General features: G+C 62.4%; 60 protein-coding genes (1 of these 60 only partly in view). 28 read left to right on the forward strand and 32 right to left on the reverse strand.

The features are described 5' to 3' along the window. Positions 1-435: 435 nt before the first annotated feature. Positions 436-1278: an ion transporter gene (locus tag GJR98_RS06085; protein ID WP_151136482.1), complete on the reverse strand. Its 843-nt coding sequence runs from the start codon at positions 1276-1278 to the stop codon at positions 436-438. A 135-nt stretch (positions 1279-1413) separates the two neighbouring features. Next, positions 1414-2229, reverse strand: a complete 816-nt coding sequence (locus GJR98_RS06090; protein ID WP_151136484.1) for a hypothetical protein — start codon at positions 2227-2229, stop codon at positions 1414-1416. A 554-nt stretch (positions 2230-2783) separates the two neighbouring features. Here GJR98_RS06090 and GJR98_RS06095 point away from each other — a divergent pair. After that, positions 2784-2978 carry a cold-shock protein gene (locus GJR98_RS06095; RefSeq protein ID WP_058571634.1) on the forward strand — a complete coding sequence of 65 codons (195 nt, stop codon included), beginning with the start codon at positions 2784-2786 and terminating at the stop codon, positions 2976-2978. Between the two features lie 153 nt (positions 2979-3131). On the opposite strand, the gene GJR98_RS06100 is transcribed toward GJR98_RS06095, so the two are convergent. Next, entirely contained in the window at positions 3132-3455 is a 324-nt protein-coding gene (locus GJR98_RS06100) for a DsrE family protein (protein ID WP_151136486.1), read from the reverse strand. Between the two features lie 136 nt (positions 3456-3591). Then, the gene (locus GJR98_RS06105; protein WP_151136488.1) at positions 3592-4272 is read right to left on the reverse strand and encodes a flavodoxin domain-containing protein; all 681 of its coding nucleotides are present in this window, start codon (positions 4270-4272) and stop codon (positions 3592-3594) included. 228 nt (positions 4273-4500) lie between these two features. Between GJR98_RS06105 and GJR98_RS06110 the strand changes: the two genes are divergently transcribed. Beyond that, positions 4501-5757, forward strand: coding sequence for a low temperature requirement protein A (locus tag GJR98_RS06110; protein WP_151136490.1), 1257 nt, complete (start codon positions 4501-4503; stop codon positions 5755-5757). Between the two features lie 150 nt (positions 5758-5907). On the opposite strand, the gene GJR98_RS06115 is transcribed toward GJR98_RS06110, so the two are convergent. The 8 genes from GJR98_RS06115 to GJR98_RS06150 form a co-directional block, all read right to left on the reverse strand. Beyond that, on the reverse strand, positions 5908-6723 hold the full coding sequence (locus tag GJR98_RS06115) for a hypothetical protein (RefSeq protein ID WP_151136492.1): 816 nt from the start codon (positions 6721-6723) through the stop codon (positions 5908-5910). Between the two features lie 384 nt (positions 6724-7107). Next, on the reverse strand, positions 7108-8163 hold the full coding sequence (locus GJR98_RS06120) for a deoxyhypusine synthase (protein WP_151136495.1): 1056 nt from the start codon (positions 8161-8163) through the stop codon (positions 7108-7110). A 115-nt stretch (positions 8164-8278) separates the two neighbouring features. Next, positions 8279-9040 carry a Nif3-like dinuclear metal center hexameric protein gene (locus tag GJR98_RS06125; protein WP_151136497.1) on the reverse strand — a complete coding sequence of 254 codons (762 nt, stop codon included), beginning with the start codon at positions 9038-9040 and terminating at the stop codon, positions 8279-8281. A 111-nt stretch (positions 9041-9151) separates the two neighbouring features. Further along, positions 9152-9964 (reverse strand): agmatinase, encoded by an 813-nt coding sequence (speB, locus tag GJR98_RS06130; RefSeq protein ID WP_151136499.1) that lies wholly within the window; start codon positions 9962-9964, stop codon positions 9152-9154. A gap of 15 nt (positions 9965-9979) precedes the next feature. Continuing rightward, positions 9980-10354, reverse strand: coding sequence for a translation initiation factor IF-5A (locus tag GJR98_RS06135; protein WP_151136501.1), 375 nt, complete (start codon positions 10352-10354; stop codon positions 9980-9982). 105 nt (positions 10355-10459) lie between these two features. After that, positions 10460-10888, reverse strand: a complete 429-nt coding sequence (locus GJR98_RS06140) for a DUF5518 domain-containing protein (protein WP_151136502.1) — start codon at positions 10886-10888, stop codon at positions 10460-10462. A gap of 57 nt (positions 10889-10945) precedes the next feature. Beyond that, positions 10946-12622: an ABC1 kinase family protein gene (locus GJR98_RS06145; protein WP_151136504.1), complete on the reverse strand. Its 1677-nt coding sequence runs from the start codon at positions 12620-12622 to the stop codon at positions 10946-10948. A 9-nt stretch (positions 12623-12631) separates the two neighbouring features. Beyond that, positions 12632-13087: an Hsp20/alpha crystallin family protein gene (locus GJR98_RS06150; RefSeq protein WP_151136506.1), complete on the reverse strand. Its 456-nt coding sequence runs from the start codon at positions 13085-13087 to the stop codon at positions 12632-12634. A 159-nt stretch (positions 13088-13246) separates the two neighbouring features. Between GJR98_RS06150 and GJR98_RS06155 the strand changes: the two genes are divergently transcribed. The 3 genes from GJR98_RS06155 to GJR98_RS06165 all read left to right on the forward strand — a co-directional run bounded on the left by GJR98_RS06155 (position 13247) and on the right by GJR98_RS06165 (position 17184). Further along, positions 13247-14467 carry a molybdopterin molybdotransferase MoeA gene (locus GJR98_RS06155; RefSeq protein ID WP_151136508.1) on the forward strand — a complete coding sequence of 407 codons (1221 nt, stop codon included), beginning with the start codon at positions 13247-13249 and terminating at the stop codon, positions 14465-14467. Next, entirely contained in the window at positions 14464-16347 is a 1884-nt protein-coding gene (locus GJR98_RS06160) for a molybdopterin biosynthesis protein (protein WP_151136510.1), read from the forward strand. The genes GJR98_RS06155 and GJR98_RS06160 overlap by 4 nt, the downstream gene beginning before the upstream one ends. A 90-nt stretch (positions 16348-16437) precedes the next feature. Beyond that, positions 16438-17184 carry a response regulator gene (locus GJR98_RS06165; RefSeq protein WP_151136512.1) on the forward strand — a complete coding sequence of 249 codons (747 nt, stop codon included), beginning with the start codon at positions 16438-16440 and terminating at the stop codon, positions 17182-17184. 69 nt (positions 17185-17253) lie between these two features. Here the strand turns inward: GJR98_RS06165 and GJR98_RS06170 are convergent, their stop codons facing one another. The 8 genes from GJR98_RS06170 to GJR98_RS06205 all read right to left on the reverse strand — a co-directional run bounded on the left by GJR98_RS06170 (position 17254) and on the right by GJR98_RS06205 (position 23022). Beyond that, positions 17254-17922: an HAD family hydrolase gene (locus GJR98_RS06170; RefSeq protein WP_151136514.1), complete on the reverse strand. Its 669-nt coding sequence runs from the start codon at positions 17920-17922 to the stop codon at positions 17254-17256. A 51-nt stretch (positions 17923-17973) separates the two neighbouring features. Then, positions 17974-18360: an LWR-salt protein gene (gene lwrS / locus GJR98_RS06175; protein WP_151136516.1), complete on the reverse strand. Its 387-nt coding sequence runs from the start codon at positions 18358-18360 to the stop codon at positions 17974-17976. Positions 18361-18362: 2 nt separating this feature from the next. Continuing rightward, positions 18363-18638 carry a 4a-hydroxytetrahydrobiopterin dehydratase gene (locus GJR98_RS06180; RefSeq protein WP_151136518.1) on the reverse strand — a complete coding sequence of 92 codons (276 nt, stop codon included), beginning with the start codon at positions 18636-18638 and terminating at the stop codon, positions 18363-18365. Between the two features lie 42 nt (positions 18639-18680). Further along, positions 18681-19268 (reverse strand): hypothetical protein, encoded by a 588-nt coding sequence (locus GJR98_RS06185; RefSeq protein WP_151136520.1) that lies wholly within the window; start codon positions 19266-19268, stop codon positions 18681-18683. 125 nt (positions 19269-19393) lie between these two features. After that, entirely contained in the window at positions 19394-20779 is a 1386-nt protein-coding gene (gene hemA / locus GJR98_RS06190; RefSeq protein WP_151136522.1) for a glutamyl-tRNA reductase, read from the reverse strand. After that, positions 20776-21423, reverse strand: coding sequence for a precorrin-2 dehydrogenase/sirohydrochlorin ferrochelatase family protein (locus tag GJR98_RS06195; protein ID WP_151136524.1), 648 nt, complete (start codon positions 21421-21423; stop codon positions 20776-20778). Before GJR98_RS06195 ends, hemA begins: the two co-directional genes overlap by 4 nt. A 1-nt stretch (position 21424) precedes the next feature. Further along, positions 21425-22486 carry a siroheme decarboxylase subunit beta gene (gene ahbB / locus GJR98_RS06200; RefSeq protein WP_151136527.1) on the reverse strand — a complete coding sequence of 354 codons (1062 nt, stop codon included), beginning with the start codon at positions 22484-22486 and terminating at the stop codon, positions 21425-21427. Positions 22487-22623: 137 nt separating this feature from the next. After that, positions 22624-23022, reverse strand: a complete 399-nt coding sequence (locus GJR98_RS06205) for a DUF5778 family protein (protein ID WP_151136529.1) — start codon at positions 23020-23022, stop codon at positions 22624-22626. A gap of 162 nt (positions 23023-23184) precedes the next feature. Between GJR98_RS06205 and uppS the strand changes: the two genes are divergently transcribed. Beyond that, entirely contained in the window at positions 23185-24114 is a 930-nt protein-coding gene (gene uppS, locus GJR98_RS06210) for a polyprenyl diphosphate synthase (protein ID WP_151136531.1), read from the forward strand. A gap of 46 nt (positions 24115-24160) precedes the next feature. On the opposite strand, the gene GJR98_RS06215 is transcribed toward uppS, so the two are convergent. After that, the gene (locus tag GJR98_RS06215; RefSeq protein ID WP_151136533.1) at positions 24161-25525 is read right to left on the reverse strand and encodes a serpin family protein; all 1365 of its coding nucleotides are present in this window, start codon (positions 25523-25525) and stop codon (positions 24161-24163) included. A gap of 162 nt (positions 25526-25687) precedes the next feature. On the opposite strand from GJR98_RS06215, the gene GJR98_RS06220 reads away from it, so the two are divergent. Next, the gene (locus GJR98_RS06220) at positions 25688-25879 is read left to right on the forward strand and encodes a hypothetical protein (protein ID WP_151136535.1); all 192 of its coding nucleotides are present in this window, start codon (positions 25688-25690) and stop codon (positions 25877-25879) included. A gap of 96 nt (positions 25880-25975) precedes the next feature. Here the strand turns inward: GJR98_RS06220 and GJR98_RS06225 are convergent, their stop codons facing one another. Further along, entirely contained in the window at positions 25976-26584 is a 609-nt protein-coding gene (locus GJR98_RS06225; RefSeq protein WP_151136537.1) for an undecaprenyl diphosphate synthase family protein, read from the reverse strand. 160 nt (positions 26585-26744) lie between these two features. On the opposite strand from GJR98_RS06225, the gene GJR98_RS06230 reads away from it, so the two are divergent. Continuing rightward, positions 26745-28058, forward strand: coding sequence for a DUF92 domain-containing protein (locus GJR98_RS06230; RefSeq protein WP_151136539.1), 1314 nt, complete (start codon positions 26745-26747; stop codon positions 28056-28058). Then, a complete protein-coding gene (locus GJR98_RS06235; protein ID WP_151136542.1) occupies positions 28055-28453 on the forward strand; it encodes a GNAT family N-acetyltransferase in 399 nt (132 codons plus the stop codon). Before GJR98_RS06230 ends, GJR98_RS06235 begins: the two co-directional genes overlap by 4 nt. 7 nt (positions 28454-28460) lie before the next feature. Here the strand turns inward: GJR98_RS06235 and dnaG are convergent, their stop codons facing one another. Then, complete coding sequence (gene dnaG, locus GJR98_RS06240; RefSeq protein ID WP_151136544.1) at positions 28461-29852, reverse strand: DNA primase DnaG; 1392 nt, start codon at positions 29850-29852, stop codon at positions 28461-28463. 157 nt (positions 29853-30009) lie between these two features. After that, positions 30010-30765 carry a sugar phosphate isomerase/epimerase family protein gene (locus GJR98_RS06245; RefSeq protein WP_151136546.1) on the reverse strand — a complete coding sequence of 252 codons (756 nt, stop codon included), beginning with the start codon at positions 30763-30765 and terminating at the stop codon, positions 30010-30012. Positions 30766-31011: 246 nt separating this feature from the next. Here GJR98_RS06245 and GJR98_RS06250 point away from each other — a divergent pair, with 246 nt between their 5' ends. The 9 genes from GJR98_RS06250 to GJR98_RS06290 all read left to right on the forward strand — a co-directional run bounded on the left by GJR98_RS06250 (position 31012) and on the right by GJR98_RS06290 (position 37964). Then, positions 31012-31227: a DUF3311 domain-containing protein gene (locus GJR98_RS06250; RefSeq protein ID WP_151136548.1), complete on the forward strand. Its 216-nt coding sequence runs from the start codon at positions 31012-31014 to the stop codon at positions 31225-31227. Beyond that, positions 31227-32726, forward strand: coding sequence for a sodium:solute symporter family protein (locus tag GJR98_RS06255; protein WP_151136550.1), 1500 nt, complete (start codon positions 31227-31229; stop codon positions 32724-32726). The genes GJR98_RS06250 and GJR98_RS06255 overlap by 1 nt, the downstream gene beginning before the upstream one ends. 109 nt (positions 32727-32835) lie before the next feature. Next, positions 32836-33120 (forward strand): amphi-Trp domain-containing protein, encoded by a 285-nt coding sequence (locus tag GJR98_RS06260; protein WP_151136552.1) that lies wholly within the window; start codon positions 32836-32838, stop codon positions 33118-33120. Between the two features lie 69 nt (positions 33121-33189). Next, complete coding sequence (locus GJR98_RS06265) at positions 33190-33669, forward strand: GNAT family N-acetyltransferase (RefSeq protein ID WP_151136554.1); 480 nt, start codon at positions 33190-33192, stop codon at positions 33667-33669. A gap of 115 nt (positions 33670-33784) precedes the next feature. After that, on the forward strand, positions 33785-34603 hold the full coding sequence (locus GJR98_RS06270) for a YqcI/YcgG family protein (protein WP_151136556.1): 819 nt from the start codon (positions 33785-33787) through the stop codon (positions 34601-34603). Beyond that, positions 34603-35169, forward strand: coding sequence for a cysteine hydrolase family protein (locus GJR98_RS06275; RefSeq protein ID WP_151136558.1), 567 nt, complete (start codon positions 34603-34605; stop codon positions 35167-35169). The genes GJR98_RS06270 and GJR98_RS06275 overlap by 1 nt, the downstream gene beginning before the upstream one ends. A 119-nt stretch (positions 35170-35288) precedes the next feature. Beyond that, complete coding sequence (locus GJR98_RS06280; RefSeq protein WP_151136561.1) at positions 35289-36419, forward strand: putative sulfate/molybdate transporter; 1131 nt, start codon at positions 35289-35291, stop codon at positions 36417-36419. Positions 36420-36445: 26 nt separating this feature from the next. Continuing rightward, positions 36446-37372 (forward strand): HFX_2341 family transcriptional regulator, encoded by a 927-nt coding sequence (locus GJR98_RS06285; RefSeq protein ID WP_151136563.1) that lies wholly within the window; start codon positions 36446-36448, stop codon positions 37370-37372. A 355-nt stretch (positions 37373-37727) separates the two neighbouring features. Next, entirely contained in the window at positions 37728-37964 is a 237-nt protein-coding gene (locus GJR98_RS06290; RefSeq protein ID WP_225316372.1) for a DUF4242 domain-containing protein, read from the forward strand. Positions 37965-38242: 278 nt separating this feature from the next. On the opposite strand, the gene GJR98_RS06295 is transcribed toward GJR98_RS06290, so the two are convergent. Both GJR98_RS06295 and GJR98_RS06300 read right to left on the reverse strand, forming a co-directional pair. Continuing rightward, positions 38243-39298 carry a hypothetical protein gene (locus GJR98_RS06295; RefSeq protein WP_151136567.1) on the reverse strand — a complete coding sequence of 352 codons (1056 nt, stop codon included), beginning with the start codon at positions 39296-39298 and terminating at the stop codon, positions 38243-38245. A gap of 128 nt (positions 39299-39426) precedes the next feature. After that, positions 39427-40164, reverse strand: coding sequence for a DUF1405 domain-containing protein (locus GJR98_RS06300; protein WP_151136569.1), 738 nt, complete (start codon positions 40162-40164; stop codon positions 39427-39429). A gap of 123 nt (positions 40165-40287) precedes the next feature. Between GJR98_RS06300 and pdxS the strand changes: the two genes are divergently transcribed. After that, complete coding sequence (gene pdxS, locus GJR98_RS06305; RefSeq protein ID WP_151136571.1) at positions 40288-41196, forward strand: pyridoxal 5'-phosphate synthase lyase subunit PdxS; 909 nt, start codon at positions 40288-40290, stop codon at positions 41194-41196. Positions 41197-41322: 126 nt separating this feature from the next. Here the strand turns inward: pdxS and GJR98_RS06310 are convergent, their stop codons facing one another. The 3 genes from GJR98_RS06310 to GJR98_RS06320 all read right to left on the reverse strand — a co-directional run bounded on the left by GJR98_RS06310 (position 41323) and on the right by GJR98_RS06320 (position 44692). Next, on the reverse strand, positions 41323-41820 hold the full coding sequence (locus tag GJR98_RS06310) for a universal stress protein (RefSeq protein ID WP_151136573.1): 498 nt from the start codon (positions 41818-41820) through the stop codon (positions 41323-41325). Between the two features lie 133 nt (positions 41821-41953). After that, the gene (locus GJR98_RS06315; protein WP_151136575.1) at positions 41954-42835 is read right to left on the reverse strand and encodes a homoserine kinase; all 882 of its coding nucleotides are present in this window, start codon (positions 42833-42835) and stop codon (positions 41954-41956) included. A gap of 78 nt (positions 42836-42913) precedes the next feature. Beyond that, a complete protein-coding gene (locus GJR98_RS06320; RefSeq protein WP_151136577.1) occupies positions 42914-44692 on the reverse strand; it encodes a histidine kinase N-terminal 7TM domain-containing protein in 1779 nt (592 codons plus the stop codon). A gap of 97 nt (positions 44693-44789) precedes the next feature. On the opposite strand from GJR98_RS06320, the gene GJR98_RS06325 reads away from it, so the two are divergent. The 3 genes from GJR98_RS06325 to GJR98_RS06335 all read left to right on the forward strand — a co-directional run bounded on the left by GJR98_RS06325 (position 44790) and on the right by GJR98_RS06335 (position 48400). Further along, the gene (locus GJR98_RS06325) at positions 44790-46109 is read left to right on the forward strand and encodes an NAD(P)/FAD-dependent oxidoreductase (protein WP_151136579.1); all 1320 of its coding nucleotides are present in this window, start codon (positions 44790-44792) and stop codon (positions 46107-46109) included. A 186-nt stretch (positions 46110-46295) separates the two neighbouring features. After that, complete coding sequence (locus tag GJR98_RS06330; RefSeq protein WP_151139396.1) at positions 46296-46922, forward strand: TetR/AcrR family transcriptional regulator; 627 nt, start codon at positions 46296-46298, stop codon at positions 46920-46922. Next, entirely contained in the window at positions 46919-48400 is a 1482-nt protein-coding gene (locus tag GJR98_RS06335) for an MATE family efflux transporter (RefSeq protein ID WP_151136581.1), read from the forward strand. Before GJR98_RS06330 ends, GJR98_RS06335 begins: the two co-directional genes overlap by 4 nt. 18 nt (positions 48401-48418) lie before the next feature. Here GJR98_RS06335 and GJR98_RS06340 read toward each other — a convergent pair whose 3' ends face one another. Next, positions 48419-49012 (reverse strand): DUF6149 family protein, encoded by a 594-nt coding sequence (locus tag GJR98_RS06340; RefSeq protein WP_151136583.1) that lies wholly within the window; start codon positions 49010-49012, stop codon positions 48419-48421. A gap of 106 nt (positions 49013-49118) precedes the next feature. Here GJR98_RS06340 and GJR98_RS06345 point away from each other — a divergent pair, with 106 nt between their 5' ends. The 6 genes from GJR98_RS06345 (at position 49119) to mptA (ending at position 53967) form a co-directional block, all read left to right on the forward strand. Beyond that, the gene (locus GJR98_RS06345; RefSeq protein ID WP_151136585.1) at positions 49119-50027 is read left to right on the forward strand and encodes a winged helix-turn-helix domain-containing protein; all 909 of its coding nucleotides are present in this window, start codon (positions 49119-49121) and stop codon (positions 50025-50027) included. 87 nt (positions 50028-50114) lie between these two features. After that, the gene (locus GJR98_RS06350; protein WP_151136587.1) at positions 50115-50471 is read left to right on the forward strand and encodes a hypothetical protein; all 357 of its coding nucleotides are present in this window, start codon (positions 50115-50117) and stop codon (positions 50469-50471) included. A gap of 106 nt (positions 50472-50577) precedes the next feature. Further along, positions 50578-51819, forward strand: coding sequence for an NAD(P)/FAD-dependent oxidoreductase (locus GJR98_RS06355; RefSeq protein ID WP_151136588.1), 1242 nt, complete (start codon positions 50578-50580; stop codon positions 51817-51819). Positions 51820-52138: 319 nt separating this feature from the next. After that, entirely contained in the window at positions 52139-52378 is a 240-nt protein-coding gene (locus GJR98_RS06360) for a hypothetical protein (RefSeq protein ID WP_151136591.1), read from the forward strand. A gap of 185 nt (positions 52379-52563) precedes the next feature. Next, a complete protein-coding gene (locus tag GJR98_RS06365; RefSeq protein WP_191965479.1) occupies positions 52564-52959 on the forward strand; it encodes a DUF7124 domain-containing protein in 396 nt (131 codons plus the stop codon). An 81-nt stretch (positions 52960-53040) separates the two neighbouring features. Continuing rightward, positions 53041-53967 carry a GTP cyclohydrolase MptA gene (mptA, locus tag GJR98_RS06370; RefSeq protein ID WP_151136594.1) on the forward strand — a complete coding sequence of 309 codons (927 nt, stop codon included), beginning with the start codon at positions 53041-53043 and terminating at the stop codon, positions 53965-53967. A gap of 117 nt (positions 53968-54084) precedes the next feature. Here the strand turns inward: mptA and GJR98_RS06375 are convergent, their stop codons facing one another. Together GJR98_RS06375 and GJR98_RS06380 are read right to left on the reverse strand one after the other, a co-directional pair. After that, a complete protein-coding gene (locus GJR98_RS06375) occupies positions 54085-54888 on the reverse strand; it encodes a TrmB family transcriptional regulator (RefSeq protein ID WP_151136596.1) in 804 nt (267 codons plus the stop codon). 74 nt (positions 54889-54962) lie between these two features. Then, positions 54963-55502: the 3' portion of a DUF255 domain-containing protein gene (locus GJR98_RS06380; protein ID WP_151136598.1), read on the reverse strand. It continues 1110 nt past the right edge of the window; the window shows 540 of its 1650 coding nt (coding positions 1111-1650); its start codon lies beyond the right edge, outside the window; its stop codon occupies positions 54963-54965.

A 55502-nucleotide genomic window follows, 5' to 3' on the forward strand; every position in this document is an offset into this window, starting at 1 on the left:
TTCGGTGGGTGACGACAATCGACATCGAGTCGATAGTGGTGCCTTCAATGAACAATATCGTTCGTGATAGTACGGTGTGTGTACGACTCAAGACAGATGAACGCTGTCAACAACGCCAAATTAAAATAGCTCGGCACATTACTGGCCGCGAGGGCTTGTCAGAAGGGCACAATACAGCTCTCGAAAGACGGACCAACCACCACACACCAAGCTCCTGGCGCTCGTGGACGTGCTCACCTCTTGAGTACGCTTCACTCGTCAATGGGAGTCCTCTGTCAGACTCCCCTTCCACCACTCGAGACCGGTTCACCACATCCGTCGCCGGTCTTCCACCAACCACCACGTGGCCCGCAACCTCACCATCGGGCCACCACCACCACCACCATTTGTGCGGAATACTGACCAAATAGCACCTGCTCCGGCGAACCCGCTCCTTCACTCGCGCGAGTCGTACTCCTGATAGATGACGTGCCCACACGACTTGCAGTGTGATGCATCGCGGTCGTGGTGGGCCAACCCGCAGTTCGGGCAGACGACGTTGACTTTGTCTCTGTACGCCCACTCTTTGACGATTTTACTGGCCTGCCACGGGATGAGGATGATGCCGGCCAAGATTGCGGCGACGGTGACCCATCGACCACCCTGCGTGACGGGGACGATGTCGCCGAATCCGACCGTGGTCAGGGCGACGACGACGAAGTAAAACGCGTCACCGAAATTATCGACTGTCGGGTTCACCCGGAACTCGAACGAGTAGAACATCCCCGCGGCGACGAAGAAGATAGTAACCACGGTCAATAGTAACTTCATGACGCGAAGCGTCCCGACCGAGACGGTCCCGAAGAAGAACTCCTCGTCCTGCGTGAAGCGGTAGAACCTGAGGAACCGGATCACGCGTATCGCTCGAAGGAACCCGATGTTCGCCGTGATGACTGCTGCTGGTGAGACGAACACGACGAGCGTCGGCAGAATCGCAAGCAGGTCGACTATCGAGTATGGATTGAAGAGTTCCTTGAGCCGGTTTCTCGCGCCGTACAACCGAAGCACGTACTCTGCGAGGAAGATGAGCGAGATTGCAACCTCGACGTACCAGAACATCGTCTGCATCGCTTCGGAGAACGGATAGGTCTCCAGAACGAACACGACGACGAACACGACGTTGAGTACGAGGAGAGCGATGTCGATGGCTTTCCCGACGACTGTCTGGTGGTCGAGAAGGTAGAACCTGACGACGTCTCTCGGAGTCTCCCCGTGGCCGGTAGACGCGTGGCCTGCCATAGGACACGTTGGTGTCGGTGGGTATTCATACCGTCGCCGAAGCGGGCGTCGCCCTCGCGAACGATGCGTTGTTTCCGCTGACTCTGCTCCGACAGCAGTGTCCTGTGTTTCTGCCAGTTTGTTTCCCCGACAGCGTTAGATGACGATACACCCATCGGGAAGCAACTCGCGCTCGGTGCGCGCTGCTTCTGGCCCTTCGTCGACGAGCGTGGGTTGGTCGACCGGTTCAGAAAATCGGTCCGGGTCGGGTTCGACGCGCTGGAGCATCGACGAGAACACAGACCCCTTTCGACCGGCAGCGGAGACGATCCCACCGTACTTGCGCTCGTCGAAAGAGACCTCGTCGGGGTTTTGGAACTCTTCGCGGATTATCTGTGCAGTCTCGCGAATGTTCTTTGCGGCCGCTTTCTGTGAGTACAGGCTATCGTTGTAGTACCGCTCGACGTACTTGTCGTCGAGTTCTTCGTCGGAGTGTTCGGGTGACTCGTAGAACACCGAGTCCGTCGTCTTGTACCCGCTCGCGAACCGGATGTTCACGGTGAAACTATCGGGGTACCGGAGGATGATAGGGAAGAACAGCATGTCTGTGACGGTGATGCGCTGTTGCATCCGCCACAGCCCTTCGAAGTAGTACGCAGTCAACGCGCCGACGTGGTCGTCGCGCTCCCCTCGTTGGTACGCGTGCGCAACCTCCTCGTAGTCGTCACCTGCGATGTGACGACAGCGGCGTTTGTAACTCGCGGCGATGCGGTCGAGTTGCTTCTCGTGTGCCTCCAGGTTCGAGACGTCGGGGTCTGCGAGCATCTCCGCTTTCCACTCTTGTGCGTCAGCGACGTTCATCATGTTCTCGTAGAACACTCGTTCGGCATCTTCGTCTGGAAGCGGCGTACGCACTGCTTGCCGATACAGTACCTCCGTGTCTCCGTTGAACGTCACCTGCCGCTCGCTCATCTGGGCGCACCGTTCGTGATGGAAAGAAATGAATTCGTCGGTCAAACATCTGAAAAACCGACATACTGTGGACATAAAATATAAATCGTCTTGAAAATCCATACCGAATCGACATATCTTGGTTCAGTTCAGTCGTCCGCTCGAATCACAGACTCCAACGGTCTGTCGACGTCAGAAACAGTGACCTCCGAGAATAACCCTTCCTCTGGTCCAATTCCGTGACAATCTGTCGCTGAGTAGTATCTGTCGCCCTTAGAGGCTCGTCGTCGGTGTGGGTTGTTGCTCCTACAGCTGACGGAAAGACTCCGAGTCTGCCGGTTTGGTACAATCGGCGTCGTGCCGACGTCCCGAACTCGACTGCAGTGTCGAACTGTGGATACCACAGAACCTGATGCTCTCGTCGTCGAAGTGGCGGGTGAGCGTCGGTAAAGCCGACTTTGTGTGTACAAATGTCTACGGTAGGCTCTAGAAAAGAAATAGTTTCAAAATATCCACCCACTAGCGAAACAAATCTCGGAAGTCTTATCCCTCTACTTCGATTGTGTCCAAAAGCAATGGCGAAAGGAAACGTTGATTTCTTCAACGACACAGGCGGCTACGGTTTCATCTCGACGGACGACGCGGACGACGACGTGTTCTTCCACATGGAAGACATCGGCGGCCCGGACCTCGAAGAGGACCAAGAAGTGGAGTTCAGCATCGAATCGTCCCCCAAGGGACCACGCGCAGCGAACCTGACGCGTCTTTAAAACTAGTTTAGTACACCGCTTCACGGCGGCGAAAGACACTGATTTTACGTACGACTACCGCTCACGAGCGGTCGCGATATTCTCACGAAGGACGCTCTCACATCGGTTCACGAGTGTGCTGTCCCGACTCGATTCGCGAGTGACGACTCGTCGTCACCCAATCGTGACGACCTTGTCTGTGTGTTCGACGATTCCGAGCAGGTCCCTCATCGTCGAGTGTGGACGGAGTTCGTCCGGTTCGAGGCCTCGCGAATCTAGACACGTCCCACAGGCGAACAGTTCGCCACCCTTCTGAACGTACTGCTGCATCACACCGTGCGGGTTGAACGACGCAGTCTCGACGTCCGGTGCTTCGACACCGTCGCCCAGCAAGAACACCTCGACGAGGTTGTCTTCCTCGAGCGCCGTGTTGGCTAACCGGAACGCGTTCCAGATCTGCTCTGCGTTGTTCGTCTCGATGATGAGTCCGAGGTGCATAGTTCACGATTCGTCGTGTCGACTCTTAACCACGTTCTCGATTCTCAATGTACGACAACTGCGCGCTCTGGTCGGCGCCCAGCGCGTCCTCGTCCAGTACTCCCCGACGGGCGAGTGCTGAGAGCGTATTTGGTGCCTAGCACTCCGCTGGGACGAACTGTCGAGCGGCCGCCCAGTAGGCGAACGCCATCACTCCGAGGAGGAGTACGACGCCTGTGGCCGCCCACGTGAAGCGTCGCGTCCCGGCGTGTCTGCGCGTTGCAGTGTCACGTTCGAGACGTGCTTCGACGTCGTCCGCAAACGCGGTGGCGAACGCGTCGACGTCGTCCCAGTCGGTGTACTCGTAGTCACGGGACGTATCGGTGTCACCGGTCGTCACCGCCGCAAGGAGTTTGAACACCATCCGCTCGACTGGGTTGTATTGGGAGTACGTCACTGCACCAGCGAAGCGCCCTACGTGGTCTGGCTGCCACCCGGTTTTTGTGACGAGCGAGTCGACGTAGGCGTCGTCCCCTCGCTGGGCAACCTTGAGCGGGATCGTCGACGCCAGCGACAACTGGAAGAACCCGTTCGGCCGTGCGGAGAGCGCCTCCAGATTCGCCTCGATGAACTCGACGACCTCTGGCAGGTGCGTCCTATAGTGGACTGGAGACCCGACGAGAACGGCATCGTACAGGGTGACGTCCACGTCGGCGGCGTCGGCGACGCGTCTCACTGTGACGTCGTGGCCTCGCGCTGTCAGCACGTTCTCGACGTACTCGGAAACTTTCGCTGTCTGTCCCTCACCGGATTCGTACACGACCAGTATCGACACCATCTGGAATCACGGTGTGAGATACGCTCGCGACGGTATTAACTGACAGTCGAAGGATGGATACCAACAGTCTAGGAACGGATATCGACAGTCGAACGGACCGTTCCACCAGTCGCCGACCGGGAGGCTCAGTTCGTGTGGTTGACTCCATCCCGAAGCCGCTCGTCCGAACGCTGCAAACATCTATCCTTATGATATTTGCTAGCATACTTATCTCAGGCAGGGGTTCCGATGGCGTCCAACACGCAGGGAATGAGGCGATGGCTCAAGCGGTCGCCATCGGTCTACACGGCAGAGGGTAGTCCACGTCACGCGTCTTGGCTCGAACTGTTCTTCGACCTCGTTTTCGTCGTCGCAATCGCAGAGATTGGGACGAATCTCCACCACAACCTGACGCTCGAAGGACTTCTGTACTTCACCGGTATCTTCGCACTGGTGTGGTGGGTGTGGCTCGACTTCAGCTACTACGCAGACCTCTACGCCGACGAAGACGCCTTCTCTCGAATGAGTCTCATCGCCGTCATGTTCGTCATCATCTTCCTCTCGCAGACCATCGACGGCGTCTTCCACGGTGATACGTTCACCTTCGGGGCTATCGTCCTGTTCTTGCGCTTAGTGCTCACTGCCCTCTATCTCCGTCCGGGGCCGACCGTCGCAGACGCGGAAACGAAGTGGTTCGTCGCGACGTGGGCGACGTCAGAACTGCTCACGACGTCCGTCTGGGCGGCCTCGCTGTTCGTTCCCGATCCACTGCGGTTCGGGTTGTGGATGGTCGCCTTCGGCATCAACATGGTCGGCGTCGCCGTCATGTACGTCGTCTTCGACAACGTCCTCGTTCAGGTCTCACACTTCCCCGAGCGTCTCGGACTCATCACTATCATCGTTCTCGGCGAGACGATTCTCGCAGTCTCGTTCGGCACCTCGATTGCGACGACCGGGCTCCACGTCCGGCCCGGACCGTTGCTCGTCGGCCTCGCTGGGTTCGTCGTCGCCGTGGGGGCGTGGTGGCTCTACTTCGAACAGTTCGACGAGGACGTCATCGACCGGGCACTCACGGCACCTCCCGACCGACTCTACCGTGCGAGACAGGCGGCGCTCACCTACGTGTTCAGTCACTTCCTCGTCCATATCGGTATCGTCGCTGCCGGCGTTGGTGTCGTGTTCGCAATCGAAGCCACTACCGAAGGAATCCCCTTGGAAGCGGACAGTCGGTTGGTTCTCTGTGGCGGTGCTGCTGCGTTCCTCGCTGGCTGTCTCATCATTCACCGGGCGATTCTGCAGGTCTCCCACGACAATCCGTTCGACACGCACGTTCTGGTGGCACGACTCGCGGCCATGGCCATACTGGTGGCTCTCATCCCATACGGAGGAATGTTCTCCCCACTCGGGTTGATTAGCGTCGTGGCAGTGGTGTTCGTCTTCCTCGTCGGGTTCGAGACGCTGATTCACCCGTGGGCGGACACTGCGCTCGACCTGTCTGGAGCCTGACGTGGTCGCGCACGCGCGACAGCTACTATTGGGCAGACAATTGAACAGATAATTGAACAGGCGAGTTTCCCTCGGCACCACGTCGAATAGGACGTGCGAACCCACGCCGGTTCAGCGGAAGCACGCTACGCGAGTCCCAGTGCTGTCCCGTCAGACGACGAACGAATCGTCGGGAAGTAACTCGCGTTTGGTCTGTTTGGCTTCCGGCCCTTCGTCGACGAGCATCGGGTGGTCTGGCGGTCCAGAAAACCGGTCTGGGTCGGGTTCGACGGGTTCGAGCATCGTCGAGAACACGGGTCCGTTCCGCCCGATGGCGGAGACGATTCCCCCGTATTTTCGCTCCTCGAAGGGGACCTCGTCAGGGTTGGGGAACTGTTCTCGGACAGTCTGTGCGTACTCTCTGATGGCCTTCGCAGCCTGCTTCTGCGAGTACAGCCCCTCGTTGTAGTACCGTTCGGCGTACTTGTCGTCGAGTTCCTCCGTCGAGTGCTCCGGTGACTCGTAGACGAGCGATTTGGTCGTGGTGTGTCCGCTCGCGAACCGGATGTTGACGGTGACGCAGTTCGGATACCGAAGGATGATGGGGAAGAACATCGTGTCCGTAATCGTCGCGTACTGCTGCATCCGCCACAGTCCCTCGAAGTAGTAGGCCGTCAACGCGCCGACGTGGTCGTCGCGCTCCCCGCGTTGGTACGCCATCGCGGTCTCTTCGTAGTCGTCCCCGGCAAGCTGGCGACACCGCCGTTCGTAACTCGTTGCGATTCCTTCTAACTGCCGCTCGTGTGCCTCGAAAACCGAGATGTCGGGGTCAGAGAGCATGTCCGCTTTCAGCTCCTGGGCCTCCGCGACAGTCATCATGTTCTCGTAGAACAGCCGTTCTGTCTCCTCGTCGGGCAGCGGAACCAAGTCTGCCTTCCCGAAGAGGACGTCCATCGAGCCGCCGAATCGGTCCCGCTGTCCACTCATGTGCCTGTTCGTTGACTGTGAAGTGAGATTAATTCACTGGTAACCCACTGGAGACGCTCTGAGTAGACGACACAGCACACGATTCACCGAGCGTGTCACACAGTTCCCACACTCGACTCCCAGTCGTCGTCCGGTTTCGTCGACAACTGGCGGATTCGAGCGTTCCTCTCGGGAGTCGGGCGTTCGGTTCGGTGGTGCGTCGGTCGATGTGTCTCTTTGGTCGAGAGAGTGGCCTCGGCACTCATAGGGCTCCGCATCACCGAGTGCCTAGTTCGGTTCGGAACGGTGCCGTCGTCATCGGCCACCTGAAATTCGCCCGGCATCCGAGTAATCACCATCGGTCTCTGATTGGCTGTGGCGAAAAAGGAGGAGTTCCCGACCCGCTCAGTCGAGGCGTTCTCTGGCGGCCGCAACCAGCAACGGGAGCATGATTGTCGCGTCGCCGAGGACCGTCGCGTTCCGAGCGTCTTTCTCCAACTTGCCCCACGAACGCGCTTCGTCGAGGGTCGCACCCGAGAGGCCACCCGTCGCCGCGGGGTCCATCGTAATCTGGACGCCGTAGTCGTACGCACCGGGCGTGACGAGCATCGTCTGGAGCGTGAAGTTCTTCGGGACGCCGCCGCCGACGAGGAGGCACCCGGCTTTGTCGGCGTCGTACGCGAGGTCGGTGAGCGGCGTCATGTCCGAAAGCGCGTCCAGCGAGAACGACGACGTCTGCGAGTACATCCACGCCTGCAGGCCGAGAACGGAGTCCTGCACTGCGGGGCAGTAGATGGGCACGTCAGATTCGTATGCTGCGGCGGCGACACCAGCATCCTCCTCGATACCCTCCGCGTCGTTGACTTCGCTGTTCGCACGGCCGAGTTCACGGCAGAGGCGCTCGATGCTGACGACCCCCTCTTCTTCGAGTGGTGGGAAGACTTCCTCGCGCAGGTGCGACTCGAATAGCGCGAAGTGTTCCTGTGGGAGGTAGACGTTGTAGATGCGGTCGACTTCCTCGTCACGGAGCGTCTCGTCGTGTTCGCGCGGCGTCTTCTCGTCGTGGTGTTCAGACCCGTGATGGTGCTTCCCGCCGATTGCCTCGATGGCGTCGTGGGTCAGGTTCGCGCCCGTCGTCACGAGGGCGTCGACGTAGCCGTCGCGGATGAGGTCGGAGACGATTTTGCGCATGCCCGTCGGCACCATCGCGCCGGCGAGTGACATGAAGACAGTGCAGTCCTCGTCGGCGAGCATCTCGGCGTAGATGTCGGCCGCTTCGTGGACGTCGGCCGCACCGATACCGGCGTGGCCGTACTGCTCGATGAGTTCGCCGACGGTCATGCCGCCGTGGACTTCGGCGTGGCCGAGTGGGTCGTGGCTGAACTCCTCGCGCTCCGGCATCTCGTAGCCGCCGTCGTGGTCGTGGCCGCCCTCGTCGTGGGCGTCGTCGTGGTCGCTCATGCGAGGGAGTGCGACGGCCGAGCGTTTGAACGCCCCGGTCCTGAGAGGCTATGCGGGGGGTTGGCAGACGCGACGACGAGACGGTAACCGACCCAGTCGGCAGCGAACTGTCGAATTACAATCCGGTCGGGTGACTGATGTACGCTGACTCCAGTCCGAGTTTCCCGGCCAGTTCGGCGAGGTTGCGAACGCCGAACGTCTCGGTCGCGTAGTGTCCGGCGAGGAACACTGAGATGCCCGCTTCACGCGCTTCGTGGTACACTTTCTGCTTCCCTTCGCCCGTGATGAGTGCGTCCACACCGGAGTCGATAGCTTCGTCCAACCAATCGACACCCGACCCGGTGACGATAGCCACGTCAGAAATCTCGTCGGGGCCGAAGTCGAAGACCTGTGTTCCCTCGTTCCCGTCCAGTTCGTCGAGCGCGTCGCGGAGTTCGTCGGTCGTCTTCGGCGACTCGAACGACCCCGACTGGCCGATGTGGACTGGGCCGAGCGACCCGAACGGCTCGCGGTTCGAGAGGCCGAGGTGGTCGGCGAGGCCAGCGGCGTTGCCCAGTTCCTGATGCCCATCGAGTGGGAGGTGAGAGACGTAGAGCGCGACGTCCTCACGAATCAGCGGTTCGATACGGTCGAAGTCCCGTCCGGTCAGGCGGTCGAGTCCGCCCCAGACGAGTCCGTGGTGGGTGACGAGGAGGTCAGCGTCGGCCTCGATAGCGGCCTCGATGGTCGCTTCGGCGGCGTCGACGGCGAACGCCACTGTCTCGACGGTTTTCTCGTCTGGTCCGACCTGTAGTCCGTTCGCACTGGCGTCTACGTCGGCGAACTCGTCGGTTGCGAGTTGCTCGTCGAATCGCGCGACGACATCGGTGAGCTTCATACAGGCCAGTAGTGACTCGATGACTTGTAAGAAACGGGATGGTGACTGACTCGCCCCGTGCGTGACGGCGGACTCGCAGCGTAGACGATTGCCGGCCGAATCCGAGGACGGTCAGTCCTGCGCGGCGGCGTGGGAGAAGACGAACTCTCGCAGCAACTTCGCCGCGAGCGATGCGGCCTGCCCGTCGTCTCTGTCGTTGACTTCGACCACGTCGAAGCCGTCTGTGTACGGGGCGACTGCCCGGACGACGTCACGCATCTCACGCGAGGTGAGGCCGAACGGCTCTTTCGTACCTGTTCCGGGCGCGAACGCCGGGTCGGCGGCGTCGATATCGACGCTCAAATACACCGACTCGTCGTCGAAGTCTGGTTCCCAGTCGGGCACGTCTTCGGGCGCGACGACGGTCACGTCGTCGGCGTCGGCGCGTTCCCACTCGTCGGGTGACCCGGTGCGAGCGCCGAGGATGACTGCTTCGTCCACGCCGAGTTCGTCGAGGACGCGACGCGTAATCGTCGCGTGACTCCACTCGTTGCCGTCGTACTCGCGTCTGAGGTCGAGGTGTGCGTCGAGACAGACGAACACGTCCGGTTCGACGCCCTCGACGCCTGCGGCGGTGACGGTGTGTTCGCCACCGAGGACGATGGGGACGGCGTCGTCCCAGACGGCGTCGCGGACGCTCCCGGCGAGCCAATCGATGTACTCGGGTGCGTCGTCCCACGCGCGGACGTCTCCCGCGTCGTGGACAGCTACCTCTGTGAAGAATAGGTCGGTACGCCGGTCGTAGTCGTCGAACGACTCGGCGAACCGACGGATGCGGTTCGGTCCGAACCGCGTCCCTGGTTGGAAGGACGTAGAGATGTCGAGCGGGGCACCGAGAAGTACGTACGCTGCGACCTCACGGTCTGCGATTGCCCCGGGAAACATCTCTCGTGTCCCCGTTTAGACGATCTTGCGCTGACCCTCGAATTCGAGGTACTCGATCTCGTCTTCGGGGTTGAGGTCTTCGTCGTCAGGGATGCGCATCGTGAACGTCTGGTAGGTTTCGAGGTCCATGATCTGGGCGTCGTCACCGGTGACCGAGACGACCTGACCCTGCTTTCGCTCGATGATTGGGACCCAAACCTTCGCGTCGACGGGCTGGGAGAGCGAACGCTTCTTGCCGTCGAAGACGCCACGGGCCTCGACACGGGCCTTGGCGCTGCCGTGCTTACCGGGCTTTGCGGTACTGTAGGCGTAGATTTTGCACGGCTTGTCGTCCATGTTGACGTAGCTTCCTTCTTGGAGCTCGCGCACCTGCTTCTGCTCTTTCGCCATGTTCACTCGTTATCGGATGGAAGGTATAAACAGTTTGGAACCGCTCTCGCACGGGAATCCTTCACGTAGACCCGCCAAACACGCCGATTGGCATCTCCGCGACCATCAGGCGTCGTCGACGGTGTCGGCCTCCGCCATCGACGGGTCGAACCACGTGCCTTGGGCGTCACGACGACCAAGACTCCCGAGTGCTCCCGACGCGACGTTCGGCAACGAGAGCGCCAACATGAGTGCGGTCGTGAGTTCGCCGGGTGACTCGAACAGCGGGATGAGGTACTGAAACGGAAAGAGAATCGGCGTCCGGTTGAGGAACGTGAGGAGGACCGAGACAGGCATCAAGACACATCCCCAGACGACGCCCGCCATCAACCCGTGCCAGCCACCGTCAGCAGGGTCTGTCCCGACGGTGTAGCCCGCGAGCGCACTTCCGGTGACACCGCCGACGAGCGTAAACTGACCCGTCATGGAGAAGACGAGTGCTTCAGTACACGCCGCGAGGCACACACCCGCCACCACCGGGCGCCACTGGGTCATGGCCAGAGGTGACACCACGGGTGCGCATAAAATTACGCGCCCGATTCTCAGCTTTGATTACTCTTCGCGGCGCTGTCGGAGGTTCTGCCTCGTGAACTGCGGCGTCGCCTTGATGCCCTTGCGCCCGCGGAACGACCGCCACAGGAGAATCACGACGAGCGCCGTGGGGACGCCTGCTGCGCCGACGGCGAGGAGGTTCTGTGGGTCCAGTGCGTAGATGATGACCGTCGAGACGAACCCGAACGAGAGGAAGATTCCGTAGATGAGTCGCTTCGCCAGTTTGTCGAGGACGCCTTTGTTGTCTTCGAGGCGGACGTTGACGGTCAGGTTTTCGCGGTCGGCCCTGTCGAGGACGCGTTCGAGTTTCGGCGGGACACGGAACAGCGACTGCGCGGTTTTCTGGGCCTGTTGGCCGACGCCTTTCGCCACTTTCTCGATACTCTCTTCGCGGTAACCCTGTTCTGTAAGGTAGTCGGTCGCGACTGCGATGAAGTCGAAGTCTGGGTCGAGCGTGACACAGACGCCTTCGACGACACCCGCGACGCGCAAGACGAGCGCGAGGTTTCGCGGGAGTCTGAGCGGGAACTCGTAGATGGTCGACTCCACCTGTTCGAGAATCTGATTCACCCGGTACTGTTCGATGTCGTCACCGCGAGCGTCGGCGATGGCGAGTTCCATCACGTCGCCCATCACCTGACGGTCGACGTTGGGGCTGAGCGTCCCCATCTCGATGAGCGTGTCGAGGATGCCGTCGACGTCCTGGTTGGCGACGGCGATGTAGAACTCCACAATCTTCTCTTGGATGAACGGGTCGACTTCGCCGTGCATCCCGAAGTCGTAGAAGATGATTCGCCCGTCGTCGGTCACAGACAGGTTCCCCGGGTGCGGGTCAGCGTGGAAGACGCCGTCTTGGACGATCATCTGCAGGTAGGTTCGCTGCAGGTTCGTCGCCAGTTCGGTCCGGTCGATACCGAGTTCGTCGAGTGCGGCGACGTTGTTTATCTTCGTCCCCGGGAGGTACTCCATCGTGAGTACACGGTCGTCAGAGCGCTCGTGGATGGGTTCCGGGATGACGAGGGTGTCGTCGTCCGCGAAGTTCTCCTGAATCTGCTCGAGCGTCGCTGCTTCTTCGTCGTAGTCCATCTCTTCGCGGATGGTCTTGGCGAACTCGTCGGCGAGGTTCTCCAGCGAGAAGGCGCGTCCCTGCCCGATGAACCGCATCAGGAGGGGAAGCGACCAGCGAATCACCCGAAGGTCGGCCTCGACGAGTTCTTCGATGCCGGGGCGACGAATCTTGACGGCGACTTTCTCGCCGTCGTACTCTGCCACGTACACCTGTCCGAGACTCGCGCCGCTTATCGGGTCGGTGTCGAACGAGTCGAACGCCTCGTCGACTGGGCCGAGCTCTGCTTCGAGGACGGCTTTCGACTCTTCCCACGGTGCGGGAGGCACGTCGTCCTGGAGACTGCCGAGGACGTCGATGTACTCCGGTGGGAGGATGTCGGGCCGTGTCGACAGCAGTTGGCCGAGTTTGATGAACGTCGGTCCGAGCGTCAGTAGTGACTCGAGGAGGATTTCGGCGCGTTCGACACGCATCTCTGACGAGACGCGGCGACCGCGACCGAAGAACAGGTACTTCCGCTTGTCGCGGGTGTACGCGACGATGAGCGGGAAGAACTGGTAGACGACGATGAGGAACCGCCAGTAGGAGCGGAGATTGACCAGCGTGACCACCTCGCCTCGTCAGGCGTTGTCGCCGGAATTATTCTGGCGGCCTGACGAGGTTTCCTCGTCATCGTCACCAGATTCTGTCTGGTGGGCAGACGAGCTCTGCTCGTCATCGTCGCCGGCGGTGATGGGAATGGTCCGCTTCGAGGTGGCCTCACGCTTGGGGAGGCGAACCTCGAGGACCCCGCGTTCCATCGATGCTTTGGCCTCGTCGGCGACTGCGTCCGGAGGCAGTGGGAGTTCGGCGTCGAGGAACAGTGGTCGCTCTTCGCGCACGTAATCGAACTCCGGCGAGAGTTGCTTGTCACGCCGCGCTTCGACGACCAATCGGCCTGTTTCGACTTTGAGGTCGGCAGTCTCGGCGGTCACGCCCGGGAGGTCGAGAACCAACAGGTACGACGTTTCGGACTCCAACAGGTCGGCGAACACCGCGTCCGGAAGTTCGGACAGCGCGTCGCGCAATGTTGACATGAACAACCATAGGGAGTCGGTGTCGAAAAAGCCGGCGGTCCTTCAGGGGGTGCGCGGGCGCGTGTGCCGGCAAATTCGGCCGCCTCCAGTGGGATGGTTCGGGCCCATTGGTCCCGATGGGGGGCCGACGCTTTTTGTTCCCGGCACCAAAGGACGGCCATGGAACACCACGACCGACGCACGGCCGGGTTCAAGGAACGAACTCGGCTTGCGGACGCCCGCGAGACACTCCTCGCGGCGGTCTCCCCACACGAACGGACTGAACGACTCCCGCTCGGCGAGGCCGACGGTCGGGCACTCGCTGACCCCGCCGTCGCACCCGCCGACGTTCCGGGCTACGACCGCGCCGCAATGGATGGATTTGCCGTCCGCGCCAGCGACACTTTCGGAGCCAGTCGCCGGTCACCAAACGTCCTCCGCGTCGCCGAAGAACCCGTCGCACCGGGCGAGGCCGTCCGCGTCCACACGGGAAGTGACCTCCCCGAGGGTGCCGACGCCGTGGTGATGGTCGAAGACACCGACCGCTTCGACGACGAACTCGAAGTGTTCGACGCCCTCGCAGAAGGCGAGAACGTCGGCGAACGCGGGGAAGACGTCCGCGAAGGCGACGCCCTGTTCGACGCGGGACACGAACTGCGCCCGTCTGACCTCGGCCTCCTCCGCTCTGTCGGCATCGAAGAGGTGTCCGTCTTCGAGCGCCCCCGCGTCGCCGTCATCCCGACGGGTGAGGAACTCGTCGACTCCGACCCCGGTCCCGGCGAAGTAATCGAGACGAACGGCTTGACCGTCTCGCGACTGGTCGAGCGCTGGGGCGGTGAAGCGAGCTACCGCGACATCGTCGTCGACGACCCCGACTTGCTCCGCGAGGCCGTCGAATCCGACCTCGACCACGACGTCATCGTCACGACCGGCGGGTCCTCCGTTGGCGAGCGAGACCTCATCCCGGAAGTCATCTCGGAGATTGGCGAGGTACTCGTCCACGGCGTCGCGCTCAAGCCCGGTCACCCGGTCGCCCTTGGTGTCGTCGAAGACACACCCGTCGTGATGTTGCCCGGCTATCCAGTCGCCTGCGTCGTCAACGCGTTCCAGTTCCTCCGGCCGGTGCTCAAACACGTCGGGTCGCTTCCGACGCATCCGTTCCCGACGGTCGACGCGACGCTCACGCGAAAGATTCCGAGTTCACCCGGGACGCGAACGTTCGCTCGTGTCCGTCTCGACGAGTCGGGTGACGAACCGACCGCCGAACCGACTCGGACGAGTGGGTCCGGTATCCTCTCCAGTGTCGCCCTCGCCGACGGCTGGGTCGAAGTTCCCGAAGAGAAAGAGGGGTACGAGGAAGGCGAAACTGTCTCTGTTGCCGGATGGGAGTGGTCTGCATGAGAAAACAGTTCCGCGACCTCGCATCTCCGGAGGAGGCCCGCGAAACCATCGCGTCGCTCGAACTGACCCCCGAGGTGGAGCGTGTCCCACTCTCCGATGCCCGCGGACGAATCCTCGCGGAGCGAGTCGACGCCGAGATAGACGTTCCCGGATTCGACCGTGCGAGCATGGACGGCTATGCAGTCCGCGCACGCGACACCTTCGGCGCGGACGAGGCAGACCCAGTCGAACTCGCCCTCGCAGGTGAGGTCCACGCGGGAGCCGAACCCGACGTCGAAGTCGAACCCGGAACGGCAGTCGAGATATCGACGGGCGCCGTCATGCCCCCCGGCGCAGATGCCGTCGTCATCGTCGAACGCACCGAAGAACGAGACGGGAATCTCGTCGTGTACAAAGCCGTCGCACCGGGCGACAGCGTGATGCCCGCCGGGACGGACATCGCGGCGGGTGCCCGAGCACTCGGCCCCGGAACTCGAATCACGCCGCGCGAAATCGGTCTCCTCTCAGCACTCGGCATCGACGACGTCCCCGTCCGTGGCGCACCCGTCGTCGGCATCGTCTCGACTGGCGACGAACTCGTCCGCCCCGGTGAGACCCTCCGACCCGAGGCAGGGCAAATCTACGACGTGAACTCCTACACCATCGCTGCGGGTGTCGAGGAGGCCGGCGGCGTCCCCAAACTCTACCCACACGCCGGCGACGATTACGACGAGATGGAGCGCCTCCTCCGTGAGGCCGCCGACGAGTGTGACCTCGTCCTCTCGTCGGGGTCAACCTCGGCGAGCGCCGTCGACGTCATCTACCGTGTCGTCGAAGAACGCGGAGAGTTACTCCTCCACGGCGTCTCTGTCAAGCCCGGCAAACCCATGCTGGTCGGGACACTCGGCGAAGGCAGCGCCTACATCGGTCTGCCGGGCTACCCGGTCTCTGCGCTCACGATTTTCCGAACGTTCGTCGCACCGGCTATCCGCGATGCTGCCGGCCGCGAGGAACCCCAGACTGCGACCGTCGAAGGGTCGATGGCCGTCCGTGAACGGTACGCCGAAGGTCGAACCCGGCTCATGCCGGTCGGACTGATTGCCGACGGCGACGGCGAGATGCTCGTCTACCCGGTCGACAAGGGGTCGGGCGCGACGACGAGTCTGGTCGAGGCAGACGGCGTGGTCGAAGTACCCGCAGACGTGGAGTACCTCGCCGAGGGTGAGACGGTCACGGTCCAACTCTTCTCGGTCGACGTTCGTCCGCCAGCACTGCTCGGTGTCGGCGAGGACGACCCGGCACTCTCGCGACTGCTCGACCGTGTCCCATCACCGCGGTACCTCGCAGTTGGGTCGCGCGAGGGACTTCGTCGACTCCGTGACGGTATCCCGGACGTGGTCGTCGTCGCTGGCGACGCTCGGTCCGACGGCAACGCGGTCGAACTCGGCTCGTGGACGCGTGAGTGGGGTCTCGTCGTCCCCACGGACAACCCCGCCGGCGTGACGGGACTTGGTGACCTCGTCGACGCGGACCTGCGGTTCATCAACCGAGACACGAATTCGGGACTCCGGACCGAACTCGGGAACGCCATCGCCACCCTCGCAGACGAACGCGGACAGACCCGGCACGAACTCGTCGAGGCAATCGACGGCTTCGACCGGGGAATGAAAGCGTTCGAAAGCCCTGCCCGTGCCGTCCTCGCCGGTCGAGCAGACGTTGGCCTCGGCCTTCGCGAGACGGCCGAGTCACTCGGCCTCGGCTTCGTGTCGCTCGGGACGCAACCGGTTCACGTCCTCGGGAACCCCGACCGAACCCAAAAAGAGAGCGTCCAACAGTTCGGTGAGATACTCGCCGACGGAGACGACGTCTTTGGAACGCTCAGCGGCTACGAGAGCAAATAGAGAAATTTCATATTTCTAAGATATTCTCTCCTGACCGAAATATAAACTCGGCGGAATGTTTTTTATCTGAGCAGTGAGTACGGAACAGCAATGAACCGTCCTCAGTCGGTCCTCCACGTCGACGATGACCCCGAAATGCTCGCCCTCTCCGCGGCGACGTTTCGGAATCTCGACGACGTCTGTCTTCTCACTGCTGAGACGGCGACGGAGGCCATCGAAGTCATCTCGAATCAGCGTGTCGACTGCGTGGTAAGTGACTCGCTGGTGTTACCCGACGGTGTCCCACTGGTCGAAGCAGTTCGCCACGCAGACGACGACGTCCCAATCGTCTTGTTCACTGCGAAAGATTGGAGTGAAGTCGCCGACCTTGCATCCGCAGCAGACGTGGACGAGTACGTCCAGAAGGCGGGTCCCGACGACTTCGCCACGGTCATTCGACACGTGAGTACACTCGTCGACGAGGGCGATTCGGACGGTGCACTGGCACAGAGCGCCTCCGCAGTCGCCCAGGCGCTCGACGACCACGCAAACGCCATCTCCGACGCGACGCTCAGTCTCGGCGAACAGTGGGACCTCGTCGGCCAGTGGATGGGTGAGGAAGAACTCGGTATCGTCGTCGTCGAAGCGATCGAATCGCACGCCGGACTGCCGGCTATCGAACAGCCACTGTACGAGTCAGTCGACGCCGACGCGCTCGAAGCGTTGCTCCGCCCAGTCCTCGAAGACGAGGAGCGACCCGGTATCGAGGTTCGGTTCCCGTACGGTGACTTCGAACTCGCGATCACGAGTACGGGCGACATCTTCGCCCGCCCAAAACCAGAGACGACGCTCTACTGAGCGGTCGGCACGTTCGAATCGTTCTAGTGCACGCTGTTTGATCCGCCGGTCGTCTGCAGCCGTCAGTCGTTACTTCGACCGAACGAGTTCGTCGAACGTCTGCACCCGGTACTCACCGAGGACGCACCGACCACGTTGTTCGGGGCCGTGTCGTTCGACGTGGATTCCGTCGAGTCCCGTGTTCCACGCCGCGCCGATGTCGCTCTCTCCGTCACCGGCGAGCACTCCCGACGTCCCACCGTCAGTCAGGAGTTCTCCCCCAAGTCCGAGCTGGGAGATGGCCCGCTTGACCGGTGCAGCGTCAGGTTTCCATCCAATCTCTTCGGTACAACAGACGACGGTGTCGAACCAGTCGCGGATGTCGAGGTGGTCCAACACGGGGTCGGTCAAGAACTGCTGACAGTGGGTGACGATACCCACCGGCCGGCCGGCAGCGTGAATCTCTTCGACGAGTCGGGCAGCGTCGTCGTGGAGGTACGTCGCCTCGGCGCGCTTCAGCGGGTCCTCTTCGCGGTGGAAGGCGGGCCAGAACTCGGTGGGGTCGACGCCCCACTCGCGGAGGGTCGGGTCGCGTGCTCCGCCGAGTCCGTGCCAGAGTATCTCTGCTTCCCGGTCGGTGAACTGGCGGCCTAACCGGTCGCCGACACGGTCGAACACGTCACGCGTGTACGACCACTCGGCATCGATGAGGGTCCCATCGAGGTCGAACAGCCAGAAATCGTAGTTATCGGCGACCATTCGGACAGTTATGTAGGTCTTCTGTAAATAAATGTCTTCTGCAAGTGAGGTTCATCTGTCGTGTGTGTCCGTCTTCTCGACGTGGATTGCGCTCCCAAAGTACTTGTGGAGTACCTCCCGGACCGAGTCAGCGTTGAACTCGTCGAGGTCGGCAGCGATGGCCTCCCGCAGGTCCGAGAGGGCGTCCTCGTCGGTTCGGAGTTCGGCGAACGAACAGGAGACGACTGGGACGTCCAGCCACGACTGGGCGAGTTGGCGGGCGTACACCGGGTCGTTCACTTCCCCGCGCCAGAGTGCGTCACGGAACAGCATCCACCCGGAGTCGCCGGGGGGCGGTGGGGTGACGCGGACTGTCGTCTCGAACTCCTGTGGGTCGGTGCTGACACCCGACGCTGTTTCGAGTCGAAAGCGCACAGTGAAGACGTACCTGAGGGACATCCCTACAACTCGGCGTCGAACAGGTCGGCGAGCCGCAGGTCCTTCTCGGTGATGCCGCCTTCTTCGTGACTCGTGAGGCGGACTTCCACCTTCTTGTACCGGATGGTTATCTCGGGGTGGTGGAACTCTTCTTCGGCGACTTCGCCGATGTCGGCGGCGAACGCCACACCGTCTAAGTAGTCGTCGAACTCGTAGACACGAACGATTTCGTCGCCGTCGCGGCTCCACGCTTCGCTCAGTTGGTCGTCGACGTCTGCGTCGGAGAGTACCTCGGCCATACCAAACGTGTCGTTCGGCGAACCGATAAGGATTCGCCCGGGTCATCGCAGACTGACGACGACGAACGCCGGCCCCCTCAGCGACCGGGTTCCACGGTGCCCGATGACGACGCGTCCGGTGACCGTCACACGGTCTCCTTCTTCGACGGTTGTCCCTCGGCCGACTCGCTCGTGGTCGTCACTTTGGTTGCATTCGTCACTCTGTTCGTGTCCGTCACCGACGAGAATCTTCCCGTCCGGCGGGACACGGACCGAAATCGTTCCAGTCCCGTCGTCGAGGACGAACGGACGGGTTGCCCGCCAACTGACTGCTGGGGCGTTCGTCTCGGTGGTTGTCCACGTGGCGATTGCCGGTCCCTCGCCGCCGACGTCGGTGACGTTCCCGGTGACCGTCGCTCGGGCCACGTCGGCGAGGTCACACACCTTCCGACTCGGCGTCGCCTCGACCAGCCGCCGGCACCGGCGCACGCGGAGTCGAGAGACGAATCGTCGGACGACTGAGTGGCCACGACCCACTCGACTGGAACCGACACCGCATCCGATTCTGTTTGGGCGTTCAGCCATCGGCGACGACTGTCGTTCATCTTGGGGGCGACCCGAGGTGTTCCAGACGGCAGGCGGGAAGTCCATCGAGGAAAGGTGGCCTCGGCATCGTATATGGACCTCCGCGGCGGGCCGTGCCTATCGGTCGTCAAAATACGGGGCGTTGTCGCTCAGTGGGGTGGGTACACTCGTTCAAAAGCAGTATCCGGAGGTCAGTCGTCCGAGAGTTGCTCGATGACGCGACGGGGAACTTCTTCGTCGGACGCCTCACGGTCGATGTCGGAGCGACCACCCTCGGGGACGTCCGTCTGCGAACTGGACGACTCCCGTGCGTCTGGCACCGCGTAGTCGTCGAATCCCGGGTCGAACAACCGCATCGCGGTCTGGATGGTTGTCCAGTCGTCGTCGCCGGCGGCGTCACGAAGACTCTTCGTCGGTGCCGAGAGCAGTTGGCCGATGAGCGCGTCTGCGAGCGATTCGACGGTCTCGCGCTGTTCGTCCGTCAGGTCGCCCTGTGCTTCTAACTTCGAGATGGCCGTCGAGACTTCACGGCGCTTGACGTGCTCTGCGGCTTCGTACATCGAACTAATCGCTTCGTCGGCGCGCTTGCGCTTGTAGGCGGCGAGGAGTCGGTCGAACTCCTCGTCTATCATCGTCTCGACCTGCTTTGCCGCCTGTTCGCGCTGGGCCGCCGTTCGGTCTGTCACCGTCTCCAGGTCGTCGATGTCGTGGACGCAGACACCGTCGAGTTCGTCGGCAGCCGGGTCGACATCACGGGGTTGGGCGATGTCGATGAGCATCGTCGAACCGGCGTCGCCGAGGTGGCTCGAATCGATGACGTACTCGGGACTGCTCGTCGCCGTGATGACGATGTCGGCAGTCGCGAGTAACGTGTCCATGCCTCCGAGACCCGCCGCATCGTCGATACCGGGGACCTCACGGGAGAGATATTCCGCGTGAGCGACGGTCCGGTTTGCGACGATCAACTCGGCGACGTCGACGGATGCGAGTGCCTTCGCAGCGAGTGTTCCCATCTCGCCAGCGCCAACGACGAGAGCGCGGGCGTCTTCGATTGGGTGGTCTAGTTCGGCCCGAGCGAGTCTGACGGCGGCGCTTCCGAGCGAGACGGCACCTTCGTTGATGGCGGTCTCGTTGCGGGCGCGTTCGCCCACGTGAATCGCTTTCATCAGCGCGTCTTCGAGCATCGAACCGATGCTACCGGCGTCGTGGGCCGCGTCAACGGCGCGCTTGAGTTGGCCGAGAATTTGGTCCTCACCGAGGACGAGTGATTCGAGGCCCGCCGCCACCCGCATGAGGTGGCGAAGGCTCTCTTCGTGGTCCATGTGGCGGACGCTCCCGTCTCGGACGTCGGGGGCGAAGTCTTCCAGCGCGCGACGGCCGTCGGCCGCGTCGTCGGTGACGACGTACGCTTCCGCACGGTTACACGTCTGCAAGGAGAACGCTTCGGTAACACCGTCACGCCTGAGAAGTCGGGCGACCACTGTCTCGACGTCGTCGCTCGAAGCGGATTCTATCTCTTGAACGCTCGCCCGGTCGTGGGCCACGCTCACACCAGAGATGACACCCGCGCTTCTCATGAATCACCTCGCTTTGTGTTTCTAATCACGCGCGCTGCCTCTCGTCGGGGGTTTGTATCCGCACTACGTAAAGCCTTCCAAACCGACGGGTCGCGGACGACGGCACGAATCGCGTCACGACGTTCGGCCGGTGTGCGGTCTGATTCTTTGAGTTCTGCCCGAAGGTTCGCTGTCAACTCGGCCATCGCGCCGGCACCGTCGAGTTCGTCCTCGATGCGTTCACGGAGGTACTTCGACAGGGCCGGACTCGACCCGCCAGTTGTGATGGCGACAGACACATCCCCGTCGTCGACGGTGGCGGGAACGACGACGCTCCCCGCCTCGCGCTCGCCGCTTCGGTCCGCTCGATTGACCAGTGCCCCCCGCGTTTTGGCCGCCTCGACGACGGCGTCGTTCACGTCCACGTCGCTCGTCGCCGCGACGGCGAGTGCCGGTGCAAAGCGGGCGAACCACTCGTCGATATCGTCGGGGGCGGGGGACGCACGAACGAGTTCGGCATCGCCAAAGTCGCAGTCCGCAAACTCGGGGCTGACGACGACAGTTCGGGTCTCTCGGGCGAATCGCCGGGCTTTCCGCGCGCCGACAGGCCCGCCTCCGAACACGAGGATGGTTTCGCCGGACAGGTCGTGGACCAGTGGTATCATCTCACTCCGTGTTGGCGTCTGCTCGCTCGTCCAGTCTAATTCCAGTCTTCTTCAAGATTCGGGTCGAAAACAGCGAATCCCAGTCGCCGTCGTCGACATCCCAGTAGTCGCTCATGACCTCGCGAACGCGCTCGATGCGGGCGTCGCTCTCTTCTTTCGACCGGCCGTGGGTCATCGCGAAGAAGTTGTACGGCCACACTCCCTCGTGTCGTGGCCGGCGGTAGCAGTGGGTGACGAAGTCGAGTGCGGCGATTTCGGGGCCGACCTCCATCACGATGTCGTCGGGGACGTTCCAGACGGTCATCCCGTTCTCGCTGTAGCCGAGTGCGTAGTGGTTCGGGATGACGCCGACGCGCCGGACCTTCCCTTCGACGTTGAAGCGTTTGATGGTCTCGACGACCCACGCGGTGTCCTGTCCGAGCGCCTCTGCAACGTCGGCGTAGGGCGTCTCGGTCACGGGGAGGCCGCCTTGAATCTCCAACACGAGGTCGCGTTCGTCGGGCGTGAGCATGCGCTCGCCAGATGGTTCGACCTCGGGACCGAGGTGCGAGAGGTCGAGGTCACCGTCGGAGATGGGGCCGTCGAGGAGGAACTTCGCACCGACGTGGAACTCGTGGAGCTTGGGCATGTTGTACGTCGGCTGTCCGGTCTCTGCCTCGATTTCACCGAGTACTTCGTCGACCCGTGACTCCGCGGCGACGGAGACGACGAACCACATGTTGAGGTGCGGGTGTTCGCGCTCGTAGTTGTGTGCGACTTCGCGGTGGGCGTTGACCTGTTCGGCCACCTCGTCGAATCGCTCTGGGGGCGCGTGCATGGCGACGAGCGTCGCTGTCCCCCCGATTTCTTCGGCGTTGACGAGCGCACCGAATCGAGAGAGGATGCCTTCGTCGTCGAGGAATTTGACGCGTTCACAGAGTTCCGACGCTGTCACGTCCACGCCGCGGTCCTGCAACGCCTTCGCTGCAGGTTCGAAAGGACGTTCGACGACGGGGAAGCCGCCCTGGAAGGCGTTGACGATGGCGCGGTCGAGACGAGAGAGGTCCGCGTCCGCCTGTATCATGAGCGTGAGTCAGGATGCGAAGGGAATAAACGACTCGCTTGTTCTCACACACCCACATCGGTCGCTGCGGCCGCTGAACTACCGCGACACCCGCGATTCTCTCAGACTGCCGCCGAGAAGATGAAGATAAAAACTGTTCAGGGAACGGGCGTGACGCGGTCGACGTTGTCCAGTGCGTCGAGTTCCTCGACGATGGCGTCGTGGTCGGCGGTCGCCTCGTAGTAGAACACGAGGTCGAACGTCCCCTCTCGGAGGAGTTGCTGGCACTCCCAGACGAACTCGTCGTCCTCGACGCTGAGGCCCTGGAACTGGTTCGACGAGAAGTTGGTGTCGTCGTTGCCGGCGTAAATCCACGCGTCGCCTTTGTCCGCGTGCTCGGAGATGACGTCGTTGATTGCGACGGTCAGTTCCTGCATCTCGAGGTCCTCACGGCCGCTGAGCGTCGTGTGGACGATAGCGCCGACCAACTCGATGTCGCCGGGTTCGAGCAGTGCGAGCGTTCGCTTGTAGAGGTCGTCGTCGATGGTCTCGCTCATGTCCGTCTCTTCTCGGGCAGGTACAAACGGATGGCGATTCGTCGGTCTGATTCCCCTCGCACTGGTCGGGCGACTGTTCTCTCGGCGGCCTGCACTGATTCTGTCGTCAGTTAGTCGGCACGACCCACAAGACACATAGGCTCGGCATGCAATCGACGGTACATGTTCGGGTGGGTCCGACGCGGCTTTCGACGCGCCTACGAGCGAGTGCTCCACCGGGAGATTGGCGACGGGCCGACACACGTCGCAATCATCCAAGACGGGAACCGGCGCTACGCGAGAAAGCGCGGTGACGACGCACCGGACGGCCATCGCGCCGGTGCACAGACGACCGAAAACGTCCTCGAATGGTGTGAAGAACTCGGCATCGAAGAGTTGACACTCTACGCCTTTTCGACCGAGAACTTCGACCGTCCGCCCGAGGAGCGAGAACATCTCTTCGACCTCTTCGAAAACAAACTGTACGAGTCTGTTCGCTCCGAACAGATCCACGACCGAGAAGTGGCCGTGCGAGTCATCGGAGAGGTAGACCGGCTCCCAGAACGGGTCCGCGATGCTGTCGAGTACGCCGAGTCAGAGACTGCCGACTACGATAAGTTCACGCTCAACATCGCCCTCGCGTACGGCGGACGAGCGGAACTGCTCAGCGCCGCCCGCGACGTCTGTCACGACGTCGAGGCGGGTAAGCTCTCAGCCGACGACGTAGACGTGGCGGCGGTCGATGCCCATCTCTCGCGGCAACCCGTCCGCGACGTGGACCTCATCATCCGCACCGGTGGCGACGAACGAATCTCGAACTTCCTGCCGTGGCACGCCAACGGCAACGAGGCGGCCGTCTACTTCTGTGCGCCCTACTGGCCGGAGTTCTCGAAAACCGACTTCCTCCGCGGCATCCGTACCTACGAGTCGCGAGAGAAGTCGTGGCAACGGACACGAACCGAACGCGCCGTCGCACTCGTTCGCGCCGTCGCCGAAGTCGAGTTCGAAGATGCCCGCGCCGTCGCCAGCCGACTCCGTGAGCAACTCTCTTCGTCGGGTGCCGACGAGGTGTCCGCCGAGTTGGCGAAACGGACCGACGAGACGGCTGACTGAGTGCCCCGCGAAGCGGTGGACTGAGTTCCAGAAACCTGATTCTGCGCTATTCGTCACCCTGTGCAGCGCCGGCGTCGACGACCCGCCCGTAGAATAGAATTGCGTCCGTCGGCCGGTCACGAATACAGAACAAGAACGGCCTGTCGAACCGGAGTTCGCCCCACGACGGCGGCAACGACTCCAGCATGACGACGGCCGTCGAGGCCGCCGCTTCGGTCCCTTCCTCGTCCACGGAGACGAACGTCTTGTGGAACACTTCGTCGATAGCGAGGCCGCTCTGGTCGCCGTCGACCATCCCGCTGAAGTCAGCGCCACCGCCGAACGCGATGGGCATGCCGAGGTCAGAGAGCGCTGTCGACAACTGCACCTCCGTCTCGAACTCGAAGCGAGGGAACACGAGCGACCCCGTCGCGTCGCTCATCTCTTGGAAGATGCCGAACAACCGGTCGGCAGTCAAGTTCTGCTCGAACTCTTCGAACGTGCCTTCGTCGGGGAGGATGAGTACCATCGACACGTCCTCACCGATGTACGGGAGTTCGACGGCCTGCGCACCGGGGACCGACGCGTAGTTCACTCGGTCCATCTCTCGATGCATGAGCGGAACCGTCGATTCGGTGCCGTCGAGCGCGGTGAACGTGCCGTCTTCGGTGTTCTCGGGGTCGAACTTGTGCAACCAACTCGCCATGAAGTAGATGGCGTTGGTGAGCACGAGCACCGTCTGTGGGGTAATCGAATCCGGTGGGAGTAGGTCTTCGATGCGGTCTTCGGTCTGGTCGGCCACCCAGTCGTTGATTCGTTCGCGCTCGCCGTCTGGATCGCCGGCGAAGTTCGCCTCACGGAGGCCTGCGCCGTAGTTCTCTTCCAGCAGTGCGAGGTAGTCTTCGGAGAACGGGTAACCCTCTCTTCCCCACAGGGCGTTCGCCACAGCCAACTGGAAGGCGTCGACCTCGCTGTCGTCGGCAGGGTCGGTAGCAGTCGCCCGACTGTCCAGTTTAGATTGCAGGTCGGCAAAGGCCGGGTGGACGTCGTCGCCGAGTGTGTAGTGGAGCGTCTCTTCCATCTGCTCGCGGGTGTCGCCACGAGCGCCAGCGTAGGTCATCGCCAGCGCGACAGAGATGCTGTACGGCGAGAGGAACTGGTTGCCGCCCGTGTTGGCCGCCAGATGGTTGTGCAGTTCGAGAGCGAACTCGGCGTTCCCCGCTGCGAGCGCGGCGAGTCGTTCGTCGTCGACGGTGGGTTCGCCAGTCGGTGGCTCTTCGGTCGGTGTGTCTGTTGGCGTCTCAGTCGGCGTGTTTGTGGAGGAGGGCGTGTCGGTTTCCGTCTCTGGTTGGGACCCACCGTCTCCCGTACACCCTGCCACGGTCGCGGCGACGAGTGCACCCGAGAGTGCGAGGAGTTCGCGACGGTTCATGCCGAACGGTTCATACGACTAACAATATGTCTTCTGTAGGCACACACAGGCGTTTGAGTTATCGCAGGCGTGACTCGCCCGCGAGATGGCAGTCACCTATCCAGCGGTGTGTTCACACCCGCTACGGCTCAGTATATGCTCCGTCACGACGTGTCTCTCTGCATGCACGTTCTGACAAAATACGTATTGAGCGCCGTCATCTCCTCGATTCTCGCCGTGATTCTCACGGTGTTCGTGTTTCAGTTGTCGACGGCGGACGCCGTCCAGACCGGACTTCTCGCGAGTGCTGTCGCAGTGGTCATCGTCTATCTGAACACGCGCCGGGAGGAGTCGGTGTCAGATGGGTCAGCGTAGCGGGAACGGCAGGAACGCTGCCACGTAATTCGGCCTACCGGCCGAACTTCTGTCGCACCCTCTGGGCGCGACAACGTTTGGACGGGCCGCTGACGCTCACCGTCCAAACCGCCTCTGTCTATCCTGATAGTCCCGCAACGCCCGCAGATAGTCGCGCTTTCGGAAATCCCGCCAGTTCACGTCGGTGAAGTAGAGTTCGGCGTACACCGACTGCCAAATCATGAAATCAGAGAGCCGCTCCGCACCCGTCTTGACGACGAAGTCGGGTTCGTCTGGGAACACGAGTCGCTCTTCGATGTCGGTTCCGTCGATGTCTTCGGGGTCCAACTCGCCCGCTTCGACTTCTTCCGCGAGCGACCGAACGACTGCGGCGAACTCGCGTTTTCCGCCGAGTCCGATGTTCACCTGCACGGGGGCGTCGGCGGGTTCGGTGTCACCGGGTTCACGGACCGCGATTGGATACGGCGTGTCCAGGTCACGGAGTTCGCGCGAGAGCGTCGGGACGACTGCCTCGTCGAGGACGCTCACCGAGATGGTGACGCGTTCGCTTCCGTACTCGAAGGCCCAGCGGACGAACTCTTCGAGGGTGGCGTACGCGCCTTGCTCTAACAGGTCGCGCTCGGTGATGACGAGTGCGACGTGTTCGGGGGCGCTCGCGTCGTCGAGACGGAACCGGAAGGCGAGGTAGTAGTCGTACAATCCCACAGAACTTGGTAGTCACCCGCGGGTCCCTAACGCTTCGGGTTTCGTGTCGATGGAGAGATGGGTCGGCATCGCTCGAGGCGCGTACTCCCCTCGTTTCTGGGGGACTCTGTCGGTCTCCGATGTCGGGAGGGTTAAGTGCGAGTCGGGGATACCGAACGGTGTGACTTCCACACTACGGCGAGCGGGTGGATTCGCGGTCGTCGGGACCTTGGCCCTCGCGGCCCCGAGTCTCGGCACTGCCGCGTTCGCACCCTTCGCCGCAGTCGCGCTCCTGGCGGCCTTCGTCATCGACGACGGGCCGCTCTTCGAGCTGTTCGCGCGACCCGGTGACCGCAAGGACGGCCGCCTCAATGGGCTGGCCGGGTTCTCCCTTGCAGCAACCGGACTCGCACTCCTGGCGACCGTTCCTCGGGTCGCGATGCCACTCACCGTGTTCGTCGCGGCCGTCCTGATACTCGCCTACGGAAATCTCGGTGCGCGACTGGTGGATACGCGTGTCGACGACGAGTTCTTGCACGCTGCTGGATTCGTCGCCGTCGGCCTTCTCGCCGGAACACTGGGACAGGTAACCGTCGCGAATATGACCGGCGAACCGATGGTTCTCGCCCGATTCATCTTCATCGCTGCGCTCGGGGCCCTCGTCGCGGCGCTGCTTCGGTCTGTCCTCTTCGAGCGCGACGACCCACTCGTCATGCTCTCGGTCGGTCTCGCGCTCTGGGGTGTCGACTGGTTGGCGGGCCCAATTACACCCGCACAGACGGGCGTCTCGCTCGCCATGACCGTCGCACTCGGATACGCCGCTTTCGCCCTCGGAACCGCGTCTGTCGCCGGCATGATAACCGGCGTCCTCCTCTTGCTCATCGCCGTCGTCTTCGGCGGATTCGGGTGGGCAGTCGTCCTCGCATCGTTCTTCGGCATCGGCGCACTCGCCACAAAGTTCCGCTACGACCGGAAAGCCGAACGCGGCGTCGCCGAAGAGAACGAAGGTGCACGGGGAACCGGGAACGTCCTCGGTAACTCCGCAGTGTCGCTCCTCGCCGTCGTGGGGTTCGCCACGATGGAGACGTTCGGGTACACGTTCGGAAGCAACCTGTTCGTCGTCGCCTTCGCCGGGTCCGTCGCGGCCGCGATGAGCGACACACTCTCCAGTGAAATCGGCGGCCTGTTCGACAACCCGCGACTCATCACGTCGCTCAAGCGAGTGCCGCCGGGAACCGACGGCGCGGTCACGTGGCAAGGAGAACTCGCTGGCGCTGTCGGATCGGCGTTCGTCGCCGGGAGTGCGTACGTGTTACTCCCGCTTCCGGGTACGACGGCAGCAGTCGCAGTTCTCGTCGGCGGCGTCATCGGCATGACCATCGATAGTCTGCTCGGTGCCACCGTCGAAGGTGCTGGCCTCGGAAACCAAGCCGTCAACTTCCTCATGACGCTCGGCGGCGCTCTGGGTGCGGCCGTCGTCTGGATTCCGCTGTGACCGTCCGCCCTGCACGACCCACCGACCGGGACGATATCTCGTCGCTCCAACGACTCGTTACGCACCCGTCTCCCGAACTACTCGACGCGTGGCCTACAGTCGGCACGCTGCTCGTCTCTGTCGATACCGACGACCACCCGGTCGGCTATCTCCTCGGCGTCGGTTCCCACCTCGCCGAACTCGCGGTTGCACCGAGCGCCCGGCGAGAGGGGCGCGCCACTGCACTCATCGAGGCGTATCACGAACGCCACATGGACGCGTCGCTCACGTTGTTCGTACATCCCGAAAACGACGGTGCGCGAGCGTGCTACGACGCACTCGGATTCCAGCACGACGCGCGTGTCACAGACGCGTTCGACGGCGACGACGCGATTCGACTCGTCTACGACGGGTGAGCAACCCCTACGTCAGGAGTTGGTCGGAGGTCCTGACGCGGACGCTGACTGGTTTCTTCACGTACTCGCCTTTCGAGCGAGCGACGACGTCGCTGACACCACGCTGGGCCGCGATGTCGATGAGTTTCTGACTCGCCTCGCCGTCGACGACTACGAGTCGCGGGACCGAGTCTGTGTGTTCGAGCGTGTCGTAAATCTTCTCGACGGCAACCTCGTCGAGCAGGTTGAGGTCCGAATCGAGGAGGCGGGCTAACCCACTGCCGTCGGAAATCGTCTCACGGACGTGGTCCGAGAGGGACATCGACGGTTGGACGGGCTCGACCGCTTCTGCGACTGCTTCGACTTCAGGGTCGCTGAGTACGTCGGCGTCGGCGGTGGTGTCGGCTGAGGTGTCGGCGGTGGCGGCCGTGTTCGCGGTCTTTTCGACGGTGACCGCGCCGCCGGTGTCGGAACTCGCCTCGGTGACCGCATCGGTGGGGGCGTCTGCGGATGGAGTCGACGACGAATCGTCAGTCGTCGGCGACTCCGGTCGAGGGTCCGACGGAACACCTGCCGCTCCGGTGGCAGCAGCGACGGCGGCACGGAAGTTGCCGTCGTCCGGAAGCGACGAAAAGGCCACTTTGTTCCGGAGTGCGCGGATAACCGCGCCGCGGTCGAGGTCCTCGACAGACTGGGCGTCGGGGGCGAACGCGACGTAATCGACGTCGCCGACCTGCGAGAGTTCGCGGAGGATGAGTTCGCCGCCTCGGTCGCCGTCTAAGAACGCCGTGACGGTGCGTTCCTGTGTGAGCGAGGCGACGTCGTCGGGGATGTTGGTCCCCTCGACGGCGACGGCGTTCTTGATGCCGTATCGGAGGAGCGTCAGTACGTCTGCCCGACCTTCGACGACGATGATGGCGTCCGAGTCGGCCACGCGCGGTCCCGCCGGGAGGTCGTGGTACTCGGTGATGTCTTCGACGCGAACGCTCTCTTTGACCTCTTCGAGAATCTCCGAGGAGGTCATGACGGTGTCGTCGAACGACTCCGTGAGCAGTTCTTTGGCGCGTTCGACGACCATCCGGCGCTTGGCTTCGCGAACGTCTTCGATGTTCGTGACTTCGATGACTGCCTGACACGGGCCGACGCGCGTGAGCGTCTCCAGCGAGGCCGCGAGGATGGCCGTCTCGACCTTGTCGAGACTGCTCGCGATGGTCATTTGGCCGAACGAGTGGCCGTTTTCGGAGTCTATCTGTACGTCTATCCGTCCGACCTTGGAGGACTGTTGGAGGTCACGGAGGTCGAGGTCGTCGCCGAGGAGGCCTTCGGTTTGCCCGAAGATGGCACCGACCACGTCGCTCCGTTCGACCACCCCGTCGGCGGAGATGGAGGCGTGAATGAGATATTTTGCAGTGTCGTCCATTGGTGAAACCCTCCCGAAGGAGGTGATGATGTGATGATTGTGATGATGTCATGGGTGGAACCCACGAACGTCTTTATATAAGTCGTGCCCGAGGGAAATATCTATCGTGGCCGACGAATCGAATGCGAGCGTCGTCCGGTTTTCCTTCGACAGTCGGTTATTCTGCGTGCTCCTCGCGGCGGAGTGCGGCGACCGTTTCGCCAGATTCTCTACAGAACTCGGCCGGGTCTGCTGGGTCGTCGTGTTCGACGATTGCCCACTCGACGAACCCTTCCTCGCGGGCGACGGCGAGGCACTCGTCGATATCGAGGTCACCCTCGCCGAGCGAGACGGGACGCCCACCTCGCTCTGCAGCTTCGTCGAGGACGACGTCTTTCAGGTGGACGATCGGCGTCCGGTCGGCGTATCGGTCGAGATACGTGGCAGGGTCGTGGCCGGCAGCGAGTACCCACGCGAGGTCGAGTTCGAATCCGATGCCAGACTCTTCGGCGAGTCTGTCGAGTGCAGGTTCTCCCTCGACGGTCCGGAGTTCGTGCTCGTGGTTGTGATACAGGAGTCTGAAGCCTCGGTCGTCACACCGTGCGGTCAGGTCGTCGAGTCTGTGTGCCGTCTCGTCGACGGTTTCGGCGTCTGCAAACGCTTCGGGCGGGAGATACGGCACGACGAGTGTTTCGACACCCAGTGACCCATACCGGTCACAGACCGCGTCGAGGTCAGATTCGAACTCCTCGATGGGGACGTGTGCAGCGGGCGCTGTGAGACCCGCGTCAGAGAGGGATTGTGTGGTCGCGTCGTCGTCGTCGACGCCTGCGAACTCGACACCATCGAACCCGGCTTCTGCGGCGCGTTCGACGAGCGACGAGGTCGACTCTTCGAGATTTCGGAGTGAGTAGAGTTGGACGCCAAACTTCATACATCACCGACTCACAGGCGGCGGTAGAAATTGTTCCGGCTACGACAAGTGCCGGGTGGACGCGACTCCGACAGTGTTCTCTTCGGTGACGAATCCCCCACGTGAGCGGAATTCCATCTCGTCAACGCCATATGAACGACTGGTTGACTCCGAAAACGGTCTTTGAAGAGAATTTTTCTTCGATAAGATACAACGTAGGTCAACAGAGTAAGATTTACGTCCTATTGTTAACTATAATCTCCAAGAATGACGAGAGCACGTATCGACTACGTCTGGATTGCGACGTTCGCGATTCTCGTGACGTTCGCCGTCCCGTGGTTCCTCTGGGGAGACAGTCGGGTGTTCGCTGGGCTTCCACTGTGGCTCTGGTGGCACATCGGTTGGATGGGCCTGGCGACAGTGGTCTTCTATCTGTTCACGCGGAACGCGTGGGACCGTGGAATGGCCGAGGGGACCCGCTGATGGTGTCCGCACTCGGCATCCAACTCGGCGTCATCGGCGCGTACCTCGTGGTCGCCCTCGCCGTCGGGTTACTCGCCTACCGTCTCACGAGCAGAGACGCCGAAGATTACTACCTCGCCGGCCGCTCTATCGGGACTGTCGTCCTGCTTTTCACCACCTTCGCGACGCTCCTGTCCGCGTTCACCTTCTTCGGTGGCCCGGACCTCGCGTTCCGCGCTGGCCCCGAGTGGATTCTGGTGATGGGCGTCATGGACGGCGTCCTGTTCGCCATCCTCTGGTACGTCGTCGGATACAAACAGTGGCTCGTCGGCAAGGCCCACGGCTACGTGACGCTCGGTGAGATGCTCGGCGACCGCTTTGGGTCGAAGCGACTCCGTGCCCTCGTCGCGGGTATCAGCCTCTTTTGGCTGTTCCCGTACGTGATGCTGCAGCAGATGGGTGCGGGTGAGGCCATCGTCGGCCTCACGAACGGCATCGTGCCGTACTGGGCCGGTGCTGCGGGCATCACGGTGTTCATGATTGCCTACGTCGTCATCGCCGGTCTCCGTGGAGTCGCGTGGACAGACACGCTTCAGGGGCTGTTCATGCTCGGCGTCGTCTGGCTTGCGGTCGGCTGGGTCGCGACCGCCGCAGGTGGTCCCACTGCGCTCTCGAACGCCCTCACGACGAACAAACCCGAGTTCCTCGCACTCGGTGGCGGCCTCTACTCCCCACAGTTCATCATCTCGACGGCCGTCACCATCGCGTTCGGCGTGGCGATGTTCCCACAGATCAACCAACGATTCTTCGTCGCCAAGTCCGCGACTGTCCTCAAGCGCTCGTTCGCGCTGTGGCCCGTACTCGTCGTCTTGCTGTTCGTGCCCGCGTTCATCCTCGGTACGTGGGCGGCCGGTCTCGGTATCTCGGTCCCCGAGGGTGCGAACGTCCTTCCCGTGCTCCTCAACGAGTACACGCCCGTCTGGTTCGCTGCGCTCGTCGTCGCCGGCGCGATGGCCGCGATGATGTCCTCGTCGGACTCGATGCTCCTCTCGGGGTCGTCGTACTTCACCCGTGACCTCTACCGGCCGTTCGTCGATGCCTCGCTGTCCGACGCCCGCGAGGCGTGGATTGCGCGCATCGGTGTCGCTCTCTTCGCGACGCTGACGTTCGTCGCCAGTCTGTTCCGACCCGGTACTCTCATCGAAGTCGGTGACACGGCCTTCGGTGGATTCGCACAGATGGCCCTCCCCGTAATCATCGCGCTCTACTGGGCGAAGACCACGCGCTCGGGCATGTTCGCAGGCATCATCGGTGGACAGGCGTTCTACCTCGCCCACGTCTTCCTTCCAGCGGTCGAACTCGGCGGCGTCACCGTCCTCGGGCCGACGTACCTGACGTGGGACTTCGCGCTCTGGGGGATGTTGCTCTCGGCCATCTTGACGCTCGGTGTCTCCTCGCTGACTGCTGCTGCCCCTGAGGAGAATCAGAGCCGGTTCTCTGAAGGCCTACGCGCCGACTGAGTAGCCTTTTTAGTTCTCTCTTCACCCTTTTTCTTCCTCTCCACACGCCCGGTGACCGACACCCTCCACCGAGGTGGGGTTTATTCTTCTGTAGAACGATGATCCATCCATGCCTGAAGAAGTTCTGTTCAAATCGGAGAGTCGCCAGTCGAGAGCCGAAATCGCGTCGTACCTTCGTGCCATCGCCGACAAACTCGACGCCGGCGAGCCAATCACGCTGAAAGCAGGCAACCAGTCTGTGACGATGGACCCTCCAGCCTCGCCGACGTTCGAAGTGAAGGCCGAACGCGAAGGTCCCGCTGGGCAACCCGGCGAACTGAGCGTCGAATTCGAACTGGAGTGGGACGAAGACGGCGGTGACGGCGGCAACGGCGGCCAGTTAGAAATCGAGTAAGCGCAGCGCCCACTCGACCGCTCGACAGACAGATAATCTTTTGACAGTTCTACGAGTCGTCAGTCGTCCATGCAGATTCGACCGTGTTCTGACGCGGACATCGCGTCACTCGTCGACGACCTGTGGTTGCCGTTCGCCGAGGAGATGGGTGGTATCGACCAGTACGACGCACTGGCGACGGACGTAGACGTTCGAACCGAGGCGGTCGAGTACCGGCGAGCGCAACTCGCCGACGAAGACACCGAGACGTTCGTCGCAGTCGACGACGAGGGACGACGACTCGTCGGCTATACGACCGTCTCGTACGCCGAGTCACCACCTGTCTTCGCCAGAGGGCCAGTCGCGAAGGTGAAGGATCTCTACGTCGCGCCAGCGGCACGCGGAGACGGCCTCGGGACGAGGTTACTCGAACGAGCGCACGAGTGGGGACGCGAGCGTGGGTGTGAACGGGTCGCGTTGAGCGTTCACGCCCGCAACGAGGGTGCGCGCGCTTGTTACGAGTCCATGGGATACGAGACGCGATACCTGAAGATGGACCGGTCACTGTGAGGGAGTCCGGCGGGTGTGAATCGGCAAGCGAGGAGACGTCTATCCCCTCCATCTCAGGGGGCCGATTCGGCCACCAAACCCGAACTCTCAAATCTACCCAAACTAACCCCCGCGCATGAACGAGTCGGGTTACCAGGTGCTGATGGAGCAAGACGTGCTCCGTCGCCGTTTAGACGACGGTGACCTGCCTGAGTGGGCGGAACAGCACTACGAGACGTTCCGCGAGACGATGCTCGGCGACAACGACGGCGCGCCGTTCCCGTGCTACTTCGGCGTCGAATCCGAGCGACAGGGAGACGCGCTGTACACGTTCGTCGACTCGATGACCGACAAAGACGCCCTCTTGGCACTTCGCGACACGCTCTTGGAGTACCTCGACGTCTACCGCGACTACTCCGAGGCCTGCTCGCTCGTCGCGTTCTTCAGACCGCCTGCGGAGGACCTGACGGAAGCAGACTACCACGAACGCCTGTGGCACATCCTCCAGTTCCTCCACGTGCACGACACCGAACCGTGGCCCGCGGATATCCCGACCGACCCCGACGACTCGACGTGGGAGTTCTCCTTCGGTGGCGAGCCTATCTTCCCGACGACGCGCGCACCGTTCTACGACGACCGACTCAGTCGCTACTGTCCGTGGGGCCTCGAAATCACGTTCCAGCCACGCTCGCTGTTCGACGGCATCACCGCCGACACCGAGGCCGGACAGAAAGCCCGCGAAGTCATCCAGAACCGCCTCGAAGCGTACGACGGAGTCTGCCCCCACGCCGACCTCGGTGACTGGGGTGTCGACGGCGACCGCGAGTGGCCGCAGTACATGTTCTCGTCGGACGAGTCGCAAGCACCCGACGAATGCCCGATTCGAATCGCGCGTGAGCATCCGAAGGTGCCCGTCACATCGGTGGACAACTCACTGTCGCCGGCCGACGACTGATGTCCGACTTCGACCTTCCCGCAGACACCGTCCTCGTCTGTATCGACATGCAGGTCGGCTTCGACACCCCCGCGTGGGGTGAACGAAACAACCCCGAGATGGAAGCACGCGTCGCCGACCTCCTCGCGGCGTGGCGCAACTCGAGTTCTCCCGTGGTCCACGTCCGCCACGATTCCACGGAACCAAACTCACCGCTCCGACGTGACAGCGAAGGGTTCGACTGGAAACCAGAGTCCGAACCCGTCGAGGGAGAACGGGTGTTTACGAAGCGCGTCAACAGCGGGTTCATCGGCACCGACCTCGAATCGTGGCTCCGCGACCACGACTACACGACACTCGTCGTCTGCGGTCTCACGACCGACCACTGCGTCTCCACGACGACCCGGATGGCCGAGAACCTCGGATTCGACGTTTTCCTCCCCGAAGACGCGGTTGCGACGTTCGGCCGCGAAGGACACGACGGGACGCACTACTCCGCCGACGAGATGCACCGGACAGCCCTGACTCACTTGAACCGAGAGTTCGCTACCGTTGTCGAGACGGCCGACGTGCTGGCGACTCGCTGACTGGGCGACCGACCACCCACTTCTGGGTGAGATAAACCGATTTCAATTACCATCTATTTCGTGTGTGAGGTGCTGTCGTTACGCAAACACATTTAGCGCACGACCAAAAACTGACAGCCATGGCAGTCTCGTTCCCGTCTCGTGACGACTCCACGCTCGACTTCGCGTGGAACGAGTTCACTGGTGCGGTAGGGGATTCGGTTACGGTCCTCCCAATCGTCGTCGCCCTCTCGCTTCTCTCGGACCTCTCGCTATCGCTCGTCCTCGTCTGGTTCGGCGTCTTTCAGGTCGTCTGGGGACTCTCTTACGGCGTCCCGCTCTCTGTCGAACCGATGAAAGCGCTGGCAGCGCTCGTCATCGCGGGGGCGATTTCGACCGCCGAGGTACTCGTCGCTGGCGGACTTCTCGGTGTCGTCTTGCTCGGTATCGGGCGGACGAACTCGCTCGCTCGGGTGAGTCGCTACATCGGTTCTCCCGTCGTTCGCGGCGTCCAGTTCGGCGTCGCCCTCGTCTTGCTCGAAACCGGACTCGAACTCGGATGGTCGAACCCCGGATTGGCCGGCCTCGCCGCCGCCGTCGCCGTCGTCGCACTTGCCCTCGGTCGGGTGAAGCTGAGTGCGCTCGCCGTGCTCCTCGTCGGCGGGGCAGTCGCCGCGTTCCACACCGGACTTCCCTCGCCCACACTCCCATCGACGACCGGCGTGTTTCTCGTCGACTCTGCCGGGTTCACCATGCCTGCAATCGAGGGCGCACTCGCCCAGTTGGCGATGACCGTCGGCAACGCGGCACTCGCCACGTCGGTCCTCCTCGCGGACTACTTCGACCGCGACATCTCGGCCGACGACCTCGCCACGAGCATGGGCGTGATGAACCTCGTCGCCGTCCCCTTCGGGGGCTTTCCGATGTGTCACGGAAGTGGCGGTGTCGCCGGCAAGTACGCCTTCGGCGCCCGAACCGCCGGTGCGAACGTCATCTTGGGTGTCGGTTACATCCTCGTCGCGCTCGTGGCCGTCGAAATTGTGGCAGCGTATCCGCTTGCGATGCTCGGCGTCGTACTGGCGATTATCGCGCTGCAACTCGCCCGGACGAGCATTCGGGAGACTGAGGAGTACGTGTTCGTGGTCGGGATTGGTGTCCTTGGAGTTGTGGTGAATCTGGGTGTGGCGTTCGTGGTTGGAATCGTGGTTTGGGTGGTGTGGGAGCGGTGGATTGGTGGACGCTCGTGGATGCGGTTCAGTTGGTCGGATTGATAAACGACCGCAGCGACGTACCACGTATGCAGACGCACATCGTTCCCGTCGGGTTCGACTACGACCGACTCATCGCGCCGCTCATCCGCGATCAGTTGGATGTCGACCGCGTCATCCTCCTCGAAGGGGCCGTCGGGAGCGAGGCGAACGTCGAGTACTCGATGAACCTCTCGGGGAAACTCCAGAAGGACTTCGAGAACCTCCTCGGCGCGGAGACAGAGCGTGTCGTCGTCGCCGACGTGTACGACTACGACGCCGCGTTCGAGCAAGCGTACGACCTCATCAACGCCGAACTCGACGCCGACGACGAACTGCGCGGCGACGACGAGGAACCGGGCGAAGTGTGGGTGAACGTGAGCGCCATGCCCCGACCCGTCTCGTTCGCCTTCGCGACCGCCGCGCATTCGATTATGGTGGAGCGACAGGCGGACAGAGACCGCATCCACACCTACTACACCGCCCCAGAGAAGTATCTGGAAACCGAACTCGCCGAGGAACTGCGTGCCGGGCGCGACCTGCTCGAAACGATTCTCGAATCGGGCGACATCGACGAAGCCGAGATTCGCGAACGACTCGACGTGTCGTCGGACCTGCTGTCTGAGTTCGACGAACGCGGGACGACCATCGGCGCGAAGCAAATCGGCAAGCGCCACATCGTCGAACTCCCGGTTGCGTCCTTCTCGAACGTCAAACCGTTCGAGGAAGTCATCCTCTTCAAACTCGGCGAACACGGTGAGTTCGGGTCGGTGTCGGAACTCGCCGAGGCGCTGGCTCGCGAGATGAACGAAGAGTACACCGACTCCTTCCGGTCGAAAGTCATCTACAACGTCGACCGTCTCGGCCCGGGTGGGAAAGGCTACATCGAGCAAGAAGAACGCGGGAAGTCCTACCGGACGCGACTCTCCCGAATCGGCGAGTTGTGGGTCCGCGCACACGCCGACAGCGACGAGTGAAGCGAGACTGACAGACGAGTCGCTGCCGGCGAACTGGTGAGGTGGCTCGATACGTCGTCCCTGAGTGCGTGCCGACACGAGTCTGACCGGTCTGGTCACGTCCCACGATATAATTCTTCGTGGCGGTGTGCAGGGGAACCAACCCACCGTGCAGGCTCGGTGTCACCCAGATTTGGTGTGTATCCCCCGTCGTCAGCATAGATAATTGATAGAAAGTGGTCACAGTTGCAGTCTGATTACTGTCTATTTTTCACCGGTCTTCTGCGTATTACACGCATATCAGAATTTTCAGATAAATTTTTAAGAATGATTATCTCCTCATGAGTGGTATTGTCTAGCACCCATGCCGCTATACATGGACGTACACAGGAACGTAGAGGGGACTGCGAAGGATGTCGCAGAGGCGCACAAGGCTGACCTTGAAACGCAGGAGAAGTACGGCGTCAATTACAAACGCTATTGGGTGGATGAAGAAGACGGAGCAGTGTTCTGTCTGTTCGAGGCCCCGAACAAAGAGGCTGGTGCCAAAGTCCACAAGGAAGCCCACGGGCTCGAAGCCGACGAGATATTCGAGGTCCAAGAAGGCGCATAGAACCGAGTAACACCCCTCACAGAACGATTTTTGACGTTGTCAGAAAGCTCCCGACCATCCGGTCTGGTCGCCCTGCAGTATTTGAACTCACGGGGTTGGTGTGTCAAGCGAGCACACGCGCGAGGTTGTTATTGCCCTCTCGGTCCCACATCGAACCGGGCGAACCGAACATCTCGTCGCTGATTCGCACCCCCTGTCCGAGACGGCGACGATGCCAGTCAACCGTTTGCCCATCCTGTACACTGCCCCTCTTCTCCCCCTGTACCCCATTTTGACACTCAGAAGTCGAGACCCAACGGGTCGTCGCCCGGTTCTAACGGACTCCGTGGAAGCCCTTCCGGTGGTTCGGGGAGGTTGTAGGCGCTCGGTGCGACATCGTTCGGCCCGTCGGAGTAGAACACCGACGCGAGCAGTTGGATGTGGTCGCGACCGACGCCGAGTTCGAACTGGCCGCCGCCGTAGAGCGACATCCCCCGTTCGTGGGCGTACTCGATGGTCTCGAAGAGCGACTCGACGGTGCCGAACCGCGAGGGTTTGATGTTCAGCCACGAGGGTTCGAACGGGAGCGCTTCGACGGATTCGACGCCCGTGATTGGGTAGTCCCACGAGACACGGTCTTCGTGGCCGTCGAACAGCGGTCGTGTCTCGTCGGTGAACGCCGGGTCTTCGATAACTGCGTCGGGGAATCCAGTGATGATGCGCTCGTAGAGTGCCGGGTCGGGTGCTTGGTCGACCTCGGTGCCTTCGTACTGCCCCTTGAGGTCGAGGATTCTGACGCAGTCGTGGCTCGCGACCGATTCCACCAGCGCGTCGTCCCACTCGGACGTTGGATCTAGTTTGAACTCACAGTCTGGGTCGCGGTCGAGGAGCATCTCCACGCGGTCGGCGGACGGTGGGTCGCCGAGACGGGTACTCACGACGAACCGAACAGGGTCGCGTTCGCGGCCGACTGCGGTGGCGAGGTCTGTCTCGTTCTGTCGCAACGCGAGGTCTAACCCGGCGGATTCGAGTCCCCAGCGCCGGTAGTGTTCGGAGGTCGCTCGTTCGGGGTCTTTCGTCGGAAAGAGGTCCACGTCGTCGAGTGCAGCCGAGAACTCCGCGAACGAGTCGTACGTCCCTTCGAGACCGAACACGTCGTCGGGAGCGTCTGCGAGAGCGTCGTGGTCTTCGGCGTCGTAGGTCACGTCTTCGCCACGACCAACCTCACCGTCACCAGAGAGTACGAAGAGTGTCGTCTTGCGAAGGAACCCACTGGACGTATCGCTCTCGCGGCGGCTCCGAGAGACGGAGTCGACTGTGAGCGGCAGGTCTGCCACTCCATCGAAGAAGTTCATTGGGTAACGGGTTAGGCACGCCGGGGGAAAAGCGTACGTCTCAACTGAGCAGGTGCAGATACAGATACAGATACAGATGCAGAGGGTCCAACGTGAAGCGCTTGGGGCAGACCACGTCGCGTCCGTGGTCAGGGCACGCCGCGTTTGACCTTCTCGACTCGCGTGGCGAACGCGAGGAACGTCGCAGTCAGGGTCAACACGACGGCACCCGCCGCGGCGAGTTCGTGGGCCGGTGCGACGTGCTGGACGACGCCGTCGAGTATCGGTTCGGCCGGGATGAGCGTGTGGTGCGGTGTTCCGACGAGGGGGACGAAGTAGTCGACGAGGTCGTTGAACCCGTACCAGACGACGGCGACGAAGACGGCGATAGTGGGGAATCTCGCGTACCGCTGGATGAGGAACGCCTCGACGACCATCGCGAGGTGACTCCAAAACAGGAAGTTGTACATCGCCCAGTGGAGGTACGAGAAGTCGCTTTTGAACACGAGGAGGACGTACGGTGTCCACAGGCCGAGTTTGAGACACCCGAAGAAGGCGAGTGCGTTGAGGTACTCGTTCGACCGTTCGAGTTTCCACAGTGCGAGAGAGAGGGCGATAAAGAGCGTCGCGACGGGGCTATCGGGGACGAACGGCCACATCACGACCGGTTCGATACTGAACTGAAATCCGTAGTACCAAAAGCCGAAGGCGGTGCCGACGAGGTTGATGACGACGACCAACCACGCGACGTTGAGTCCGAAGTTTTCGAGCCACTCCGGGAGGGGGGTGAGCCACCGTGGGAGGTCGGCCGTGGCGGGCAGATTGTCGTCGCCGAAGAGAGCCTTCGGGTCGTCGACTAGTCGGCGCAATCGCGTCACCGCGTCCATACCCACGCGGAAGCATGGGGGAGGGAAAGCGATGCCGGTCTCTCCCATGGGGAACACTGTCGGGTGTGAACGACTGACGGCCGGAAGCAACTGCTTAAGTAGGCCCAGTCGCAAGCCACGAACATGGCAGAGGAGACGGACCTGAAGGCACTCCGGCGCGGCACTGAACTCGTCAAGCGAGGGTTCGCGCAGATGCAGAAAGGCGGCGTCATCATGGACGTCGTCAACGCAGAGCAAGCACAGATTGCCGAAGACGTCGGTGCAGTTGCCGTCATGTCGCTCGAAGCAGTTCCGGCCGACATCCGCAAGCGCGGGGGCGTCTCTCGGATGGCTGACCCCGAGAAGGTCAAAGAAATCATCGACGCCGTCTCCATCCCGGTGATGGGGAAGGCGCGCATCGGCCACTACACCGAAGCCCAGATTCTCGAAGCCGTCGGCGTCGACATGGTCGACGAGAGTGAGGTTCTCACCCCCGCCGACAACGAGTACCACATCGACAAGCGCGACTTCACCGCGCCGTTCGTCTGTGGTGCCCGCAACCTCCCCGAAGCACTCCGCCGCATCAACGAGGGTGCTGCGATGATTCGCACGAAGGGTGAAGCAGGCACGGGCGACGTGAATCAGGCGGTCACCCACCAGCGAACCATCAAGAACCAGATTCGGACGCTCACCGGGCTGAACTTCGACGAACGCGAAAAGTGGGCCCGCGAACACCAAGCACCCGCCGAACTCGTCCACGAGACAGCGGAGATGGGCCGCCTCCCCGTCGTCAACTTCGCCGCCGGCGGTATCGCCACCCCGGCCGACGCCGCGCTCATGATGTACCACGAGTGCGACGGCATCTTCGTCGGCTCCGGCATCTTCGGCGCCGAGGACCCAGAAAAGATGGGCAAGGCCATCGTCGAGGCCGTCAACAACTGGGACGACCCAGAGAAACTCGCGGAGATCGCCTCCGGCATCGGCAAGGGCATGAAAGGCGAAGCGAACGTCGACATGCCCGAAGAGAAGAAACTGCAAGGCCGCGGCGTCTAAGCCGTTTTTCGACCGACGCTTCTCGTTCCAATCGACGACTGTGAGCGTGAGCGACGCGCTCGCCGGTCGCAGTTCGTCTAAAACAGTGAATTCGTTCGCGTCGCCGACGCTGGCGACTCGGTCGGATTACGCGAGTGGCTTCGTCTTCTGCTTCGACTCGGATTCCGTCTCGTCTTCTTCGCCGAGGAGGACGGTCACTGGGCCATCGAACTTCAGCATAATCGACTGCGTCGCGTCACGGGAGATGAGTTTCCCGGTGGGCGACCGACGGCGACCAGAGATGAACAGGTGGTCGCACGCTTCCCACTGGGCCGTCTCGAGGACGGACTCCACTTCGGGACCGATGTCGGCGACGACACGGTAGTCGACGTCGATACCGTCGAGTGCGTCGCGTGCGAAGCGCTTGGCCTTGCGTCGGGCGGACTCTGTCGCTTGGTCCACGCCGTAAACGACGTCCGACGACCCGACGTTTGCGAGGGCCGAGCGAGTCTCTTCGAACTCGTCGTTCGGAATGACGGTGAGGACGACGAGTTCTGCTCCACTACCGGCAGCGAGTTCGCCGGCCTCTCGGAGGATACGGTTCGACCGCTCGTTCGGAGTCACGACGACGAGTGCTCGGTTCATGTTTCGAACTTCTCGTCATTATGAGAAAAGTCTTCTCGGAATCGTGTTACCACTCCCCGTGAGAATTCGTTACGGACGCTCAAACGGCAGAATTCGGGGAGAATATGCGTGTGTGAGTGTGTCTCAATAACGCTCAGATATCGAATACTTCTGCCCCGCGACCGACGCGAGTCTTGTAGGCACGTGCGGCCACACCCGCCTCGTCGAACGCTTCGACCATCGCGGCGGCGACGCGAGTTCGTTCGCGTTCTCCACAGACGGCGAGAATCGACGGCCCGGCACCGGAGACGGTGACACCGTCAGCACCCGCTTCGAACGCGGACTCCCGAACGTCGTGGTAGCCGGTGATGAGTTCGGCCCGTGCCGGCGTGACGATTCGTTCGTCCATTCCTGCGCCGACGAGCGACGGGTCTCGTCGGCACATCCCGACAGAGAGCGTCGCCGCCCGCCCGACGGTGTGGACGAGGTCGTCCATGCTCGCAGTGTCGGGGACGACACGCCGCGCATCGCGGGTCGAGACGGCGATTTCGGGGAGACAGGCGACGAGTGGAATGTCGGCGTCGACCGTGGTGACTCCCTCGTCGGTCGCGACCGTGAACCCACCGAGGAGTGCAGGTGCGACGTTGTCGGCGTGGGCCTCGCCCGAGACGACTGCCTCACCCTCTGCGGCGACCGGAACGAGTTCCTCGCGGGAGAGCCCCCGGTCGTAGAGTTCGTTCAGGGCGAGCGCGGCGGCAGCGGAACTCGCGGCAGACGACCCGAGACCCGACGACGGACGGACGCCTTTGTCGATGCGGATGTGGGCGGGAGCGTCGAGTGCGTCGGCGACGGCGCCGACGACGTTTCGGTCTGGGTCTGTGGGGATGTACTGACTCCCGACTCCCGTCACCTCGATTGTTGTGCGGTCCGCTCGCTCGACGTGAACGACGTCTGCCGGGCGGTCGAGAGCCACACCGAAGACGTCGAACCCACTTCCGAGATTGGCGCTCGTCGCGGGTGCGCGGACCGTAACCATGCCCCGCAGTTGCCGTATCGGAGATAAAAATGTGGCGAACGTCGCATTACCCACCTGACGCGTGGCGGGGCACCCGCCTCAGTTCTGTGTCGTCTCGGCAGCTACTGATTCGGACTCGGTTTCGACGTCTGTGAACTCGAATCGCGCCCCACCGGACGCCGCCGACGTGAGCGTGACCGACCACCCGTGCGCCTCGGCCACCGACTTGACGATGGGGAGCCCAAACCCAGTGCCGTCTTCGTGTGTCGTGTAGCCGCGTTCGAACACGTCCTCGCGCTTGGATTCTGGGACACCGGGGCCGTTGTCTTCGACGTAGAACCCATCGTCGAGTCGGCCGACGGTGACAGAGAGGGTGGCAGCAGGCTTCGACTGGTCGGTGGTCGAGCTATGCTCGACAGCCTCGCCGGACGAGGTCCGGCTGTCTGTGGAACTGTGTTCTACAGCATTCCGAAACAGGTTCTCGAACAGCTGTCTGAGTCGGCTTCGGTCGGCGGCGACCGTCTCGTCGGTCTGCACGTCGAGTGTCGAGTTCCCGACGGCGACGCTATCCCACGCCTCGTGTGCGACGGTGCGAATCGCGATTGGAGAGACGTCAGTGAGTGTCTCACCCTGCCGAGCGAGTGTGAGCAAGTCGTCGATAATCGTCTCCATTCGGTCGTGCGCGTCCTCGACGCGGTCGAAGTAGTCGTCGTCACCTGTCTCACGTGCCAACTCGTGGTAGCCTCGGGCGACCGTCAGCGGATTTCGAAGGTCGTGTGAGACGACCGAGGCGAACTCTTCGAGACGGTCGTTCTGGCGTTGGAGTCGGCGCTCACGCTCTTTTCGTTCGGTGATGTCACGAACGAGGAGCAACGTCCCAGCAGTCGCCGTATCCGCTCCGAGCGTGGTCGTGTTCACCAGCAGGTCTCGTGGATTGCCGTCGAGCGACACTGTCGCCTCCGACTTCGACGGGTCGTCGAGAACCGCCATAATCGCCGACGGCAGGACCTGTTCAGCGGGACGGCCGTACGAATCGACGAGGGAACCTGTGAGAAGCGATTCACCTGACGGATTCGCGTCGAGGACTCTGTTCCCACCGTCGAGGACGATTGCGGACCCCTTCATCGACTCGACTGCAGACTCCCAGGCGATGGGGGTGAGTGTGAACAACCGGTGGCGGAAGACACTCCACGCGACGGCAGTCGACGTGAGCGAGAACGCCAGTGCGGGCAGGTTCAACCCCGGAACTGGACTCGCGTCCGCGACGTAGATGATGCCGCCAACTGCCGGGACGAGTCCACCGACGAGGAGGCCGAGCGTCTGTTTTCGGTAGATTCCGTCCGCGTGGAGAAGCGTCCGTAAGAGAACCCCGACACCGACGAAGATGAGGACGTAGGCGTAGACGATGAACCCGGTGAACGCGATGCTGTGGTCGTTGACGAGGATGACGTAGCCGCTCTGTTCTGAGAGCCAGAGGTCGTCCCAGATGAGTCCGTGCCACTGGTTCGTCAGCGCGAGACCGGCGACGAGTGCCGAGATACTTCCGAGGCCGGCCCACACCGCTCGGGGCAGGTCGTCGAAGCCAGCGTGGCGCATCACGTACGCGAGCCACAAGAGCGGGAGTGGCGCGATTCCGAGGTAGCCGAGTTGGTTCAACAAGACCTTGGCCGCGAAATCGGTCCGGGAGAGTTCGAGGGCGTACATCCCCATCCAGAACCCAGATACGAACAGCAACAGCGCACCGAGTGTCGCACCGGGGACGAGACGGCGTTTGGTACGGCGCCGGAGCAAGTAGACTCCGAGAACCACGAACAGGCCCGCACCGACCCCGAGCGGGATTGTGTAGGGTGTCGACTGCCAGTGGGTCGCGCCGTGCATGAGGGGGAGTGAGTAGACAGGGGTTAAAACTCCAACTCTCGCCACCGGAGACCGACCAATCAGAAAGGACTTTCCGGCACCCATCGAACTCCCGTCTATGATTGGCATCGTCGGCGGCGGCATCGCGGGCCTCGCCGCGGCGCATCGACTCCGGAAACGGGGTCACGACGTTCGCATCTTCGAGGCGTCCGACTCACTCGGCGGCCTCGCGGCCACCTACGAGACGAAAGGTGACGATATCGAACGGTACTACCACCACCTCTCGAAATCTGAAGAGACCATCGTCGAACTCGCCGAGGAACTCGGCCTCGGCGACGAGTTAGAGTGGCACATCGGCAAGAACGCCTACTACGTCGACGGCGTCGTCCACCCACTGGACACGGCGTGGCAAATCGCCGCGTACCCACACATGAGCCTCTACGACAAGTTCCGTCTCGGCATGCTCACCCTCGGAATCGACGTTCGCGGCGGCTTCCCCGACTTCGACGCCTACGAGGAACTCGCGGAGTACGAACACACTCCCATCCGCGACTTCGTGGTCGAGCACACCACACAGGGCGTCTACGACAACTTCGTCGAACCCCTGTTGGATGGTAAATTCGGCGAGCGCAAAGACGACGTGTCGGCAGCGTGGTTCCTCGGGCGCGTCCGCTTCCGCGGTGAGCGTGACCTCCTTCGCGGCGAGCTCCTCGGCTACTTCGACGGTGGCTTCGCACCGCTCATCGACGCGCTCGTCGATGCGGTCGGCCGCGAGAACATCCAGACTGGCGCTCGGGTCACAGAACTCGACACCGGCGGCGAGGGCGGGGACGTCGAGACGATTACCGTCGAGACAGACGACGGCACAGAGACCCACGAGGTCGATTCGGTCGTCGTCGCCACGATGCCGAACGTCCTCGAAGACCTCACTGGCTACCAGTGCGACATCGACTTCCAGGGCGCAGTGTGTGGACTGGCGACGATGTCCGAGTCGCTGATGGACACCTACTGGCTCAACATCGCCCACGACGCACCCTTCGGGTCGCTCATCGAACACACGAACTTCGTCCCGCCGGAGCAGTACGGCGGCGACCACTTGCTCTACGTCGCGAGTTACGTTCAGGGACCGCACGAAGACCTCTGGCAAATGAGCGATGAGGAGGTCGAGGACGTCTGGTTCGACGAAATCGAGGACATGTTCCCCGACTTCGACCGCTCGGCCGTCGAGGAGTTCAAAATCGCCCGCAACCCGCGTGCCGGACCAGTGTACGAACGTGGCTACCTCGACCTCGTCGTCCCCTACGACCTCGCAGACGACGTTGCAGAGGGCGTCTACTACGCCGGGATGGCCTCCGAAGCGCAGTACCCCGAGCGCTCGCTCAACGGCGGTATCGTCGCAGGCTACGAAGTCGCCGACCGCATCGACGAGCGACTGTAACACCCCACGCGCCGCCGCGGACCGCTCGCACCGCACATCTTCTCCCCCGAATCCGTGACACAGTGAGCCACGCTTACCGGCAATCCTCTTTCGATTCGCAACCCCTTTTGACGTCACTGACTGACTGGTCAGTTAGTGAGTGTAGACGCAGACCACTCGGTCCCCGCCGAGGTCCACGAGGAGTTGATGGAGGCCACCTATCGGGCACTGTGCGCCGACGGGTACGCCGACCTGACGATGCAGCGAATCGCCGACGAGGCAGGAAAGAGCAAGTCGCTCCTCCACTACCACTACGGGACGAAACGCGAGTTGCTCGTCGCCTTCCTGGCGTACCTGCTGGACCGGTTCGAAGCGAAAGTCGAGGCGACCGAAGGCGACGCACCCGAAGAGCGCCTCCGGTTCATCCTCGACAAGATGGTCCCCGACGAGGACGACGAGGGTGACTACGACCGGTTCGGCCTCGCCCTGACGGAACTTCGGATACAAGCGCCCCACGACGAGGCCTACCGTGAGCAAATCGCGCAGAACGAAGTCGCAATCCGCGAACGCTTCGCCGACGTGATACGCGACGGCATCGAACAGGGCGTCTTCCGCGACGTCGATGCCGACCGGACGGCAACGCTTCTCTTTGCTGCCCTCGACGGGGCGCGACTCCAACGAGTCATCGTCTCCGGCGCAGACGCCGACACCGGTCACCTCTCGGGTGCAGACGCACCGGAGACGGTTCGCGCGGCCCTCGACGAGTTCGTCGTCTCGAACCTCCTCGTCGAGAATCGAGATGAGGAGAGTGCGCACACGGAGGACGACCGGTGAGCACCCGCGACGTCAACCTCACCGAGGGTGACCTGCTCAAACCGCTGTTGACGCTCTCGATTCCAATCGTCCTCTCGCAACTCATGCAGGTCGGCTACAACCTCGCCGACACCTTCTGGGTTGGTCGCGTCGGCGAGAACGCGGTGTCCGCACTCTCGTTCTCGTGGCCGCTGGTTTTCTTGATGATTTCCATCGGTGGCGGGTTCACCGTCGCTGGAACCGTCCTCGTCGCCCAGAACAAGGGTGCGGGCAACCACGACAGAGTCGACCACGTCGCCGGCCAGACCATCGCGTTCGTCACGCTCCTGTCGATATTCTTCTCGGCGGTGGGGTATCTTCTCGCGCCGGTGATGTTGCCCCTCATCGGGACGACGCCGGGGACGGAAGTCCACAATTTGGCCGTCGAGTACACGCGGACCATCTTCCTCGGCGTCTACTTCATGTTCGGCTTCTTCATCTTTCAGGCGCTCCTGCGCGGATGGGGCGACACGCGCACGCCGATGTTCCTCATGGCGTTCGGCGTCGCGCTGAACGTCATCATCGACCCGTTTCTCATCCTCGGGTTCAACAACAATCCGCTCTTCGGCGTCCTCGGCCTCGGCGCCCTCCAGTCGCAACTCTTCGCGGCGACTGGATTCACCGGGTTCGGCGTGCAGGGTGCCGCAATCGCAACCGTGTTCTCGCGGGGACTCGGCGCACTCGCCGGCTTTTTCCTCCTCTTTTCGGGGCGAGTCGGCATCCACCTCTCGCCGCGTGACCTCGTGTTGAAAGCCGAGACGGTGCGAAAAATCGTCAAAATCGGGGCACCGACGAGCGTGGAGCAATCGACGCGTGCCCTCGGTGTGACCGCGCTGACGGCACTCGTCGCCTTCGCCGGGGCCAAGACGGTCGGTGTGGACACCTCCGCAGCAGTCGCGGCGTTCGGTATCGGGATTCGCCTCAACTCGCTCGTCTTCTTGCCGGCGATTGGACTCCAGCAAGGTATCGAGACAGTCGTCGGGCAGAACCTCGGCGCAGACAAACCCGACCGCGCAGAACGCGGCGTCCACCTCGGTGCGGGCCTCATCACCGGCGCGCTGGTCTTCGTCTCGGCGGGCGCGTACTTCTTCGCCGAACCGATATTCTCGGTATTCATCCCCGGCGAACCGAACGTCATCGCAATCGGCGTGGACTTCCTCCGAATCGTCGCACCGACGTACATCTTCCTCGGCATCTTCCGGGTCGTCTCCGGCGGGTTCCGTGGGAGCGGGTCGACCCGGACAGCGATGATTTTCACCCTCCTCTCGCTGTGGGTGTTCCGCATCCCACCCGCCTACCTCCTCGTCGAATACGGTGGCATGGGCGTCTCGGGCGTCTGGTGGGCGATTGCGCTGTCGAGCGTGATTTCGGCGGTCATCGCCTACGCGTGGTTCCTGCGTGGCACGTGGAAAGACAACGTCGTCGACTCGCCACGGATGGCGGCGGCGGCAGACGATTAAAAAGGGAACCGAGCGGCGTCAGGCCGTCTCTTCGTCGACGTCCTGCAGACCGGGTGCGGCGTTCACGTCCACGTCTTCTGGTTCGTCGACGCCGCCGACGTTGACCTCGCCAGTCTCGTCTTCGACGTACACGTCGTCGGCGAAGCCGCCTTCTGCGTGCGGGTGTTCTGGATTGTCTAACTTCTCCAGCGTCGCGGGGGCGTCCGGAATCTCGATGGTTCGGAACTCACCGAGTGGGTTCGCGATGTCGATGTCGTAGCGCTCGAAGAACTCCTCGTAGCGCTCGTAGTGGGCTTCGAGTTCGTCCGCGGGGAACTCCATCATCTCGGTCCACCCGTGGTTGTAGAAGTCGAAGTTGGCCTGAATGTGCGTTATCTCGCGGGCCTCGGCCTCGGGGAAGCCGGCGTCGAGCGCCGCCAGATAGGTGTCGAACGTACACTCGAAGAACGCCGCCATGTGGGCTTCGCGCTCGTCCCGGTGGTCCGGGTCGGCGCGCTCGCCGAAGATGCGCACGTGGAGGTCGACCATCTTCTCGGTGGCGATGTCGCCGATGACGGGCATGGTGAGCGCCTTCTTCGTCGCAAAGTGGCGGAGGTTCTGACGAATCTTCATTCAGTCGCCGGCTTAGGGTCGAATACACGTAAAGACCACGCCTGTGGCGGCTACTGAAGGAGATTTCACGACGTGTTTTAATGGGATTCCCACGCATGGTTCGTACATGAGCGACTCCGTATCCGCCCGTGAGGATTCGGTCCTCGATTGCGACGACTGTCTCTCTCCTGCCGAGGCGTTCGCAATCGTCGCCGACGAGACGCGACTGACCATCCTCGAAGCCCTCTGGGAGTCACCCGACCGCCCAGTCCCGTTCTCTGAACTCCGCCGCCGTGTCGGCGTCGACGACAGCGCCCGGTTCAACTACCACCTCGGCAAACTCCGCGGCCAGTTCGTCCAGAAGACCGACGATGGCTACGACTTCCGCCACGCTGGCGAGAAGGTGGTGCGCGCCGTACTGGCGGGGACCTTCAACGAAGACCCGGTCTTACCGGCGTTCCCCGCACCGGGGGCGTGTGTCTCGTGCGACGGCCAGCTCCAAGCGGACTACGGCGACGAGAAATTCACTATCGCCTGTGCCGACTGTGGGCGAGTCCACGCGCACGAAGAGTTCCCTCCGGGTGGCCTCCAGAACCGGTCGACTGACGCACTCCTCTCGGCGTTCGACCAGCGAGTCAGACACCTGCACTGTCTCGCGGCCGATGGCGTCTGCCCCGAATGTGGCGGGACGACGAGCACTGAACTCACGCGCGACACTGACCCGTTCGAACTCGACGTTGTAGTGAACCACCGCTGTGTGCAGTGTGCCTACGAGGCCGTCTCACCCGTCGGGTTGGTGCTGCTCGACGAGTCCACGGTCCTTGGGTTCCTCTCCTCGCGTGGTGACGACGTCTGTGGGACGCCCTTCTGGCGGTTCCCGTGGGTCGTCGGCGACGACGCCCTCACCATCGTCGACGACGACCCGTGGCGCATCCGTATCCGCATCGAACACGAGTCAGAGGTGCTCGTCGTCGAACTGGACGAGACACTCTCGTGTGTCGATTCGCGCGTCGAACCTCTCGGCGAAGTTGCATAAATTCGGTACGGTAAGCCGGCTTACAAAAATATCATTCTGCTTACCCTTTTGGTGTCGTGGGTCGTCTCTTTACGTGTGAGAACGACGATGACGCACGACAACAAACTCGGTCTTCCGGATGCACTGGACGAGGCTCCCTCCGGTCTCGAAACGCTCGCCGACACGGTGTTCGTCGCGACTGCCGCAGTGGTCGGGATTCTCGTGGCGACGCTGCTTGCGACGGTCGTCGCACCCGTGGGGCCGGGAATCGGCCTCGTGGCACTGTTCGTCGGGTGGCCGCTCGGATTCCTCGCTGCCGCCTTGGGCCTGCGCGCTGGGATTCGAGCAATCGTCCGAAGTGGCCTCCCGGCACTGGCCAGAGACACCGTTCACCGCGTCCGCGCTCCGCCGCGGGTCGTCACGGACGGCGGCCATCCCGACGAAGTGCCGTGCAACAGCCACTAATCGGCGATTGGTTCTGATTTTCTCCCGCTGCCCGGCGATTTTGGCGGTGTAAACAATCATGAGGGAGATAGCAATCCACATTAACCCCGAATACAAACGTCGGGTCATGAGTCAATCGTACGTGATCGTCGGCGACGGCATCGCGGGGGCCTCCGCGGCCGAGACGCTCCGCGAGGAGGAACCCGATGCCGACATCACAATCATCACGGACGAGGGTGAACCCCTGTACAATCGCATTCTGATCAAAGAATTCGCCAAGGGCAAACTTCCCGCCGCACCGATTTCGATCCACGACGAATCGTGGTACGACGACCGCGACGTCGACCTCGAACTGAACACGCTCGTCACCAACATCGACCCCGACGCGCACACGGTCACGGCGCACGACGGGACCGAGTACGAGTACGACAAACTCCTCCTCGCCATCGGTGGCACGCCGACGCAGCTCCCCGTCGAGAACTCCGACGCCGAGGGTATCCACCACTTCTGGACGTTCCAGGACGCCCGCGACATCAAGGAACACATCGAACAGGCCGACAACTCTGTCGTCATCGGTGCCGGCCTCCTCGGTATCGACCTCGCGGCCATCACCGCCGCACAGGGTGTCGAAGGCAAGTACCTCATGCGCGGCAAGGCGTGGTGGCGCTACGCGCTTTCGCAGGACGGCGCAGAGATTATCCACAACGCGCTCCGCGAGCGCAACGTCGAACCCGTCTTCGACTCCGGCGTCGACCACTTCGAGATGGACGACGATGGGAAGGTCACTGCCGCCATCGACCCCAACGGCGACCGCTACCCCGCCGACTTCGTCGGCATCGCCATCGGTCTGAACTTCAACACCGAAATCCTCCAGGGAACCGACATCGAGTACGACACCGGCATCCACGTGGACGAGTACATGCGGACGAACCACGACGACATCTTCGCCGCCGGTGACATCACCGAGTTCCACGACGTCATCCTCGGCGAGCGCGCCCAGAACGGTGCGTGGGGCTCCGCCAAGGAACAGGGAACGATCGCGGCCAAGAACATGGTCGACTACGGGTCTGACGAGTTCCGCTGGGTTTCGTCGTACTCCATCACTCACTTCGACTTCCCGTTCCTCTCGTTCGGTCACCCGACGCTCGGCGACGACAGCGTCGAAGCCAAGTACTCCGACACCGAGTGGCGGCGTCTCGCCATCAAGGACGGCAAAATCGTCGGTGGCGTCCTCATCGGTGACCTTTCGCCGCAGACGAAGTACAAGAAGCTCATGCGCGAACAGGTCGACGTCAGCGGTCAGCTGGACACCCTCGTGAAACAGGACTTCGAACTCGAAGACCTCGAAGGCGCGGCTGCCGAGCAGTAATCGGCACCCGACGCCCGATATTTTCACCCTCTCAGCCACGACTGCGTCTCTCTCGGATTGCTCTCTGCGGTTCTCTCTCGTCCACTCTGTGGCACTCTCTCGTCTACCCTGCGGCCCTCTCTCTCGTCCACTCTGTCTCTCTCGACTTCTCTGTGTCTCGGCCTCTTTGTGCGCTGTCGTGCCCTTCCCTGTAGAGGCCGCTCGTCGGTTCTCGTGTGCGCCGACGCGAGTACCCGAACTGACTGGTGACTGTCGTGAGGATGTTATATTTGGTAGACCCTAGCAAACATTTATGGCAATTGATGGCATGTGTTACCATATGTCATCAAAGGATGGACAGCCTACGTCTGCGCCAGACGTCACTACGTCGCCCATCGTCGTACCCGTGACTGACGTACCCGCTGGCGTCCGGGTTCACCACTTCGACGAACTGAGTGAACAGACTCAGCACGCTCTCGCAACTGTTCCCCCGTCGGGCCGACTCGACGTCGACCCAACAACGACGCGCCTCTCCCGTGGCGACGTCGTCGTCTTCACCGAGTATTTCCGCGTTCAGTGACGACTGAGCGTCGATTTTCGACGCGTTTTCACCGCATTTCGTTCGACAGGCATCCCCAGTCATGGCTGAACGCTCCCCGTGAACGGAGCAACCGCTGAATTCTCATCCGCCGATGAGGACCGAAGTGGTTTTCCACGCTTCGCCGCCTATCGCCGGACATGGCAGCAGGTGGCGGACAAGGGACGATGACGCTCGCGTTCGAACTAGAGGCACTCAAACAGCTCGCCAACCCGAATGAGGCGTTCGCGGACGCTCGAACGTGGACGAAGTACGTCGGCGTCGTGAGTGAGAAACCCACGTACGTCGTGACCAACTTCACTCGAAAAGAGCGCATCCGTCAGGACTTCTTCTCTGGTCCACGCGGCGTCAAAGAGAGTCTCGAGAACGTGATGCGACAGTTCGACACTGACAGACACGTCTTCATCGGGACTACCGACGAAGACCGCGCACTCGCCGAGGAGACCGAGTGGGAGTATCTCGCCGTCGAAGACGCCGCCGAGGCGGCCGACTGGGAACTCGCCGGTGACGACGAGACGGTCGAAGACCCCTTCGAAGACGACGGCCGCGACGATTGGCCCTAGTCGGGGTACAGCGGCGCGTCTCCCGCCGGCTTTGTTCGCCTATCGAAAGCACTAATCAGCAACAGCACTTCTTACTCGCTGATGAGTCACCAGTTGCCTGACGTACAGGCCTCTCAGCCGGACGTAACCGTCGGGCTCAGCCAGGTCGGCGTCACAGGCGTCGAGAAGCTCGTCAAGATTGCCCGTGACGGAAAACGTCCGCTCGTTTTGATGGCGGAGTTCGAAGTCTTCGTCGACCTCCCCGGTGGACGAAAGGGCATCGACATGAGCCGGAATATGCAGGTCATCGACGAGGTGCTCGAAGCCGCGGTCTCCGAACCCGCGTACCGCGTCGAAGACATGTGTGGCGACGCGGCCGAGCGTCTCCTCGCGAAACACGAGTACACCACGACTGCCGAGGTTCGGATGACTGCCGAACTCGTCATTCGTGAAGACACCCCCGCAAGCGGACTGGCCACCCAGAGCACTGCGAACATCATCGCGAGTGCGACGGCCACCGAAGACGGAACTCGCGAAGAAATCGGTGCCAAGGTCGTCGGGATGACGGTCTGTCCCTGCTCGCAAGGCATGTCCGCGTCCCGCGCCCGCGACGTCCTCCAAGACCTCGCCGTCGACGACGACACGATAGAAGAGTTCCTCGACAAGGTCCCGCAACCCGGTCACTCACAGCGTGGCCACGCAACCCTCACTGTCGAGACCGAAGGGTCGCCAGACGTCGACTTGATGGACCTCATCGACATCGCCCGCGACTCGATGTCGGCACGCATCTACAACCTCGCGAAGCGCCCGGACGAAGACCACATGACGTACCACGCCCACGCGAACGCGAAGTTCGTCGAAGACTGCGTCCGCTCGATGGCAGAGATGACTGTCGAGGAACTCGAACACCTCGACGACAACGCAGTCGTCCACATGAAGCAGTCGAACGACGAATCGATTCACCAGCACAACGCTCACGCAGAACGTGAAGTGACGCTCGGGCAACTTCGGGCCGAACTCGACGTCTGACCACACGGCAGCGGTCGCTCCGTCATCGGGCGCCCGCTTGTCGGAGGCCGCAGTCGAGATATCTTCGACTGAGAAGTTGTTTCTCGCCGTGCGACGAGAGGTAGATTTTTCGCCGTACTACAACGGGAGCGGTGCCGCTGCTTCCCAGCGTGGGTCGAACGTCGACCGAAGGTCTGCGGCGAACTCGGGGTCTTTCAGGTCGATCATCGCGAACGCCTGTCCGGGGTCGAGTGGGTTGGGTACCTCGATGCAGACTTCGACGTCGTCGATGAGGTTGAACACACCAGTGAGGTTCTCCTCCGTCCGCACGTGGAAGTCTGGGTGGTCCGAGAGTCGGTCCACGTATCGCTGTCCGACGCTCTCCGGGAGGCTATCGACCAGGTCAGGTGACATGAGTATCGACACCTCGACGCCGCGTTCGAGTGCTGCTTCCAGTTCTTCGACGACCAGATCACCGACTGCGCCGAGGTCGAACTGTGGCGACGGCGTTCCAGCGACCATCGCGAGTGACTCGTCTGCCGCGGCTAACCGCTCGACGAGCAGGTCTATCGTCTCATCTGCCCCGACGGCGGCCGTCCAAAACTGGTCGTGGACCGGTTCTGCGGCGTCGAGTTCGTCGTTCAGTTCCTCGACGACGTTCTCGTACTGCTGGGCCTTCTCGTCTAACTCCTGTCGCTTGCTCTCGAGGAGTCTGTCGAGCGCCATGTCCGGTTCGACGGCGACGTACTTCTTCGGCCGACTCGCCGCCTGACTCCGGATGAGGTGGTACTGTTCGAGGCTGTTCAGTACGTCGTAGATGCGACCCATCGGCACGTCGCTCGCTCGCGACAGCTCTTTGGCCGTTGTCGCCCCCGTTCGGAGAAGCGCGCGGTACGCTCGCGCCTCGTACTCAGATAATCCAAGATCTCGAAGACTCGCCATGCTACGTCTGTCTCGCTTCTTCGTTATAAACAATCCGGGTGTTTACACCATGTGCCAGTTGGTGTGGAGACGATTCAGGCGTCCGATGTGACTGAGGAGACTGCCTCCATCAACTCGTCAGGAGTGGTTGCTTCGTATGTAACCGCTCCAGAACTGACAACTGCGATGTCGGCGTCGATGTCGGCCTCGGGCACGACGAGTGCTTCGTGGTCTGCGACGCGGAGCGCAGCGCGGTGAAGGTCAGACCCCGCCTCGCCACCGATTTCGACGACGAGTGGGTCTCGGAGCAGTCGTGCTGCGACGCTCCCGTACTCGGCGACTTGCACACCGATACGGTCCCATGCACCAGCGAAGGCACCGATTGCCTCTTCGGCGACGTCCCGATAGCCGTCGGTCCCCGTGAGGACTGCGAGGTCGAGGAGTGCGTTCGCCATCTCGACGTTACCGTCGATGGGACGAAGTGGCGACGAGAGGAGCCCTTCGCCGGTCGCAGGGCCGTCGACGAACGACCCATCTTCGAAGAGTTCGTCGATAGCGGCGTCGGCCACAGCGGTCGCAAAGTCGAGGAAGCTGTCGCCTGCGACGGTGTCGTCGCCGAGGACTTGTCGGGCACG

This window comes from Haloferax marinisediminis, assembly GCF_009674585.1.
Lineage (GTDB): Archaea > Halobacteriota > Halobacteria > Halobacteriales > Haloferacaceae > Haloferax > Haloferax marinisediminis.

Bases quoted from the DNA above. Each gene is read 5' to 3' on its own strand.
- GJR98_RS06085 (WP_151136482.1), bottom strand. From the start codon at position 1,278: ATGGCAGGCCACGCGTCTACCGGCCACGGGGAGACTCCGAGAGACGTC.
- GJR98_RS06090 (WP_151136484.1), bottom strand. From the start codon at position 2,229: ATGAGCGAGCGGCAGGTGACGTTCAACGGAGACACGGAGGTACTGTAT.
- GJR98_RS06095 (WP_058571634.1), top strand. From the start codon at position 2,784: ATGGCGAAAGGAAACGTTGATTTCTTCAACGACACAGGCGGCTACGGT.
- GJR98_RS06100 (WP_151136486.1), bottom strand. From the start codon at position 3,455: ATGCACCTCGGACTCATCATCGAGACGAACAACGCAGAGCAGATCTGG.
- GJR98_RS06105 (WP_151136488.1), bottom strand. From the start codon at position 4,272: ATGGTGTCGATACTGGTCGTGTACGAATCCGGTGAGGGACAGACAGCG.
- GJR98_RS06110 (WP_151136490.1), top strand. From the start codon at position 4,501: ATGGCGTCCAACACGCAGGGAATGAGGCGATGGCTCAAGCGGTCGCCA.
- GJR98_RS06115 (WP_151136492.1), bottom strand. From the start codon at position 6,723: ATGAGTGGACAGCGGGACCGATTCGGCGGCTCGATGGACGTCCTCTTC.
- GJR98_RS06120 (WP_151136495.1), bottom strand. From the start codon at position 8,163: ATGAGCGACCACGACGACGCCCACGACGAGGGCGGCCACGACCACGAC.
- GJR98_RS06125 (WP_151136497.1), bottom strand. From the start codon at position 9,040: ATGAAGCTCACCGATGTCGTCGCGCGATTCGACGAGCAACTCGCAACC.
- speB (WP_151136499.1), bottom strand. From the start codon at position 9,964: ATGTTTCCCGGGGCAATCGCAGACCGTGAGGTCGCAGCGTACGTACTT.
- GJR98_RS06135 (WP_151136501.1), bottom strand. From the start codon at position 10,354: ATGGCGAAAGAGCAGAAGCAGGTGCGCGAGCTCCAAGAAGGAAGCTAC.
- GJR98_RS06140 (WP_151136502.1), bottom strand. From the start codon at position 10,888: ATGACCCAGTGGCGCCCGGTGGTGGCGGGTGTGTGCCTCGCGGCGTGT.
- GJR98_RS06150 (WP_151136506.1), bottom strand. From the start codon at position 13,087: ATGTCAACATTGCGCGACGCGCTGTCCGAACTTCCGGACGCGGTGTTC.
- GJR98_RS06155 (WP_151136508.1), top strand. From the start codon at position 13,247: ATGGAACACCACGACCGACGCACGGCCGGGTTCAAGGAACGAACTCGG.
- GJR98_RS06160 (WP_151136510.1), top strand. From the start codon at position 14,464: ATGAGAAAACAGTTCCGCGACCTCGCATCTCCGGAGGAGGCCCGCGAA.
- GJR98_RS06165 (WP_151136512.1), top strand. From the start codon at position 16,438: ATGAACCGTCCTCAGTCGGTCCTCCACGTCGACGATGACCCCGAAATG.
- GJR98_RS06170 (WP_151136514.1), bottom strand. From the start codon at position 17,922: ATGGTCGCCGATAACTACGATTTCTGGCTGTTCGACCTCGATGGGACC.
- lwrS (WP_151136516.1), bottom strand. From the start codon at position 18,360: ATGTCCCTCAGGTACGTCTTCACTGTGCGCTTTCGACTCGAAACAGCG.
- GJR98_RS06180 (WP_151136518.1), bottom strand. From the start codon at position 18,638: ATGGCCGAGGTACTCTCCGACGCAGACGTCGACGACCAACTGAGCGAA.
- GJR98_RS06185 (WP_151136520.1), bottom strand. From the start codon at position 19,268: ATGGACTTCCCGCCTGCCGTCTGGAACACCTCGGGTCGCCCCCAAGAT.
- hemA (WP_151136522.1), bottom strand. From the start codon at position 20,779: ATGAGAAGCGCGGGTGTCATCTCTGGTGTGAGCGTGGCCCACGACCGG.
- GJR98_RS06195 (WP_151136524.1), bottom strand. From the start codon at position 21,423: ATGATACCACTGGTCCACGACCTGTCCGGCGAAACCATCCTCGTGTTC.
- ahbB (WP_151136527.1), bottom strand. From the start codon at position 22,486: ATGATACAGGCGGACGCGGACCTCTCTCGTCTCGACCGCGCCATCGTC.
- GJR98_RS06205 (WP_151136529.1), bottom strand. From the start codon at position 23,022: ATGAGCGAGACCATCGACGACGACCTCTACAAGCGAACGCTCGCACTG.
- uppS (WP_151136531.1), top strand. From the start codon at position 23,185: ATGTTCGGGTGGGTCCGACGCGGCTTTCGACGCGCCTACGAGCGAGTG.
- GJR98_RS06215 (WP_151136533.1), bottom strand. From the start codon at position 25,525: ATGAACCGTCGCGAACTCCTCGCACTCTCGGGTGCACTCGTCGCCGCG.
- GJR98_RS06220 (WP_151136535.1), top strand. From the start codon at position 25,688: ATGCACGTTCTGACAAAATACGTATTGAGCGCCGTCATCTCCTCGATT.
- dnaG (WP_151136544.1), bottom strand. From the start codon at position 29,852: ATGGACGACACTGCAAAATATCTCATTCACGCCTCCATCTCCGCCGAC.
- GJR98_RS06245 (WP_151136546.1), bottom strand. From the start codon at position 30,765: ATGAAGTTTGGCGTCCAACTCTACTCACTCCGAAATCTCGAAGAGTCG.
- GJR98_RS06250 (WP_151136548.1), top strand. From the start codon at position 31,012: ATGACGAGAGCACGTATCGACTACGTCTGGATTGCGACGTTCGCGATT.
- GJR98_RS06255 (WP_151136550.1), top strand. From the start codon at position 31,227: ATGGTGTCCGCACTCGGCATCCAACTCGGCGTCATCGGCGCGTACCTC.
- GJR98_RS06260 (WP_151136552.1), top strand. From the start codon at position 32,836: ATGCCTGAAGAAGTTCTGTTCAAATCGGAGAGTCGCCAGTCGAGAGCC.
- GJR98_RS06265 (WP_151136554.1), top strand. From the start codon at position 33,190: ATGCAGATTCGACCGTGTTCTGACGCGGACATCGCGTCACTCGTCGAC.
- GJR98_RS06270 (WP_151136556.1), top strand. From the start codon at position 33,785: ATGAACGAGTCGGGTTACCAGGTGCTGATGGAGCAAGACGTGCTCCGT.
- GJR98_RS06275 (WP_151136558.1), top strand. From the start codon at position 34,603: ATGTCCGACTTCGACCTTCCCGCAGACACCGTCCTCGTCTGTATCGAC.
- GJR98_RS06280 (WP_151136561.1), top strand. From the start codon at position 35,289: ATGGCAGTCTCGTTCCCGTCTCGTGACGACTCCACGCTCGACTTCGCG.
- GJR98_RS06285 (WP_151136563.1), top strand. From the start codon at position 36,446: ATGCAGACGCACATCGTTCCCGTCGGGTTCGACTACGACCGACTCATC.
- GJR98_RS06290 (WP_225316372.1), top strand. From the start codon at position 37,728: ATGGACGTACACAGGAACGTAGAGGGGACTGCGAAGGATGTCGCAGAG.
- GJR98_RS06295 (WP_151136567.1), bottom strand. From the start codon at position 39,298: ATGAACTTCTTCGATGGAGTGGCAGACCTGCCGCTCACAGTCGACTCC.
- GJR98_RS06300 (WP_151136569.1), bottom strand. From the start codon at position 40,164: ATGGACGCGGTGACGCGATTGCGCCGACTAGTCGACGACCCGAAGGCT.
- pdxS (WP_151136571.1), top strand. From the start codon at position 40,288: ATGGCAGAGGAGACGGACCTGAAGGCACTCCGGCGCGGCACTGAACTC.
- GJR98_RS06310 (WP_151136573.1), bottom strand. From the start codon at position 41,820: ATGAACCGAGCACTCGTCGTCGTGACTCCGAACGAGCGGTCGAACCGT.
- GJR98_RS06315 (WP_151136575.1), bottom strand. From the start codon at position 42,835: ATGGTTACGGTCCGCGCACCCGCGACGAGCGCCAATCTCGGAAGTGGG.
- GJR98_RS06320 (WP_151136577.1), bottom strand. From the start codon at position 44,692: ATGCACGGCGCGACCCACTGGCAGTCGACACCCTACACAATCCCGCTC.
- GJR98_RS06325 (WP_151136579.1), top strand. From the start codon at position 44,790: ATGATTGGCATCGTCGGCGGCGGCATCGCGGGCCTCGCCGCGGCGCAT.
- GJR98_RS06330 (WP_151139396.1), top strand. From the start codon at position 46,296: ATGGAGGCCACCTATCGGGCACTGTGCGCCGACGGGTACGCCGACCTG.
- GJR98_RS06340 (WP_151136583.1), bottom strand. From the start codon at position 49,012: ATGAAGATTCGTCAGAACCTCCGCCACTTTGCGACGAAGAAGGCGCTC.
- GJR98_RS06345 (WP_151136585.1), top strand. From the start codon at position 49,119: ATGAGCGACTCCGTATCCGCCCGTGAGGATTCGGTCCTCGATTGCGAC.
- GJR98_RS06350 (WP_151136587.1), top strand. From the start codon at position 50,115: ATGACGCACGACAACAAACTCGGTCTTCCGGATGCACTGGACGAGGCT.
- GJR98_RS06355 (WP_151136588.1), top strand. From the start codon at position 50,578: ATGAGTCAATCGTACGTGATCGTCGGCGACGGCATCGCGGGGGCCTCC.
- GJR98_RS06360 (WP_151136591.1), top strand. From the start codon at position 52,139: ATGTCATCAAAGGATGGACAGCCTACGTCTGCGCCAGACGTCACTACG.
- GJR98_RS06365 (WP_191965479.1), top strand. From the start codon at position 52,564: ATGACGCTCGCGTTCGAACTAGAGGCACTCAAACAGCTCGCCAACCCG.
- mptA (WP_151136594.1), top strand. From the start codon at position 53,041: ATGAGTCACCAGTTGCCTGACGTACAGGCCTCTCAGCCGGACGTAACC.
- GJR98_RS06375 (WP_151136596.1), bottom strand. From the start codon at position 54,888: ATGGCGAGTCTTCGAGATCTTGGATTATCTGAGTACGAGGCGCGAGCG.